At 40.3% G+C, this 52,072-nt stretch carries 36 protein-coding genes and 2 tRNA genes; 21 read left to right on the top strand and 17 right to left on the bottom strand.

What is annotated here, in order from left to right; all coding sequences use genetic code 11:
• Window positions 1–121: 121 nt before the first annotated feature.
• Window positions 122–2,254 carry a Tex family protein gene (locus QX565_RS04230; RefSeq protein ID WP_221649000.1) on the bottom strand — a complete coding sequence of 711 codons (2,133 nt, stop codon included), beginning with the start codon at window positions 2,252–2,254 and terminating at the stop codon, window positions 122–124.
• A 104-nt stretch (window positions 2,255–2,358) separates the two neighbouring features.
• On the opposite strand from QX565_RS04230, the gene QX565_RS04225 reads away from it, so the two are divergent.
• The 6 genes from QX565_RS04225 to QX565_RS04200 all read left to right on the top strand — a co-directional run bounded on the left by QX565_RS04225 (window position 2,359) and on the right by QX565_RS04200 (window position 10,550).
• Window positions 2,359–4,272 (top strand): sensor histidine kinase, encoded by a 1,914-nt coding sequence (locus tag QX565_RS04225; protein ID WP_289291477.1) that lies wholly within the window; start codon window positions 2,359–2,361, stop codon window positions 4,270–4,272.
• 44 nt (window positions 4,273–4,316) lie between these two features.
• A complete protein-coding gene (locus QX565_RS04220) occupies window positions 4,317–6,050 on the top strand; it encodes a bifunctional metallophosphatase/5'-nucleotidase (RefSeq protein WP_289291475.1) in 1,734 nt (577 codons plus the stop codon).
• Window positions 6,051–6,161: 111 nt separating this feature from the next.
• Entirely contained in the window at window positions 6,162–6,629 is a 468-nt protein-coding gene (gene msrC, locus QX565_RS04215) for a free L-methionine (R)-S-oxide reductase MsrC (RefSeq protein WP_002560789.1), read from the top strand.
• A 93-nt stretch (window positions 6,630–6,722) separates the two neighbouring features.
• Window positions 6,723–7,064 carry a DUF8478 family putative metalloprotein gene (locus QX565_RS04210; RefSeq protein WP_221648997.1) on the top strand — a complete coding sequence of 114 codons (342 nt, stop codon included), beginning with the start codon at window positions 6,723–6,725 and terminating at the stop codon, window positions 7,062–7,064.
• Window positions 7,065–7,180: 116 nt separating this feature from the next.
• Window positions 7,181–9,517 (top strand): TonB-dependent receptor, encoded by a 2,337-nt coding sequence (locus QX565_RS04205; protein ID WP_221648996.1) that lies wholly within the window; start codon window positions 7,181–7,183, stop codon window positions 9,515–9,517.
• A gap of 151 nt (window positions 9,518–9,668) precedes the next feature.
• Window positions 9,669–10,550, top strand: a complete 882-nt coding sequence (locus tag QX565_RS04200) for a helix-turn-helix domain-containing protein (RefSeq protein ID WP_221648995.1) — start codon at window positions 9,669–9,671, stop codon at window positions 10,548–10,550.
• Window positions 10,551–10,560: 10 nt separating this feature from the next.
• On the opposite strand, the gene QX565_RS04195 is transcribed toward QX565_RS04200, so the two are convergent.
• Both QX565_RS04195 and QX565_RS04190 read right to left on the bottom strand, forming a co-directional pair.
• Window positions 10,561–11,142 carry a Crp/Fnr family transcriptional regulator gene (locus QX565_RS04195; RefSeq protein ID WP_221648994.1) on the bottom strand — a complete coding sequence of 194 codons (582 nt, stop codon included), beginning with the start codon at window positions 11,140–11,142 and terminating at the stop codon, window positions 10,561–10,563.
• 197 nt (window positions 11,143–11,339) lie between these two features.
• Window positions 11,340–12,926 (bottom strand): glycoside hydrolase family 31 protein, encoded by a 1,587-nt coding sequence (locus QX565_RS04190; protein ID WP_289291468.1) that lies wholly within the window; start codon window positions 12,924–12,926, stop codon window positions 11,340–11,342.
• A gap of 342 nt (window positions 12,927–13,268) precedes the next feature.
• Between QX565_RS04190 and QX565_RS04185 the strand changes: the two genes are divergently transcribed.
• The 5 genes from QX565_RS04185 to QX565_RS04165 are packed head-to-tail and all read left to right on the top strand — an operon-like array spanning window position 13,269 to window position 22,674.
• Complete coding sequence (locus QX565_RS04185) at window positions 13,269–16,745, top strand: TonB-dependent receptor (RefSeq protein ID WP_289291467.1); 3,477 nt, start codon at window positions 13,269–13,271, stop codon at window positions 16,743–16,745.
• Between the two features lie 26 nt (window positions 16,746–16,771).
• Window positions 16,772–18,313: a RagB/SusD family nutrient uptake outer membrane protein gene (locus QX565_RS04180; protein WP_221648991.1), complete on the top strand. Its 1,542-nt coding sequence runs from the start codon at window positions 16,772–16,774 to the stop codon at window positions 18,311–18,313.
• A 1-nt stretch (window position 18,314) separates the two neighbouring features.
• Complete coding sequence (locus QX565_RS04175; protein ID WP_289291465.1) at window positions 18,315–19,763, top strand: DUF4832 domain-containing protein; 1,449 nt, start codon at window positions 18,315–18,317, stop codon at window positions 19,761–19,763.
• A 3-nt stretch (window positions 19,764–19,766) separates the two neighbouring features.
• Window positions 19,767–20,888, top strand: coding sequence for an acyltransferase family protein (locus tag QX565_RS04170; protein ID WP_289291463.1), 1,122 nt, complete (start codon window positions 19,767–19,769; stop codon window positions 20,886–20,888).
• 19 nt (window positions 20,889–20,907) lie between these two features.
• Window positions 20,908–22,674, top strand: coding sequence for a cadherin repeat domain-containing protein (locus tag QX565_RS04165; protein ID WP_289291462.1), 1,767 nt, complete (start codon window positions 20,908–20,910; stop codon window positions 22,672–22,674).
• Window positions 22,675–22,769: 95 nt separating this feature from the next.
• On the opposite strand, the gene QX565_RS04160 is transcribed toward QX565_RS04165, so the two are convergent.
• The 3 genes from QX565_RS04160 to QX565_RS04150 are packed head-to-tail and all read right to left on the bottom strand — an operon-like array spanning window position 22,770 to window position 25,516.
• Entirely contained in the window at window positions 22,770–23,909 is a 1,140-nt protein-coding gene (locus QX565_RS04160; RefSeq protein ID WP_289291461.1) for a Gfo/Idh/MocA family protein, read from the bottom strand.
• A gap of 4 nt (window positions 23,910–23,913) precedes the next feature.
• On the bottom strand, window positions 23,914–24,885 hold the full coding sequence (locus QX565_RS04155; RefSeq protein WP_255585415.1) for a FecR family protein: 972 nt from the start codon (window positions 24,883–24,885) through the stop codon (window positions 23,914–23,916).
• A 34-nt stretch (window positions 24,886–24,919) separates the two neighbouring features.
• Window positions 24,920–25,516: an RNA polymerase sigma-70 factor gene (locus QX565_RS04150; protein ID WP_221648986.1), complete on the bottom strand. Its 597-nt coding sequence runs from the start codon at window positions 25,514–25,516 to the stop codon at window positions 24,920–24,922.
• Window positions 25,517–25,841: 325 nt separating this feature from the next.
• Here QX565_RS04150 and QX565_RS04145 point away from each other — a divergent pair, with 325 nt between their 5' ends.
• Entirely contained in the window at window positions 25,842–27,263 is a 1,422-nt protein-coding gene (locus QX565_RS04145) for a Gfo/Idh/MocA family protein (RefSeq protein WP_289291459.1), read from the top strand.
• A gap of 163 nt (window positions 27,264–27,426) precedes the next feature.
• On the opposite strand, the gene QX565_RS04140 is transcribed toward QX565_RS04145, so the two are convergent.
• The 4 genes from QX565_RS04140 to QX565_RS04125 form a co-directional block, all read right to left on the bottom strand.
• Window positions 27,427–27,714: a hypothetical protein gene (locus QX565_RS04140; RefSeq protein WP_221648984.1), complete on the bottom strand. Its 288-nt coding sequence runs from the start codon at window positions 27,712–27,714 to the stop codon at window positions 27,427–27,429.
• Window positions 27,715–27,879: 165 nt separating this feature from the next.
• A tRNA-Glu gene (locus tag QX565_RS04135) sits at window positions 27,880–27,951 on the bottom strand.
• Window positions 27,952–28,012: 61 nt separating this feature from the next.
• Window positions 28,013–28,099 (bottom strand) — tRNA-Ser (locus tag QX565_RS04130).
• A gap of 144 nt (window positions 28,100–28,243) precedes the next feature.
• Complete coding sequence (locus QX565_RS04125; RefSeq protein ID WP_289291456.1) at window positions 28,244–29,215, bottom strand: fimbrillin family protein; 972 nt, start codon at window positions 29,213–29,215, stop codon at window positions 28,244–28,246.
• A gap of 403 nt (window positions 29,216–29,618) precedes the next feature.
• Between QX565_RS04125 and QX565_RS04120 the strand changes: the two genes are divergently transcribed.
• The 4 genes from QX565_RS04120 (at window position 29,619) to QX565_RS04105 (ending at window position 35,456) form a co-directional block, all read left to right on the top strand.
• Window positions 29,619–30,065, top strand: a complete 447-nt coding sequence (locus QX565_RS04120) for a hypothetical protein (RefSeq protein ID WP_289291453.1) — start codon at window positions 29,619–29,621, stop codon at window positions 30,063–30,065.
• A 77-nt stretch (window positions 30,066–30,142) separates the two neighbouring features.
• Entirely contained in the window at window positions 30,143–31,495 is a 1,353-nt protein-coding gene (locus tag QX565_RS04115) for an MATE family efflux transporter (RefSeq protein ID WP_289291452.1), read from the top strand.
• Between the two features lie 120 nt (window positions 31,496–31,615).
• A complete protein-coding gene (locus tag QX565_RS04110) occupies window positions 31,616–33,280 on the top strand; it encodes a putative transporter (RefSeq protein WP_251234979.1) in 1,665 nt (554 codons plus the stop codon).
• Between the two features lie 181 nt (window positions 33,281–33,461).
• A complete protein-coding gene (locus tag QX565_RS04105) occupies window positions 33,462–35,456 on the top strand; it encodes a fructose-1,6-bisphosphatase (RefSeq protein WP_289291448.1) in 1,995 nt (664 codons plus the stop codon).
• Window positions 35,457–35,551: 95 nt separating this feature from the next.
• Here QX565_RS04105 and QX565_RS04100 read toward each other — a convergent pair whose 3' ends face one another.
• From QX565_RS04100 to gmd, 5 genes are all read right to left on the bottom strand, one after another.
• A complete protein-coding gene (locus tag QX565_RS04100; RefSeq protein ID WP_255585414.1) occupies window positions 35,552–36,703 on the bottom strand; it encodes an LA_2272 family surface repeat-containing protein in 1,152 nt (383 codons plus the stop codon).
• 34 nt (window positions 36,704–36,737) lie between these two features.
• Window positions 36,738–38,270, bottom strand: coding sequence for a sulfatase (locus tag QX565_RS04095; protein WP_221648978.1), 1,533 nt, complete (start codon window positions 38,268–38,270; stop codon window positions 36,738–36,740).
• A gap of 158 nt (window positions 38,271–38,428) precedes the next feature.
• Complete coding sequence (locus QX565_RS04090; protein WP_289291446.1) at window positions 38,429–40,087, bottom strand: AMP-binding protein; 1,659 nt, start codon at window positions 40,085–40,087, stop codon at window positions 38,429–38,431.
• 189 nt (window positions 40,088–40,276) lie between these two features.
• A complete protein-coding gene (locus QX565_RS04085) occupies window positions 40,277–41,347 on the bottom strand; it encodes a GDP-L-fucose synthase family protein (RefSeq protein WP_221648976.1) in 1,071 nt (356 codons plus the stop codon).
• A gap of 5 nt (window positions 41,348–41,352) precedes the next feature.
• Window positions 41,353–42,426 (bottom strand): GDP-mannose 4,6-dehydratase, encoded by a 1,074-nt coding sequence (gene gmd, locus QX565_RS04080; protein ID WP_002560711.1) that lies wholly within the window; start codon window positions 42,424–42,426, stop codon window positions 41,353–41,355.
• Window positions 42,427–42,771: 345 nt separating this feature from the next.
• Between gmd and QX565_RS04075 the strand changes: the two genes are divergently transcribed.
• Both QX565_RS04075 and QX565_RS04070 read left to right on the top strand, forming a co-directional pair.
• Window positions 42,772–44,040: an ATP-binding protein gene (locus QX565_RS04075; protein ID WP_289291443.1), complete on the top strand. Its 1,269-nt coding sequence runs from the start codon at window positions 42,772–42,774 to the stop codon at window positions 44,038–44,040.
• 885 nt (window positions 44,041–44,925) lie between these two features.
• The gene (locus QX565_RS04070; protein WP_289291442.1) at window positions 44,926–45,120 is read left to right on the top strand and encodes a hypothetical protein; all 195 of its coding nucleotides are present in this window, start codon (window positions 44,926–44,928) and stop codon (window positions 45,118–45,120) included.
• A gap of 89 nt (window positions 45,121–45,209) precedes the next feature.
• Here QX565_RS04070 and QX565_RS04065 read toward each other — a convergent pair whose 3' ends face one another.
• Window positions 45,210–46,376: a dicarboxylate/amino acid:cation symporter gene (locus tag QX565_RS04065; protein WP_289291440.1), complete on the bottom strand. Its 1,167-nt coding sequence runs from the start codon at window positions 46,374–46,376 to the stop codon at window positions 45,210–45,212.
• 134 nt (window positions 46,377–46,510) lie between these two features.
• Here QX565_RS04065 and gnd point away from each other — a divergent pair, with 134 nt between their 5' ends.
• From gnd to pgl, 3 genes are all read left to right on the top strand, one after another.
• Window positions 46,511–47,986 (top strand): decarboxylating NADP(+)-dependent phosphogluconate dehydrogenase, encoded by a 1,476-nt coding sequence (gene gnd / locus QX565_RS04060; RefSeq protein WP_221648972.1) that lies wholly within the window; start codon window positions 46,511–46,513, stop codon window positions 47,984–47,986.
• 104 nt (window positions 47,987–48,090) lie between these two features.
• The gene (gene zwf, locus QX565_RS04055; RefSeq protein WP_221649087.1) at window positions 48,091–49,587 is read left to right on the top strand and encodes a glucose-6-phosphate dehydrogenase; all 1,497 of its coding nucleotides are present in this window, start codon (window positions 48,091–48,093) and stop codon (window positions 49,585–49,587) included.
• Entirely contained in the window at window positions 49,584–50,312 is a 729-nt protein-coding gene (gene pgl / locus QX565_RS04050) for a 6-phosphogluconolactonase (protein WP_289291436.1), read from the top strand. Before zwf ends, pgl begins: the two co-directional genes overlap by 4 nt.
• Before the next feature lie 137 nt (window positions 50,313–50,449).
• On the opposite strand, the gene QX565_RS04045 is transcribed toward pgl, so the two are convergent.
• A complete protein-coding gene (locus QX565_RS04045) occupies window positions 50,450–50,671 on the bottom strand; it encodes a hypothetical protein (RefSeq protein ID WP_221648970.1) in 222 nt (73 codons plus the stop codon).
• Between the last annotated feature and the right edge of the window lie 1,401 nt (window positions 50,672–52,072).

Below are 52,072 nucleotides of genomic sequence, written 5' to 3'. Positions count from 1 at the left end.
TGTATTTGGCGGACAGGCTATGATGGCTTAGCGGACAAATAGATATAAATAAGAGATCGCCCGGTTCATTCTTAGGAGTGAATCGGGCGATTTTTGTTTTAAGATAATCAAGATATTTGCGTTAGCTTTGCTCTACACCAATCATTGTTAATTGTATGCGTTTTCGCTCATTATCTACGCTCATAACTTTCACCATAACTTGCTGATGAATAGATACTACTTCTGTGGGATCGGAAATGAAGCGTTCGGCTAATTGCGAGAGGTGCACCAGTCCGTTCTCTTTGATACCTATATCTACAAAAGCGCCAAAGTTGGTAATATTACCAACAATTCCCGGAAGTATCATTCCTTCACGGAGGTCATTGATGGTACGTACATTCTTATCAAATTCAAAGGCTTTGATCGTCTGGCGTGGATCACGTCCCGGCTTTTCAAGCTCCTGCATGATGTCCTGCAGAGTAGGCATACCCACTGTTGGAGTGACGTAAGCTGATACATTGATTTTGCTGCGTAACTCTTTATTGGTAATCAATTCAGCAACACTGCATTTCATATCTTTAGCCATTTGCTCTACGATGCAATAACTTTCGGGATGTACGGCTGTATTGTCCAAAGGATTCTTGGCTTGTGGAATACGGAGGAAGCCGGCACATTGTTCAAATGCTTTTGCACCCATGCGGGGAACTTTCATTAATGCTTTACGTGAATCGAAAGCACCGTTTTCGGCACGATAGTTCACTATATTTTGTGCCAACTGTGGTCCTAATCCGGAGATATAGGTCAACAGATGACTACTGGCTGTATTGAGATTAACGCCTACCAGGTTTACACAATTCTCTACTGTCTGATCAAGTGCTTTTTTTAGTTTGGTTTGGTCTACATCGTGCTGATACTGTCCCACACCGATGGACTTCGGATCAATTTTTACCAGTTCGGCAAGCGGATCCATTAATCGGCGTCCTATTGAAACGGCACCACGTACGGTTACGTCATATTCGGGGAACTCATCACGGGCTATTTTAGAAGCTGAATAGATGGAAGCACCTTGCTCACTGACAACAAATACCTGTAAAGGACGGTCGAACTGCTGGGTGGTAACAAAGAATTCCGTTTCCCGGCTGGCTGTACCGTTTCCGATGGCGATGGCATCTATTTGATAGGCTTCTACCATTTTACGTAGCTTGGCTGCCGCCTCTTTCTTCTTATCTACCGGTGGATGAGGATAGATATTTTCATTATGCAGCAGATTGCCCTGTGCATCCATACATACTACCTTACATCCTGTACGGAATCCGGGATCTATACCCAATACCCGTTTCTGCCCCAATGGCGGGGCAAGGAGCAATTGGCGAAGATTCTCGGCAAATACGCGAATCGCTTCTTCGTCGGCTTTCTCCTTTGTCATGGCGGCAAATTCGGTTTCGATGGAGGGCTTTAGCAGTCGTTTGTAAGAGTCTTGTACCGCTTCTGCTACTTGTCGGGCGCATTCGTTATTGCTACGAACGAACTGGCGTTCGAGCCTCTCGATGCATTCCTCGTCATCCGGGGTAATAGATACCTTTAGCAAACCTTCTGCTTCGGCACGGCGGATGGCTAATAACCGATGCGAAGTGCAACGTTTTAATGGTTCGGAAAAATCAAAGTAGTCGCGGTATTTTGCAGCTTCCTCTTCTTTGCCTTTCACCACTTTGGCACTGATTATAGCCTGACGATTGAATTGGTTACGTATAGCATTACGGGCACGTTCGTCTTCATTAACCTGCTCGGCTATAATATCGCGCGCACCTTTCAAGGCATCTTCCACGTCTTTCACGTCTCCTTTTACAAAGGCGGCAGCTTTAGCATCAAGATTATTTTCGCGTTGTAGCATCAATACCATTGCGAGGGGTTCAAGCCCTTTTTGGCGGGCGGCTTCCGCTCTGGTTTTACGTTTGGGCTTATAGGGGAGGTAGATGTCTTCCAATTCGGTAGTATCCCAGGTGCCTTCAATACGTTTTTGCAGTTCGGCAGTCAGTTTGCCCTGTTCGTTGATAGTGGTAAGAATGGTTTCTTTACGTTTGACTATCTCACAGAGTTTGTCGTACTGGGTTTTTATGTTTTCTACCTGTACCTCATCCAGGCCTCCTGTAGCTTCTTTACGATAACGGCTGATAAAAGGAATGGTAGCGCCGTCTTTTAGTAGATTCAAAGTGTTACTGACCTGCTTCTCTGATATATTCAAAGCAGCAGAAATCATCTTGTGAAATAATTCCATAAATGTTTTTATAATGATTCGCTGACAAATGTACATATTAATCTCCTATTAATTGCCAACTTTTAGTATATTTGCGGCAACAAAAAAAACGCGTATATATAAATATGTTGCCATATATCCGATATGTCTTTTCCTTCCTCCTTCCCATTGTTTTTCTTTGGCCAGTGGTGGGCTATGCAGCTCAGGATACCCGGTCTATTCTGATTATTTGCTCTTATAATCCGGCCGCTCATCAGACTTCGGTAACCATCTCTGATTTCATGGATGAATATACAAAATGCGGTGGCAAGTACAATATTGAGATTGAGAATATGAACTGTAAAAGTTTCTCGGAGGCTCCTCAGTGGAAGGGAATGATGCATCAGATACTTTCTAAATATACGGGTATTCAACGGCCGGAGCTTATTATCTTATTGGGGCAGGAGGCATGGGCGTCTTATTTATCACAGGAAGACTCATTGGTGGCACAAATACCGGCTATGTGTAGTTTGACCAGCCGTAATGCAGTGATTTTGCCGGAAGATACAATCAACCTGAAAGAATGGATGCCGGAGTCTGTAGATTTCTTTTCCGATGATCTTGGACACCATAAAGTGAAGGCGGGATTTGTTTACGAATATGATATTGAAGGTAATATTCAATTACTTAAACACTTCTATCCCAATACACGTCATATCGCTTTCATATCCGATAATACGTATGGAGGAGTTGCCATGCAGGCACTTGTGAGAGAAAAAATGAAGAAGTTCCCGGAGATGGATTTGATATTGTTGGACGGGCGTTCCAATACAATTTATACGATACTGGATCAGTTTCAGAAGTTACCCGAAAACACGGCGGTCATGGTGGGTACCTGGCGTGTGGATATGAATGAGAGCTATTTTATGCGTAATGCCACTTATATGATGATGGAGGCTAATCCCACAGTACCTGCTTTTACTCCGGCTTCTATTGGACTGGGTTATTGGGCTGTAGGCGGGGTAATTCCTGCATACCGTTCTTTTGGTCGCGAAATGGCTCGTGAAGCCATTCGTTTGCTTGACAATCCGAAAGATACAGTCAGTCATGTAGAGATAGTAGGCAGCAAGGCTGTGCTTGACTATAAAAAAGTGAAAGAATTGAAACTGGATACAAAATCTTTGCCTTTTCATGTGGAAATTGTTGGCAAGCCTGTATCATTCTATCAGGAATATATGTATCAGATATGGGCAGCAATCAGCATATTTGTAATATTAGTAGGAGGACTGATCATTTCACTCTTTTTCTATTTCAGAACAAAACGTTTGAAGGACGACTTGCAAAGGTCGGAAGTAGATCTGCGTGAAGCCAAAGATCGTGCCGAAGAATCCAATCGGCTGAAGAGTGCCTTTTTGGCCAATATGAGCCATGAGATACGTACTCCGCTGAATGCTATTGTGGGCTTTTCGGATGTGTTGACCGCCGAAGGAAGTTCTGACGAAGATAGAAAGGGGTATTCGGAAATTATTAAATCCAATTCAGACCTGTTGCTTCGATTGATAAATGATATACTCGATCTCTCCCGGCTCGATGCAGACAGGGTGAGGATGACAAAAGAACCTTGTGATGTAGTTCAGTTGTGCCGGCAGGTATTGACTTCAGTAAATTTTTCCCGTAAATCCAATAATAAGTTTGTGTTCACCAGTAAGTATGAGGATTTTGTAATCAATACGGACGTACAGCGGTTGCAGCAAGTTATTATTAATCTGCTTTCCAACTCTGCTAAATTTACACAAGATGGTGTTATTACTTTGGACTTTTCGGTGGATAAAGGGCGGAAGTTAGCCTTTTTCTCTGTGACTGATACTGGTTGCGGCATTCCAAAGGAGAAACAAAAGTTAGTATTTGAACGCTTTGAAAAATTAGACGAATATGCACAAGGGACAGGATTGGGATTGTCCATCTGTAAACTCACTGTTGAGAAATGGGGTGGTGAGATATGGGTGGATCCGGACTATACCGAAGGAGCCCGTTTTGTATTTTCAATGCCGGTAGAATGAGTTTGTAAAATAACTCTATTTCCTTATTACATTAAATAGACATTATGAAAAGATTTATTTCTATTTGTACCTTGCTGTTATGCTTTATGTTGGCGTTGCCGGCACAAGAGCGTGAGGTGAAATTGAAAATTGTACAGACCAGTGATGTACATGGTAATTATTATCCCTATAATTTCATTACTCAGAAAGAATGGGGAGGAAGTCTGGCGCGTATTTATGCATTGGTGCAGAAGGAGCGTGAGACTTACAAAGATAATCTTATTCTGCTTGATAACGGTGATATATTGCAAGGCCAGCCTACCGCTTATTATTATAATTATATAGATACGGTTTCTCCTCATCTCTGTGCCGAAATGATGAACTATATGAAGTATGATGCCGGTAATATGGGAAATCATGATGTAGAAACCGGTCGTGGCGTTTTTGATCGTTGGATTGGCGAATGCAATTTTCCTGTGCTAGGTGCAAACATTATTGATACTGCCACTGGTGAAACTCATCTGAAACCTTATAAAGTATTAGAACGGGACGGAGTTAAAATAGTAGTATTGGGCATGATTACTCCTGCTATTCCTGCATGGCTTTCTGAAAATCTGTGGCAGGGACTTCGCTTCGATGATATGGAGCAAACGGCACAGAAATGGATGAAGATTATCCGTGAGAAAGAGAATCCGGATATTGTAGTCGGGCTTTTCCATGCCGGGCAGGATGCTTTTCGTATGTCTGGTAAATATAATGAGAATGCATCACTGAATGTGGCAAAAAATGTTCCCGGTTTTGATATTGTATTGATGGGGCATGATCATGCCCGTGAGTGTAAAAAGATTATGAACGTTGCGGGGGATTCTGTGTTGGTTATTGATCCGGCCAGTAATGGAATTGTAGTTTCCAATGTGGATGTGACGGTAAAACTGAAAGATGGTAAAGTGCAGAGCAAGCAGATTGAAGGAGTGCTTACTCCCACAGAAGACTATGGTATCAGTGAGGATTTTATAAAAGAATTTGCTCCTCAGTATAATGCAGTAGAGCAGTTTGTATCAAAAAAAATAGGTACTTTTACTGAAGATATATCTACCCGTCCGGCCTATTTTGGTCCTTCGGCTTTTATTGATTTTATTCATTCCCTGCAACTTGATATATCTGGTGCTGATATTTCTTTTACTGCTCCGCTGTCATTTGATGCCGAGATTAAAAAAGGTGATATTCATGTCAGCGATATGTTCAATTTATATAAGTATGAGAATATGCTTTATGTGATGACACTTTCCGGCAGGGAGATAAAAGACGTTCTTGAAGCTTCTTATTATATGTGGACTAATCAGATGAAATCTCCCAATGATCATCTGTTGTGGTTTAAGAAGAAACGTCGTGAAGGAGCAGAAGATCGTGCTTCGTTTCAGAACTTCAGCTTTAATTTTGATTCTGCTGCGGGCATCATTTATACAGTAGATGTTACGAAACCTCAAGGGGAAAAAGTGATGATTATCAGTATGGCAGACGGTACTCCTTTCAGCATGGATAAGATTTATAAGGTTGCTCTCAACTCTTATCGTGGCAATGGGGGAGGTGAACTGCTGACAAAAGGTGCAGGTATCCCTCAGAATGAGTTGAAAGACCGTATTATCTTTTCCACAGATAAAGATTTACGCTATTATCTGATGAATTACATTGAGAAGAAAGGTACGCTCGATCCTCGTGCTTTGAATCAGTGGAAGTTTATTCCAGAAGATTGGACGGTGCCGGCTGCAGAGAGAGATTATAAAAAACTGTTTAAATAGTGATAAGTGATAAGTGATTAGTGATTAGTTCCATGCGGACTATAGTGTAGTTGTTAATCACTACTCACCTGCTCACTAATCACTAATCACTACTCACTAATTATTCTTGTTGTGTCTGAAAATTTAATTCTTATATCCGGTAGTAAAGAAGAGCAATATTCTTCTTTGTTGCCACAAATAAAGTCTCTTGTTGAAGGAGAGACCGATTTAATAGCCAACTTGGCTAATGTTACTGCTGCTTTGAAGGAGGCGTTTCACTTCTTCTGGGTTGGGTTTTATCTGGTGAAGGAGAATGAGTTGGTGCTTGCTCCTTTTCAGGGACCTATTGCTTGTACACGCATTCGTAAGGGGAGAGGGGTTTGTGGTACTGCCTGGCAGGAGAAGCAGACACTGATTGTACCTGATGTAGATGCTTTTCCGGGACATATAGCCTGTAGCTCTCTGTCTCGTTCGGAAATTGTAGTGCCGTTGCTAAAAGATGGTGAGGTGTGGGGAGTACTTGATATTGATAGTGAGCAACTGAGTACTTTTGATGAAACGGATAGGAAGTATCTCGAAGAACTTTGTACCTATTTGTAGATGATTTGTTAAATACATCCCCTTTTTATTTAAAAGTCTTTGAGATAATGCTTATCTTTGCACCTCAATTTTAAAATAAAGAGACTATAACAGGTGAGACGTGTAAAAAGAGTTCTATCATCCCTTCTGTTGCTGACGCTATTTACCGTGTATCAGGCAGGCATTACGATGTTTACCCATGTACACTACGTCAATGGTGTCATGATAGTTCACTCTCACCCCAGTCATGGCAAACACACCCACACTAAAACCGAGATTGTTGTAATTAACCGTTTATCTTCTTTCCATTCACTGGAAGCTGATATACCGGTCAATGTAATAGATCCTGTACGTCCGTTACTTTTCTACGTGGAAGTACAGCGGGAGATTCCTGTTGTGTCAGGAATGCATTTGCGGGTACTTTCTCTTCGTGCTCCGCCTGTAATCCGGGCTTGAAAATGATAATTTAATAGTTTGCTGTAGAAGATACGTTCAGTGTATCTTTGTTGCTGATTATTAAATTATTACTCTTTTTTTTCTTTATTCATTATATATAATATTGTAATTTCAGAATGAAAAAAAATATCATCCTGCTTATGCTTCTATGCCTGAGCATGATTACTTATGCCGTCAATCCTATCAAGGAAGGCAATATGATTTCCGGTCACGTTATTGTGAAAGGAACCGAAGAGAATGTTCCTTATGCCACTGTACGTGTGGTTAGTTATAATGGTGGTACTGTTCCCGAAAAGCTTCGTACATCCGGTGCTGTCTCTAATGATGAAGGGCAGTTTGAGTTTCGTAACCTTGCTCCGGGTAAATATACACTGCGGGTACAAGCTATGGGCTATAAAAGTCAGGAGAAGACAGTGGCTGTGAGTAAAGACTTTACGGCTGTTCTTCATTTCCAATTGGAAGAAGAGAGTTTCATGACTGATGAAGTAGTGGTTTCTGCTAATCGTAATGAGGTTAGCCGCCGGGAAGCTCCTGTAGTAGTTAATGTGATGAGTGCAAAGCTATTTGAAACGGTAAACTCTACTGATCTTGCTAAGTCGCTGAATTATCAGTCGGGACTTCGTGTGGAGAATAACTGTCAGAATTGTGGCTTTCCACAAGTACGTATCAATGGTTTGGAAGGTCCGTACTCCCAGATTTTGATAAACAGTCGTCCGGTCATTAGTGCTCTCTCCGGGGTATACGGGTTGGAACAGATTCCAGTGAATATGGTAGAACGTGTAGAGATAGTGCGTGGTGGTGGATCGGCTTTATTTGGTGCCAATGCCGTAGGAGGTACTATCAATATTATCACGAAAGACCCTGTCAGTAACTCTTTCCAGGTATCCAGCATGATGTCAAATATGAATGGTAAATCCTGGGAACAATATATGGGTGGCAATGTTTCTCTTGTTGCCAAAGATAATACGTATGGCATTGCTTTGTATGAGACGTATCGTAACCGTAACCCTTATGATGCCGATGGTGACGGATTTTCCGAATTGGGCAAACTGAATATGAATACTTTTGGACTCCGTGCTTACTATCGTCCTTCGTACAATAGCCGTATCAATATTGAATATCACACTACCAATGAGTTTCGCCGTGGCGGAAACAAATTTAATCTTCAACCACATGAAACCGATATAACTGAACAGACCAAACATATTATTAATAGTGGTGGATTGAGCTATGATCACTATTGGAATGAAGCAAAACATAAAATGTCTTTATACGGTTCTATCCAGCACACTGATCGTAACAGCTATTATGGTGCTCAGAAGAATCTCAATGCGTATGGTAAAACAGATGATCTTACCTGGGTACTGGGTGGCATGTATGTGGGGCAGATGAATAATTGCCTTTTCGCTCCGGCCACTTTTACCGGTGGTTTTGAATATCAGGATAATGCTTTACATGATGTCATGACTGGGTATCACCGAGATATGAAACAAAATGTGCGCATAGCCGGTACTTTTATTCAGAATGAATGGCGTATGAGACAGCTCACGATGCTCGTTGGCTTGCGTATGGATAAGCACAACCTGATTGATAAACTGATTTTCAGTCCCCGTGTCAATCTGCTTTATAAGCCGATGGATAATCTTCAGGCGCGCCTCACATATTCTACCGGTTTCCGTGCTCCACAGGCTTATGACGAAGATCTCCATGTGACGGCCGTAGGAGGTGAAGGTATTCAGATCAAACTGGCAGATAATTTGCGTGAAGAACGTTCTAATAGTTACAGCGGCTCTGTGGACTGGACATTGCCTATTGGGCATTGGCAGGCAAATATATTGTTGGAAGGCTTCTACACCGATCTGCGTCATGTGTTTACACTGGCAGATATTGGTGAAGATGAAAACGGAGATATGATAAAAGAACGTCGTAATGCTCATGGTGCACGTGTTTATGGTGCAAATCTTGATGCGAAGATTGCTCATGGGCGTGAAGCTCAATTCCAGTTAGGCTTTACGGCACAACGTAGCCGTTATACTCATGATGTGGTATGGCGTGACGCAGTAGAAGAAGAGGGGGTGCCTGCACTGACTACCCGGCGTATGCCCCGTACTCCCGATTATTACGGATACTTTACTTTTACCTCTGCACCTACCAAGCACTTTGACTTTTCTCTGTCAGGTACTTATACCGGAAAGATGATTGTACCCCATATGGCAGGTTATATCCCCGAAGATCGTATGGAACACACTCCTCAATTCTTCGATCTTAATCTGAAACTGAACTATACTTTTATACTACACGACCATATTAAACTGCAACTGAATGGTGGTGTACAAAACATATTCAATAGCTTTCAAAAAGATCTTGATAAAGGAGAACTTCGTGATTCGGGTTATTTCTATGGCCCTACACAGCCCAGAACCTATTTTATCGGTATTAAGATCATGAACTGATTATACAGTCTGTAAATGCAGAATGAATGCCATGCGAAATAAAAACGTATGGCATTTTTTGATTTATAATTGTTCTATTTTTCGCTTTATTCGATATATAGACTAATATGAATGGAAATAATATATATATTTGCGAAAAAGATACGATAAAATGGAGAATGAAGTAATTCCACAAGTGAATATATCCTCTGTGCAGGGATTACGGAGGATTGATTTTATAGATAATGATTTTGCCATATTCGATGATGTTTCGGATGTTCCTATGGATGAGTTTCCTAACCGTATTAATGCTGCTGTGATAGCCGTTTGCCTTACCGGGTCGGGAAAGGTAGGAGTTAACCTGAGAGAGTTTGAAGTAACTGCCGGAACTTTGCTAATGACTCTTCCTGAACAAATAATTCAAAGCTTGGGTGTCAGTGACGATTTCAGTGCTATTTATATCGCTGTTTCCCCTCAGTTTATAGACAGGACTTTTACGCAGATGAAAGAGTTGCTTTCTTTTATGTTTTATATCAAAGAGCATCCCTGTATACCTTTGAGCAAGACCGAGCAGGACTGCATGTTGGAGTATCACTCTTTCTTATGGAAGAAGGTGAAAATGAAAGATAATATATTCCGTAAGGAGATAGCCAAAGGTATCCTTTCGGCTATGTTTTATGATCTTTATAACTTCTGCCGCAAGCATATGCCTATTGATGAGATTCGTCCCAAGACACGTAAGGAAGAACTCTTTGAGAAATTTATGCGTGAAGTGTCTGCCTGTTACAAAATGGAGCGTTCCGTAATATTCTATGCCAATAAGTTGTGCCTTACTCCTAAACATCTTTCCGGAGTAGTGAAAGAAGTGAGTGGCAAAACGGCAGGTGAATGGATTGATAATTTTGTGATTCTTGAAGCACGCGCTTTGCTTAAATCCTCAGAAATGAGTATACAGGAGATAGCCGAATATCTTCATTTTGCCAATCAGTCTTTCTTTGGCAAGTATTTTAAGCACTACGTTGGGATGTCTCCCAAAGAGTACAGACGAAGTTGAGGGAGGATTTTTATAATACTCCCGACCGTACCCGGCTTAGTGTCTCGGGGGTCATTAATAAATAAGAGGCTATGTGCGATAGTGGTGCCCGTTTGATAATTTCCGGATGATGCTCGAGTAGCAGGTTATAGCGTTCACGTGCTGTTTCAAAGCGCCAGGAATCTGCCTTTACCTGTGAAACGATAAGGGAATATTCCAGTATCTTTCGATAGAACATATTGATTTCCGGTGATGTTTCTACCAATCTTTGCAACGCATTGTAGGGAAAGAGGAAGAGGATAGATTGTTCCAGTGCCTCTACTATCAGTCGGGTAGGTTCTTGTTTAAGCAGACTCTCAATACACATCACGATACAGCCTTCGTACGAAAAATGCTCAGTAACATCTTTTCCGTTTTTGTAATAGAACTGGCGAAGCATCCCTTTTCCGACGAAGATTAAATCATGAGAAACTTGCCCTTCATTTAGCACAATTGTCCCCTTATTACTTTCTTTGCGTATCAGGACTTCTGCCAACAGTTCGCGCCCCTCTTTACTCATTTCCGGAAATCGGGAATTTACAACAGCATCTACTGTTTCTTTTAATAGATCCATAACGTGTTCTGATAAGTAGTAATTGATAATATTTGCAAAAATACAAAATCAGTTGACATAAATCAATGAATCGGGCGGAAAAGATAGTTTGTTTTATTGAAGTGCCCCCATTAAGTTGAATCTGTTAACAATCATATCGCTTGTATAACTTAGTGAGGGCATTTCGGTGGATACACATATCCTTTTATTAAAATGTATTATTTAATACGTTCGAAATAAGGCAGACGTTCTAATGGAACTTCTATTTCAATTGTTTTCGGACCTTTGAACTTCTTACCCATATCATCACGCCATTCACCTTTAGGTAGTTTTACAGTCCTATGAGTTCCTTTTGTTACCATAGGAGCTACCATATATTTATTGCCTAACATGAACTGATCATGACAATCGGCAAATCCCTGATGCGGAAATGCATATTCCAAGTGTTGTACAATGGGGTCACCTGTGTGAGAAGCATGTATAGCTACTTGCAAAATATAACTTCCCATCTGTTCATGGAATTGAGCAAATTTACGGCATATATCCAGATGTTTCTTGTCAAGAATGCGCCAGGGAGCTACTGAGAACTGCATCATTGGCATGAATGCATGAATCTGACAAGAACGCACAATCAATTCCTGATCGAATTTATCGGTATCAATATTCAAAAATGAACCGAACTCTCCACCACCGATCATATCAGGGCAGGTATAAGCATGCCCTAATAAACCAGCCGCTATCATATCAGGAATTAACAACGAGGAAGCATGCCAGGAATAAGATTTATCACCCAAACGCTGTACAATTGCCTGACCACCCAACTTGAATGAAGTACGGAATTCATTATACGGAAACTTTAATCCCAGTTCTGCCCACTTTTGAGAAAAAGTACATGCATTGGCAATCGGATCATGAAAGGCATATTCGCCTGTAAAATGGTTTACATCACCTGCATCAAATTTATAACCGTCAATTCCGTATTTTCTTTGAGCAGTAAGCAACCGTTCTTCCAGATAAGAAGCTGCCTCCGGATTTGTCATATCATAACAAGCACTCACGCCATTCCACCAATGTATCATAGCCGGTGTGATACCGTCTTTTTCCTTTACCAAATACCCTTTTTTTGCCAACAAACGATACTCGGGACTATCTGCAGAAACAAAGGGCGCGATCCATAACATTACTTTAAATCCCTGTTTATGCAGACGTTCAATCATTCCTGTTGCATCCGGAAACTTTTCTGGCTTAAATTCAAAATTACCATAATATTTCTGCCAGTTATCATCTATCATAAAGATACCTGTCGGAAAATCATTAGCTAATATATCTTGGGCATATTTTTCTATATCAATCTGATTCTGATTGTACATCAACTCAATCCATGTATTATACTGCGGTTTGGAGAAGAATATTTCTTCCGGTATTTTATGGGAAGGTGGAAAGTGTTGAGCCGAAGCACTCAGATAAGCATCCTTGAGTGTCTTTCCGGCAGAAACAGCATTTAGTTTTTCATAATCAGAACTAAGAAGTAGTGTGTCGTTTTGTAGTCGGAAGCGGAAAGGTTGTTCGCTCCAGATATAACGGCCCTCGGAAGATAATATCAGCGGAACAATCTGGTTGTTCAGATTCTTTTTACTCAAATCGTACCATTCTGTTGTTGAAGTAAAAGGCATATGACTACCCAGTGCAACCAAACCACCCCACCATTTTTCACCTTTCAATGGTGCTACGGCTGTTTCATACTGCTGTGCTATGGCAGAAACAGCAGAACATAAGATCAAAATACTAATAAATGCTTTCTTCATAATATTATGTTAATTATTTAAGTTGGGATATATTTTGAAATGACTTTTCTTTTCGTGCTTTGGCCTCTTATTTTATAAAGAGACGGTTGATGGTTAGAATACTCATTGTAATATTAAGAATAATATGATAATTAACAATTGAAGAACTAGGCTAAGTTTTTTAATTATAGGACCGTCAGCTTATACCTGATTTGGTTTCTATCTTCTCATAGATACTCAACCTGAATATTCTATGCTTTATAACATAAAAAAAAAATGAGTATTTTTTCCTCCAATTGCCTCTTTGTATAATATAAACGAGATTTCATAAAACCTTAGTTAAACAATTAAAATCTTACGCGTATGAAAAGAGCACGAAAGGGGCATCTTATGACAGCGAGCCTCATACGAAGACTCTGTTTAAGCCTTTTACTTCTATTTGGTGGGTGGGTATCTTTACCTGTGTACGCCCAAAAAGCAATTACTCTGGATTTAATCAACCAGCCTTTCTCTACTTTTATTAAACAAGTGGAACAACAAACGGATTACAAATTTTTCTTTGAAGAACAAAGTGTGGATGTGAACCGGCTTGTAAATGTGAGAGTACAGAGTCAGGATGTAAGAGTAGTACTGAACAAGGTATTGAGTGGTACAAATATTACCTATACAATTGCCAATAAAAAGATTCTTTTAAAGAAACAAGAAAACCCAAAGCTTCAAAGGGGGAAGGCACTTCCGAAAGAAATCACAGGAAGTGTAGTGGGAGAAGATGGAACCCAGTTGATAGGGGTCAGTATTCAGGTAAAAGGAAAAGCGGTTGGTACAATAACCAACGGTGATGGTAATTATCGGTTGGTACTACCAGACAACAGTGATGCTATCGTTGTAACGTACGTCGGTTACATTCCTCAGGAGATCTCTTTAAAGAATAACAATTGGCAGAGGATAGTTCTTAAAGAAGATATAAATATGCTTGACGATGTAGTTGTTGTAGGCTATGGTACTGTTAAGAAGAGAGATTTGACAGGAGCTATTTCTACAATAAAAGCAGACGAGATGGGGCTGGCAGGTATTTCTTCTATCGGTCATGCCCTGGAAGGAAAAGCGGCAGGTTTGTATGTCCGCCAAAACAGTGCACAGCCGGGTGGGGGGCTCGACATTCTTGTACGTGGAGCCGGTTCTATCAATGCAAACAATGATCCGTTGTATATCGTGGATGGATTTCCAATTGCAAAATTAGACCAGATTGCTTCTTCAGACCGTAAAATGGACCCAGGAACACAAGGCGTACTCAACTTCTTGAATCCTAACGATGTAGAATCTATTGAAGTATTGAAAGATGCCAGTGCCACGTCTATCTACGGTGCTCGTGCAGCCAACGGTGTAGTAATCATTACAACCAAACGTGGAAAGGAAGGAAAAACGAAAGTTAGCTATTCTTATAATTACTCTTATCAGAAATATTCGGATACTTATGACTTACTTTCTCTTCCGGAATGGATGGAAGAGAAAAACAAAACAAGTTGGGAGTTGTGGGTATGGAATAATAAGGTAGCTCCCTGGGGTACAAAAACGTTGGAGGAAGCCTTAATGTCTCCTGTCAATGGTATCAGATATAACCGTCCGTACACAGAACAGGAAATAGCCAATGCGGGAGCGGGTACAGACTGGTTGGATTTGGTAACACGAAACGGTTTAATACAGGAACACAACATCAACTTGCAAGGTGGAAATAAGGGAACTCAATATATGTTGTCATTCAACTATTTCAACCATGAAGGTATTATACGCAACTCCGGAATGACCCGTTACACGATGAAAGCCAATATTGACCAGGAGTTTTTGAATATATTCAAAGCCGGGTTAAACCTGACCATGACTCGTATTATTAATGACAATACACAACTTGGTTCGGATAAATGGGAAAATTCAGGCCTTATCCGTTCGGCCGTTGAAATGGGGCCGCAAATACAGGCTTATGATCCTGAAACTGGTAAATACCCTACCAATCCATTGGTTGGTACCCGTCCGAATCCTTATTCTTTATTGAATAACGTGGACCGTGGCAATACGGACCGTGTATTGGGTAATATCTTTGTCGAAGCACGTCCTTTGGACGGACTGACATTGCGTGTGAATGCAGGTATAGACCGTGCTGCCCAAAGTAGAAAAACATATCAGCCTAAAAGTACTTTAAATGGATACAACCTGCAGGGAGTAGCCAGCGTATACAGTATGGATAACAACCAGTACTTGCTTGAGGCTACGGCAACCTATCTGAAGACTTTTGCAAAAATTCACAAAATAAATCTGTTGGCAGGAACTTCTTACGAACAATTCAATTATGAAGGAGTGAATGCAGGAAACAATAATTTCCTGACGGACGGATTTATTTATAACAATCTGGGAGCCGGTGGAGGAAACAAGATAGTAGGCTCCGGCAGTTCGGAAAATAAGATGCTTTCTTATTTTTTTCGTGCCAACTATATCTTAAAAGACCGCTATTTACTGACAGCTACTCTGCGTTCTGACGGTGCCAGTGTATTTGCCAGAAACCACAAATGGGGATATTTCCCTTCTGTTGCTTTAGGGTGGACCATTAGTGAAGAAAATTTTATGGCGAAAGCTTCTGACTGGTTGAGTATGTTAAAACTGAGACTTAGCTGGGGGCAAACCGGTAATGCTGATATCAGCACCAATGCATTTGCAAGTTACTATGCTCAGGAAGCCTATAATAAAGAAGATAAATCTAAGCAAATAGGTGTGTTTCAAGGACGTCTGGAAAACCCTGACCTGAAATGGGAAACAACAACCGAATGGAATGCGGGACTTGATTTCGGCTTCTTTAATGGACGCATCAGTGGTTCTGTGGAATATTACTATAAGGTTATTTCAGATCTTTTGAATTATAAACCCTTAAATTCTTATCAGACTATAACGCAGGTGATTGCGAACATTGGAAAAACAAAGAGTACTGGTATTGAAGTAACTTTGAATACCAAAAATATTGTGACTAAAGACTTCTTTTGGTCTACCGACCTTACTTTTACAAAGTACAAAGACCGTTGGAAGGAGCGTACCCCAGACTGGAAACCAGCCGTATATGAAAAATATGACGCACCTATCAGAGCCATTTACTCCCGTCGCGCTGATCATATTCTGCAAATTGGTGAGAAAGTGCCCGATGCACAACCTTTATTGCTTCCGGGACAATTGGTAATCAAAGATATCAACGGATATGTACGCGATGCAAATGGTGACCCGGTGGTTGACGAAAACGGACGTTTCCAGTTGTTGGGCCATCCGGACAACATTATTGATGATGCTGATATGGAATTAATAGGAACCAGTGATCCGGGTTGGCTGGCAGGAATGACGAATACTTTCAAGTACAAAGACTTTGATCTTAGCTTCCATCTCAATGGGATGTTTGACCGTATCATGGAAGATCCTACTGCAATGGAGTATGGAATTTCCGGCGACGGTATTGCACGGTATGGCTTGAATGCTCTCCGATCGGTTAAAGATCGCTGGACTTGGGATAATCCGTCTACAACCAATCCCAGTACATTCCAGGGATGGGAAAATACGTATAGTTCCGGTGATTTTTATTACCAGAAAGCATGGTTTATCCGTATGCAGAATATTACTTTAGGATATACATTGCCCAAACACTTGTTGGCAAAAACTAAAGTGATTTCCAACCTTCGCGTACATGCCAGCATAAACAACGCCTTTATTATCACTCCTTATGACGGTTTGGATCCTGAAACGGACTATTATACCGCTTCATATCCTAATGCGAGAACATTCAGCTTCGGAGTTGATATCTCATTCTGATATTTTTAACGCTAAAATCAAGTATAATGAAACGATACATTAAAACATATCTGGCAGCCATTGTATTTATAGGTACCTGCCTAAGTAGCTGTATTGATCTTGATCCTGTAGATTATTCTGAGATCAATCCTTCAAATTTCCCCAAAAGTGAGGAAGACCTGAAAGCCCTGGTTCTTTCCTGTTATTATCCACTTCGTGGTAACTGGTGGGATGGAATACATTCTCCTTCTGAACGGGGAGTGATGTTTGTAAATGATGCAACCACTGAAATTCTGACCCAAACGTGGGGGCCGGCATACGACTGTTCGTTACTCAATTTCTTTCCGGAAACAGAAGGAGTGACTTTCTTTTATTATGAAAATAAAGAACCTTACGGATATGCCAATAAAATTAGCCGCTGTACGCTCGTATTGGATTACATTGAAAAAAGTTCATTATCAGACGATTTGAAAGCCCGCTATAGTGCAGAAGTCAGATGTGCACGCGGTATGCTTTCTTATATTTTATTTGATATGTATGGACCTTTGGTTGTGGCTCCGATTGAGGTCTTACTAAATCCTCTGGAAGAAGTTCCTTTGCCACGACTGTCGCATGAAGAAATGGTGAAGTTCATTGAAGATGATCTTATATTTGCCTCTGAACACCTTCCTTATCCGGGAGCTGCGGAGTATGGTAAATTCAGCAGAGGGCTGGCTAAAATGTTGCTTATCCGTCTCTATTTGCATGAAACGGTGAATAACAAAGATTACTATACTAAGGTAGAAACTTTAGCTCGCGAACTAATGGACTCCAAATATGGATACCGACTGATGAGTGACTATCCTGCTATGTTCGAACTTGGTGGGCAAGGGAGTGCCAATAAAGAGATTATTTGGGCTATCCCTTCTTCTGGCGAAGGTCCGAGTATGAATCAATGGCATATGGGAGCACTTCCTACTGATTTTAACCAGAATGGTATGGGAGCCGGTTGGGGTATATGTACCAGTACCTGGTGGTTCTATGATACATTTGAGTCTGCTGATACCCGAAAGACTTATTTACTCAGCTATTACACAAATGCAGCCGGAGAAGTAGTGGATCGCAATACTCCCGGCTCACCTTTGGCAACAGGTCCTATTCCGTTGAAGATCGGATATGATCCTGCGGTATTAGGTTCGGGTGGCTATTCTGATATTGATGTGATCATTTATCGTTATGCAGATGTGTACCTTTCATTGGCAGAAGCGCTTATTATGAAACCGGAAGCAACTTCAAATGATTACGCCGAAGCCTTGGGGTATGTCAACAAAATACGTGAACGCGCTAAACTGAAAGCTTTAAAATTGGAAGATGTCAATACTCAAGAGAAGTTTATTGATCAGATTCTGACAGAAAGAAGCCATGAATTCTGGTGTGAGAATGGTCAATACCGTGCAGACTTAATCCGTCATGATAAATTTGTACAGCGTGCTATTGACGTAGCTCAAACTCCTTATGCGAATAAATATAAAGAATTATATCCGTTGCCTCTTTCTGTCATAACAGACGGTAAAGGACAAGTAAAACAAAATCCAGGTTATGATAAATAGAATGTTTAAAAGAAGCAGTTTAATGGCCTTATTACCTTTCTTGTTTATTTTGGGTATTATGGCATGTGGTGGTGATAATCAGTCGAATACTGACGACGAGGGTTCTAATGAAACGGTAACAGGCCCGATAAAAACGGTGAATTATATCTCAACGAACGACCTGTTCCCTAACCCTGAACGTGGTTTCTACAAATATACAGACAGCAAGGGCACACCCGCACTTTCGGAACAAACATTGCGTAGTTACCGGCAAAAGCAGATTTCCCTTATCTATCGTCTGTATTATCTGAAAGATTTCAAGAATGCACCGATTAGCGATGCATTCCTCTCACAGATTAAACAAGACATGGAGGTAGCCCGTAAGGCAGGTATAAAAATGATTCTGCGTTTTGCCTATTCTCTGGCTATGGATGAACCGGATGCACCACTCGCGGTCATCCTGCAACATCTGGATCAAATCAAACCTATACTCCAGGAAGATAAAGATGTGATTGCTGTATTGCAGGCGGGTTTTATCGGCTCATGGGGAGAATGGTACTATACGACCAATAATCTGAATAATGATGCAGCCCGTAAAGCGATACTGGATAAAATTCTGGAAGTTTTGCCGACAGACCGTACCGTGCAAGTGAGGACCCCCAATTACAAACGCAATTATATAGGAGTGAAGACCGCTATCAAAGCAGAGGATGCATTCAGTGGTAAAGTTGTTGCCCGAATAGGACATCATAACGATTGCTTCATGGCCAGTGTTGATGATTATGGTACTTATACAGACGCAGCCGTTGATAAAAGTTATTTGAATGCGGAGGGACTTTATCTGCCGATAGGTGGCGAAACTTGTCCGCCGGATGGGGTAGATCCTGCTGATTGTGACAAAGCACAAGCAGAGATGCGTAATCTTCGTTGGTCTTATTTGAATGAAGATTATTACAAAGGGGTAAACGATACCTGGGTCACAGGTGGATGTATGGACAGAATTATCCGTGAAATGGGGTATAGGATTGTCTTGCAAAAAGGGGAATTTTCTGAAAAACATGCTCCGGGTAGTGAGCTTTATGCGGCTATCACCTTGCAGAATTTAGGCTATGCTCCTCCGTTCAATGCAAGAAAAGTTGAATTGATTTTACGTTCAAAAGATGGAAAGACTACTTATGTAGCCTCCTTGCCGGATGATCCACGGAAATGGCAGCCCTATAAAGTTGAGACTATAAATGCAAAGATTGCATTGCCCACTGATTTGGCGGTAGGGGATTACAAATTGTATTTGTATCTGCCAGATCCGGTGAGTACTATACATGACCGACCGGAATATGCTATTCGGTTGGGTAATAAAGATTGTTGGGAAGCAGCAACCGGATACAATGACCTGGGCATAGACATTCAGGTAAGTGAATCTTCAGAGTTGCCCGCGAGCCAATCATCCATTAGATTTACTTTAAAGAAATAGCTTATGGTAACTGCTAATAAACGTTTGGCTTCCTTGGACCTGTTAAGGGGCTTTGACCTGTTCTGCTTGTTGATGCTTCAACCCATCCTTATGACCTGGCTGGAAATAGAGAATAATCCGTCATTGGATCCTATTGCCAACCAATTCACTCATGTAGAATGGCAGGGAGTTGCATTCTGGGATTTGATAATGCCACTGTTTATGTTTATGTCCGGCATCACCATCCCGTTTGCCATGTCAAAATACAAACAAGGAGAAAAGATAGACCGTCATTTCTATTTCCGGCTTTTTAAGCGTTTCTTTGTCCTGTTCTTTTTGGGCTGGGTAGTGCAAGGAAACTTATTAGCATTAGACATCAGGCAATTTCACATTTTTGCAAATACACTCCAGGCGATTGCTGTGGGGTATGTGGTAGCAGCTCTGCTTTACGTATGGTGCCCATTTCGTACGCAAATTGGTTTTACGGTTCTATGTTTCATAGCTTATTTATTAGTTTTCGTTACAGTAGGTAACATGAATTATGAACCGGGAACTAATATTGCAGAGGAGATAGACCGTTGTGTGTTGGGCTCTTTGCGTGATGGAGTTACCTGGACAAACGGAACATGGAGCTTCGATTCGTCTTACCACTACACATGGATATTAAGTAGTTTGAACTTCATTGTCACTGTAATGCTCGGCAGTTTTGCCGGTCATATCCTCCGGCTTCGGAAAGAGCCTGTTCAACGGTTGAAAGTGCTACTGCTGACGGGTGGCTTCCTTGTGGCCACAGCCTTGTTGATGGATCCCTTTTTCCCAATTATCAAACACATATGGAGCAGCTCGATGACCCTCTTTTATGGCGGTGTCTGCTTCTTACTCATGGGTATCTTCTATTATCTGATTGATATAAAAGGATGGAAGTCGGGAGCAGTAAATTGGCTCAATTATTATGGAATGAATTCCATAGCTGCATACTGTTTATTTGAAGTGGTGAACTTCCGCAGTATATCAGACTCTCTGTTTTTCGGGCTGGAACAGTGGTTCGGAGTGTATTATCCTTTGGTTGGCATTTGCTTTCAATCAGCTATCGTACTGTTGATTGTCAAGTGGATGTATGACCACAAAATATTCCTTAAAGCTTAACCCTTTAAAAAATATAATTATGTCCTTAAAAAGATTTTTTATATTACTATCAGCTATACTACCGTTACTTTTTTGCGGTTGTGATGACGATGAACCTGCAAATGCAGGTAACGCCCCCAAGCCGGAGATGAACATTATTGTATCTCCGCAAAGTGGACTTTTCTATGGAGATAAGGTCTCCGTAACGGGTACATTAACAGACGAAAAGAATCTTAAAATGTATACCATTCTTTTGAAAGACGGAAATGATACAGAACTCTATCGCAAAGAGCAGATGTTATTGGGACAGAGTTTTCAAATGAATGAAACATTCTCTATCCCTCTTCCGAAAAATGCAGAAGAAGGAACTTTTAAAGTGGAGGTGATTCTGGAAAACAGCCGGAATGGAGAGGCGGTGCAAAGTTTTGATTTAACATCCTTACAAGTACCAACCTTCAATAGGTTATACCTCTTGTTGGGCAATAAGTCTGTAGTCGAATTATATCCGAACGGAGATGTATTTGAAGCTGATGAGACTTTTCCTGCCAACATAAAAGGTATTATTTCTCCAACTCCTACCAATACAGGATTATATTGGGGAACCACCAATGGAGAGATCCAGGCAATGGCTAAAGACTCCATTGTTATTGGTGGTGATATTGAAGCCTCTTGCAAAATCACATTCAATCCTAAAACTTTTGAACTGACTTTTGGAGAAAGACATGGCTGGACATCTCTTCCATCTATAGATAGTTATTATATTCTCGGTACTATTTCCGGTCACTGGCAAGATGGAGAAATAAAAGAAGAGAAAGCGAAGATGCGTATGCAAGGATATGAAAGCGGTGATTTACGTTACTATACCTGGTTCCCACCCGAAGGAGATAATGTAGAAACTGGAATGTGGGGTTCTATTGCTGCAGGAACCTTCCAGTTGAAGAAGGCCGGAGAAGATTCATTTATATTATGGAACGGTACTCAGCTCACGACTGGTTCGGCATATGATATAAGTAAGAGCTTCCCGGTTACTGCAGGTGGTGCTTTTGAAATCCGTGTATATTTTGAAGGAGATGAATGTACCAAAGTTTCTGTTATAGGTAGTGAACGTACTCTTGAATTTGCAAGTGAACAAGTAAAGGCAAATGGTGTAACTCTGGGTAATGGAATTGATTTTGCCGGCACTCAACTGCAATTAAAGAGTGGCACAAGCTATATCTATGAAGGTGAAGTTGAACTAACAAAAGGAGAGACGATTAGTTCCAATACTGTAGATTTATCGCTTTGCACTCCAAATAAAGATTTGTTCACGGGTGGTGGCAATGCAAACTGGACCTTAACAAGCTCTACCGGCAAATATTTTATTCAGATAGATGCTTTCAGTGGTAGCTCTTATGCCCGTCCGGCAAGTGGATATCCGGATGCAATCTATATGTATGGATGGAGTTGGGCACATTCGCAAACGGGTACAGCTCAGAACTGGCAGGCAGATAGCGCACTCCCGTTAGTACGCGTAGGAAACAGTTTTGTTTACGAAGGTACATGTTACGTGTTCAGTTGGGGAGGAGATATAGCATTTATACTGACAAATCCTTCCGGTGAAACAAAAATAGAATTACCGAATGCAAACTTCGATGCAAATTCTAATATACTAAACGGTAATGCAACTCATTTCACACTACCGACTGTTGAAGGATATTATAAGGTAAGTGTCGATTTGAAAGATGGAATTACTATATCAGAAGGTAATCCTGCCACAGTTACTCCTAATGGTAGCGGTAATTTTACGTTGAGATACACGCTTCAATAGGTAGCTTAATTTTTGAATAACGCTACTAATAAAGGTCCGTCGGAAACGACGGACCTTTTTAATTTTTGAAACAGTTTAGAATAAAGATTCTTTTATTATTGAAAGTAAATTGTTTTCCGCTCAGCAATTGAAGCTTTTGACCACGGAGAAACGGAAGTCCACAAAGCGAGATCGTTGAGAGTAGCCGGATAGACGAGTTTTCCTTGTAAATCAGCTTCTAATGCTTTCAACATAATATAATCCATGCCTTGATGATGCGCATCCCGCAATAGAGCATCTTCACCCCACTGTTGCCAATATAAACTTTCGTAACGTTCAATGTAGGAGAGATCAGGTTCCCAGGTTTCATCCGGACTGACACCTTCCACATAGATACGGCTATTATCTCCCTGCCATATACCTTTTGTTCCCTGTACTTCAAAATCCAAACTACGAGGACGAGGTAACGTGGTATCATGAATTAGCGAGATAAGAATTCCTTTCTCAGTTTCTATTTGAGTAGAAACAATATCTCCCATCTTGATTTCTACATTTGTATCTCCACCTAAGTCTTTTATTCGTTGCAATAAACCAGCCGACTTAGAAGCGAGCGAGGTCAAAGATTTGAAGTGATCCGTCCGATTGATACCGGCAATCATGCAAAGAGGAGCTAATCCGTGTGTCGGATAAAGATCGCCGTTTTCGCTCTGGTAGAATTTGCTTCGCCATACACTTTCTGTTTTACCACGATGACCGATGTTACCGGAATCATCTAGCAATAAAGAACGTAAGTCATGCCGGTATCCACCGCGCATATATATAATTTCTCCGAATACACCGGCATCCACCATATTGCATAAAGCCAAAATATCCCGTCGGAAAAGCGTATTCTCTAAAGGAAAAACACGACAACTTTTTTGTTCTGCCAAATCAATCAAAGGTTGATACTCGTTTAAATAAAGCCCGCCTTTTATCTCTAAAGCAACATGACACCGCCTCTCCACACACTGTATTGCATGGTGAACATGACACTGCCAGGGAGAGGTAATGAACACCAACTCCGGTTTATGCTGGTCAAGCATATTTAAATAATCTTCTTCGCCATTGTTGTAGCAAACAATTTCGGGTATATCGGTTTCTTCAATATACGGATCGGCAACTGCCATTACTTCAAAAAAAGAAGAGTTTTGTAGAAATTTTAGCAATTGTTTTCCTCGGTATCCTGCACCTATCAAAGTAGTCTTTATCTTTTCCATACGTTTATTTTCTCACTTTGACTATTTTTCGGTTTACATCAATATGGTAAGACATCTGTGGAGTAATACTATCCAATGCCGCAAGAAATTCGTTCAGACTTTCGTCGCGAAGTGTAGCTTTATAACTCATTTTCTGTAATTCCGGAGCTACCTCAAACTTATATCCGAAATGTCTTGAAAGCTCTTCTTTCTTTTCCTCCAGCGTATGCCCTTCAAAGATAATCTCTTTGCGTTCCCAGGCATAGACATGCTTTAGCGAACGTTGTTCTATCCGATAAGTTCCGGCTTGGTTGTCATATACAAAACTTTCTCCCGGCTGAAGAAACATATTCTTATTACTGCCCGCTATGCCAATCTCTACCTTACCATGTTTTAATGTAACAACTCCTTCCGGATCATTTCCATATGCCATTACATTAAAATTAGTGCCTAATACGCGGACACAATAGTTATGGGTATGCACGTAAAAAGGTTTATCTTCTTTGTGTACTACATCAAAGATTGCCTCACCTTCCAAACGTACGTTGCGTGTATTATTCCAGCCTTCCAGAGAATAGGTCAGTTTGGAGCAAGCATTCAGAAGCACTGTTGTGCCGTCCGGTAATACTGTTTTTGCTTGTTGTCCTACTTCTGTCTCTAAAGTCACCAGCCCTTGCGGCATCTTCAGCCCTGTGTAAATAGTTCCGGCTATCCAGCCACTTAGAATACACAACAGGATGATAGCTGCAGAGAACCAAACATGTTTCAAGGATAAATACTTGCCGGAAGGAGCTGATTTAGGAGTAAGACCGGTTCTTTCTGAGAATTTCTTCCACTCATGTTCAGTATCGGCTTCTTTCTTATCTTTTTCATAATTTAGATACAGATAAGAATCTTTCAATGAAAAAAGAAACTTCTGATTCTCTTTGTTATCACGCAGCCATGCTACTAATTGGCGTGTCTCATCTTCAGTAAGTTCATTCTTGAGATATTTCATAAAATAATCTTCATTGATACTAATCATCACAATATTATTTTAAAAAGTTCTTAATTAATAAGATAGTCAATAAAGGAAGATATTCCTGCATTGACTTCTTAATTTGTTTTAGTCCTTTATACAATTGATTTTCAACAGTACGAACTGACAAGTTCAGTGCTGCGGCAATCTCTTCACTTCTCATACCTTCATTCCGGTTCATTCGAAAAATGTTCTGGCACTGTTTGGGCAACTTATCAAGTGCTTCTTGATATTGTTCATTCAGATCTTTGAAATACAAATCATTTAGAATATTGCATTCTGGGGTGTAATAAGAAAGTTCCAGTTCCCTCAGTGCCACTTCATTTATATTAGAGAAATTGTTGAGTAATGAATCCCGCCGAATTTGTTTTAGGCAAAGATGCTTCATGATGCGGAATAAATAGACGCTTATTGCTTCTGGTGCATTAATCTGAGTACGATGTTCCCAAAAGGCAATGAAACATTCTTGAACAAGATCTTTTGTTTTATCCTCGTCGTGTAGAAACCCTTTGCAGAACATATACATTTTGGGATGATACTTCTTATATAACCATTCAAAAGATGCTGTGTCCCCTTGCTGTATCTTAGAGAAAAGCATGCGTTCTTCCATACTTGCCTCCTTTCAGAAATAATAGTTTTATAATAGACATACCTGAATTATTTAAGTTCATAAAAGAATAGAACCTAAGCATTAAAAAGAAGTCTTCAAATATAGATAATTCTACATTGTCTACCAAGAAAAAGAACGAATTTATAGCCTACTCACATCATTTTGAAAGCCTTTTGAAGACTCATATAAGTCAAAGTGTTAATTAATATTTTATTTTTATATTCCTGTGAGTATTTTAATTACTCAATAGCTCTTTTAAAATATAAACCTTAGAGCATAAAAGAAGAAAAGAAGTATTAATTATCAATCTCCCAATTTTATTATCATGAAAAAATACATTCCGTTGACTATTATACTTGTAGTTGTTTGCATAGCGGCAGGTTTGTTTCTCACTGCAAATATGCAAAAAGAGGGAAAGGATGTCAAGTCTCTTGTTATATTTACTCCTGAACGCCCTTTCGGGCAGCAAGATGTTATTGGGTTAACTTGTCCTCCTATTAAAACTGTACGTATTGGATTTATCGGATTAGGTTCACGAGGTAGTGAAGCCATCCGGCGTTTTACTTACCAAAAAGGAATCGAAATAAAAGCACTATGTGATCTACATCAATCGAAAGTAGATAGTTGCCAACAAATGCTTCATCAGGCCGATATGCCTGAAGCAACTGAATACTATGGTAGTGAGGATGCCTGGAAACAAATGTGCGAAAGACCGGATATCGACCTTATTTATATAGCTACTGATTGGCTGCATCATACCTCCATGATGGTTTATGCTATGGAGCATGACAAGCACGTAGCTTGCGAAGTGCCTGCAGCCATGAGTTTGGAAGAGATATGGGAAGTCGTAAATACAGCAGAACGTACTCGAAAGCACTGTATGATGTTGGAGAACTGTGTATATGATTTCTTTGAGATTACAACTCTGAACATGGCACAACAAGGACTATTTGGAGATATTACCCATGTAAAAGGTGCTTATAATCATTGTTTGCAAGATTACTGGGGAGACTACAATGCAGACTGGCGTATGCAATACAATCTCAATAATAGGGGAGATGTGTATCCCACACATGGTATGGGCCCAGCTTGTCAGCTACTCGATATTCATCGTGGTGATCGGATGAAATATTTGGTGGCAATGGATAGTGATCCTCTCTCTTTACCTCAGTATTTGAAAGAACATGGAAATAGTGAAGATGCACAAAAGGTGAAAAATGGAGAAGTCACGCTTACCTTAATACGTACGGAAAAAGGAAAGACAATTCAGATTGAGCACAATGTAGCTTCGCCACGTCCTTACAGTCGCTTATACCAACTCACAGGTACTAAAGGATTTGCCAATAAATATCCGGTGGAAGGCTATGCATTGAATAACGGTGATTTGCCTTCGGATATTACAAACGGGCAAAATTTTACTGCTCATGAGTATATGCCCGAAGAAATAAAGAACCGGTTAATGAATCAGTATAAAGATCCTATTGTCAAAACCATGGAAGCACAGGCTAAAGAAGTAGGTGGACACGGTGGTATGGACTTCATCATGGATTCGAGATTAATCTATTGTCTGCATCACGGATTACCATTAGATATGGATGTTTATGATCTTGCAGAATGGTGTTCACTAATTCCTTTGACTAAACTTTCGATAGAGAACGGATCTGTCCCTGTAGAGATACCGGATTTTACAAGAGGGAACTGGAATAAAATACAAGGATATCGGCATGCATTTATAAATTACAAATAAGAATCATTTATGTGAATTATTTTCTAAATAGAGCTATAACGTGTTCTGATAAGCAGTAATTGATACTGTTTGCAAAAGCATGAAGTTAGTTGACGTAAATCAATGGATCGGGTGGAAAAGGCATTCCCCCCCTTTCCTAATAATCATTATTTTATGAGTAAATCTATTTGCCGCTAAAAAGATAAACAAATATCCCTATTAATAGGATAGCTAAAGCTACCCAACTTTGCCACGTGAATTTTCCTGGGTTATCTTTTATTATATCTTCTACTTGTGCTTCTGTTTCTTTGTTTTTCTGTAGTTCGGGATATTTTGTTCGTAAATCATACTTCATCATTTCTTTTATGTCTTTGATATCTGAGGACATCTGAAAGAATTTAATAACCATTACTAACTGGGCTATTATTGCTATAAGCCATATGATCCAAAAAATCCATATTGTTTGTTCCATAGTATTATGATTTTATCATTTTTAATTCTGTAGATATTTTCTTACTAAATAATTACTACAAATTTAGTTAATACTTTTTGAAAACTGCTATTAAATGGGAATTAAAAAATAAATATAATAAAAAAAGCAGCTACAATGAATTGTAACTGCTTTATCATTAGTTAGTAGTGGGTACGAGAATCGAACTCGTATTACATGCGTGAGAGGCATGTGTCCTAACCGTTAGACGAACCCACCGATTTTAGATTTAAAAAGAGCCAAGTCTTAATAACTTAGCTCTTTTTTTGTTGAGATTAAGCGGAAGCTGCGAGATTCGAACTCGCGGTACGGTTACCCGTACGTCAGTTTAGCAAACTGGTGGTTTCAGCCACTCACCCAAACTTCCTTGAACCCGCATTCTCTCTCAAATGCGGTGCAAAGATAGAAGGAAGTTTTGAACTATGCAAACCTTTCTGCAAGATTTTTTTCTACTTTTTCTTCCACATATCGTTAATTGGCTATGTTTCAAATGTTAAACGCGAAAACTTTTTTAGTCCGGTTTTTGTAATGGATAAAGAGGTTTACCAGTTTCGTCTACTTCGGTCCAACCTAATACTTCAACATTAGGAAATGAAACAGAATTTCCATCAATCACTGCACTGAATACGTAAGAATCTCCTCCTGCCAACTCTCCGTTGGGTAAAAGAACGTTTACGTTATAGGTACGTGGAGTATTTTCGCCATCTGCCAGTATTTGTAGGGTCAGCGGCATCGCTGTATTGGTTTTTAGTGGAAGCATGATATATTGAGCTGTGAAACCATTGATTCCCATATTGGCTGTTTCGGTACTGTACGTTGTAGACGGAGTTATTTCTCCGGTAATCATATCCATAGTAGCACCCGGGGTTGTTGGAGTGATGGAAGCTGATACCAGTTTGTCTAGTTTTATTCCGCTACCGGCAGAGATGTTGAATACTATCTGGGTGGCACAGTGTTGAAAAAGAACAGGCATGCTCACTTGTGTACTCGTAACGTCCTGTAATTTGTTACTTGCCCACAAATAATCTACTCCGTTGGTCAAAGGCTCTGAACGCTCGTTGATGAATTTAGCAGAAGTCGTAGAAGCGTTGTTAGAGATGGCGTAGAAATAATAAACGCCATTGGGCAGATACATTTTATATCCTTCTACCCCGGTTAGTACGCCTACAGTAGCAGTGGTATAGATACCCTCGGCAGAAGGAGTTTCAAGTGAAGTAACTGGTGATTTGAATGCGTATATGGAACTTGTTATTCCTTTACGCATCGGTGAAAGAGAGCGTGTCATATTTCTACTCTCTATAGAAGCATGAAAAGTGATTAATGCTTTTTGATCCGGAGTTCCTGTTCCGTTATCAGATTGGCCTTCTTCTGTCCCATTTTCGCCAATATTGATATTGATTGAGTCTTTGGAACATGCGGTGAAAAATAAAGTAGTGCATGTAAGTATTGTCCATGCAGCAGCTTTTACAAAATAGATTTTCATAATTAAGTGTTTTAGAATGAATGATTTTCCTATATACACTTAAAAGGAGATTTTGTTCAGAACAGGAGGGAAGAGGATAGCAATTAAAATAAGAGCATAAAAAAAGGCTATCTATCCCAGACAGCCAATCTTTTTGTTAACCTTAAATCTAATACTATGAAAAACACAGTACAAAGATACATGCTTCTGGGAAAATAGCAAACTTTTGAGGCTTAATAGCTTGATTTATAACATGAATTAAGAAGTTTGGTGTCGATGTTAACGTTTGGTAGTAAAAAGGTGAGATTTCCCTCTAAGGATTAGGCTATTCCCTTATTGAATGTAGGATTTTTCTTTTGGGCTCAATCGAACGTTTGCCTACTTTTGTTTTATGCAAAAACACATAAAAGAAAGGAAAAAGATTATGAAAACGAAAGCTTTTAAATATTTGAAACTGGTATTGCTGACCTTTGCTATGGTTAATCTAACAGCCTGTGAGATTGAAATAGATGGTTTTTATGATGATGACGATATTGGCGGTAGCTATTATAATAAGTCACGTGATCTGTGCAGTCGTACCTGGGTGAGAACTTACTATAATATGGATGGTTATTACTGCCGGCAGGAGATTGATTTTTATCTGGATAGGAGGGGAGTGGATTACATTCGTATACAGTATCCTGATGGAAGAATACGGGAGGATGAATATCGTTTCAATTGGAACTGGGAAAATGCAGTACAGTCATCTCTTCGCATGGTATATGGCCCGAATGATGTGTCTTATCTCGATGAAGTAAATCTTTGGGGGAATCGCCTTGAAGGATATCTGGATGGATGGGATAACTATGTAGTCTATAAAGGCAGGCTCTAACTTATTTGATATAAATCAACTCTCGGTTTCGTTAAAATTGAATACCTTTGCACCCCGAAATTCAGACGAGGTAAAAAGTGACACACAAAATTCAGCAGGAGAGTATTAAGAAGAGGCTGGCCAAGCTGGCTGCTCCTATCTTTATAGAAACGCTGCTTATCATGATGCTTGGTGCAGTAGACACTATCATGTTAAGCCGTCATTCCGATAACAGTGTTGCTGCCGTAGGGGTAGTCAATCAAATTATAATGCTGACGTTCCTGGTATTTGAGGTAATCAATCTGGGAACGTCCGTTTTATGTTCACAATATTTAGGTGCGAAGCTCGAAAAAAAAGTGGTACAGGTTGTTGGAGTATCACTGTTAGTGAATCTGGTTGTAGGAGGAATAATCAGTCTTTTTCTTTATTCAATGAATACAACCATACTCGGTTGGATGGGGCTTGGTCCGGAACTAATGGCAGATGGTGCAGAGTATATGCGTATTGTTGGCTCGTTTGCTTTCTTTCAGGCTATATCTCTCACCTTATCGGCATCGCTTCGTAGTGCTAATAAAGCTATTTATCCGATGTTGGTCACAGTGGTTGTCAACATTATCAACATCATTGGGAACTATTCATTGATTTTCGGTAAGTTTGGTTTTCCGGAATTAGGTGTGGAAGGAGCTGCTATCTCTACGGCATTCAGCCGGGGAGTAGCAATGGTAATTCTGTTCATAATTCTTTTCCGCAAACATATTCATCGTTTTCCGCTTGTCTATTTACGTCCTTTTCCCTGGATAGAACTGAAAAATCTGATGAAAGTAGGTTTACCTTCGGCGGGTGAACAGTTATCTTACAGCTCTTCGCAGGTAGTCATAACATTCTTTATTAATATGCTGGGAGTAGAAGCGTTGGCAACGCGAACTTATTGTGTTAATATCATCATGTTTGTATATCTTTTCAGTATATCAATGGCACAGGGAGGAGCTATTTGCATCGGTCATCTGATAGGAGAAAAGAAACCTCATGCTGCTTTTCTGCTGGGAAAGTATGTGATGAAAAAATCGGTGATGATCACTTTTATTCTCTCTTGTATCCTTGCTGCTTCCGGACATACTATTTTGGGGTGGTTAACGACCAATCCGGAGATTATTCGTATGGGAGTTATCGTGCTGGTTATAGATACCGTACTGGAAATAGGGCGTCCTATCAATATTTTTGCTACCAATGCTTTGCGTGCAGCAGGCGATGTGAATTATCCTTTTTACGTCGGTTTGGTTGTAATGTGGACTGTGGCAGTAGGCGGAGGTTATCTGTTTGGAGTTCATTGGGGTTGGGGTTTGTGTGGTATGTGGGTGGCCTTTTTGCTGGACGAAAACATTCGGGGTATCATCTTTGTTCGTCGTTGGTACAGTATGAAATGGATACACAAAAGTTTTGTACGCGCATAAATAGTTTCTATCTTTGCAAAAATTAATGTGCCAATATGCCAATGTATCGATATGCCAATTACCATGTGGTATGTTACAGTGCTGTCAATTGACACATTAGCACATTGAATAATTATATTTATGGAATGGTTATATAGTCTCTTCATCGAGCATTCAGCCTTGCAGGCCGTAGTTGTTATCTCGCTTATATCTGCCATCGGGCTGGGATTAGGCAAAATACACATCTGTGGTATATCTCTTGGAGTGACTTTCGTGTTTTTTGCAGGTATCTTTGCCGGACATTTCGGACTATCAGTTGATCCGCAGATGTTGAATTATGCCGAGAGTTTCGGACTTATCATCTTTGTTTATGCATTGGGCCTTCAGGTGGGTCCCGGCTTTTTCAGCTCTTTTCGTAAAGGTGGTATCACTTTGAATATGCTGGCCCTTGCCGTAGTGCTTTTGGGCACCCTGCTTACGGTGTTATGCAGTTATACAACAGGTGTCTCTTTACCTAATATGGTTGGTATCCTTTGTGGGGCCACTACTAATACTCCTGCTTTGGGAGCAGCACAACAAACCTTAAAACAGATGGGACTGGAGAGTAGCACTCCTGCTTTGGGCTGTGCAGTTGCTTATCCATTGGGGGTAATAGGAGTGATTCTTGCAGTGTTACTTATCCGGAAGGTATTAGTGCGTAAAGAGGATCTTGCCATCAAAGAGAAAGACGATACTAACAAAACTTATATTGCTGCTTTTCAGGTACACAATCCTGCTATTTTCAATAAAAGTGTCAAGGATATAGCTCATATGAGTTATCCTAAATTCGTCATATCCCGTTTGTGGAGAGACGGTAATGTGAGTATCCCTACCTCTGAGAAGATTCTGAAAGAGGGTGACCGTCTGTTGGTTATAACCTCTGAAAAAGATGTATTGGCTCTGACTGTACTGTTTGGGGAACAGGAAAACACTGACTGGAATAAGGAAGATATCGATTGGAATGCTATTGACAGCCAGCTTATTTCGCAACGTATTGTGGTAACCCGCCCCGAACTGAACGGCAAGAAACTCGGTTCACTTCGTTTGAGAAACCATTATGGAATCAATATCAGCCGTGTTTACCGTTCGGGTGTACAGTTACTTGCTACCTCTGAACTTACTTTGCAACTTGGTGACCGTCTGACAGTAGTAGGCGAGGCAGCTGCCATTCAGAATGTGGAAAAAGTATTGGGAAATGCCGTAAAAAGTTTGAAAGAGCCCAATCTGGTGGCTGTGTTTATTGGTATCATATTAGGATTGGCTCTTGGGGCTATTCCAATTTCTATTCCCGGTATTAGTGCTCCTGTGAGACTGGGATTGGCAGGTGGACCTATCATTGTTGGTATTCTGATTGGTACGTTCGGCCCGCGTATGCACATGATCACTTATACTACCCGCAGTGCCAATCTGATGCTTCGTGCATTGGGGCTTTCCATGTATCTGGCTTGTCTGGGGCTTGATGCCGGTGCACATTTCTTCGATACGGTATTTCGTCCTGAAGGGGCGTTGTGGATTGGTCTGGGTGCCGGATTAACCATTATTCCTACCGTAATTGTTGGCATGTTTGCTTTCAAGATAATGAAAATCGATTTTGGCTCAGTCTCTGGTATGTTATGCGGAAGTATGGCAAATCCGATGGCATTGAATTATGTGAATGATACTATTCCGGGTGATAATCCGTCTGTAGCTTATGCCACGGTATATCCGTTGTGCATGTTTTTGCGTGTCATTATTGCTCAGATATTACTCATGTTCTTGTTGAGTTGAAAATCTTATTTAGTTGAAAATTGAAAATTGAAAGTTGAAAATTGGCTGCGCTGTGAAGTTTGTATATAGGCTTTAAAATAAACAAATAAGTAATTTAAATCGTAAAATCGTAAATTGTCAACGTACCTATGTGTTATGGATTAATAATGGTCATGACCGTAGGGAATAAATCGTAAATATCATGACTGCCCAAAGTAATATAACCCCTGAAAGTATTGTAAGCGACCTGCGTTATTTGCAGTTGTTGTCACGTAGTTTTCCTACTATTGCTGATGCCAGTACGGAGATAATTAATCTCGAAGCCATTCTGAATCTACCGAAAGGTACAGAACACTTCCTGACAGATATTCATGGTGAATATGAGGCTTTTCAACATGTATTGAAAAATGCATCGGGTGCAGTGAAGCGAAAAGTAAATGAGATTTTTGGTAATACCCTGCGTGAATCAGAAAAGAAAGAGATCAGTACACTGATTTACTATCCTGAAGAGAAATTGCAACTGGTCAAAGCTCGTGAGAAAGACCTTGACGACTGGTATTTGATCACTCTTAACCAATTGGTAAAGGTATGCCAGAATGTATCTTCCAAGTATACCCGCTCCAAAGTACGTAAGTCTCTACCTAAAGAATTTTCTTATATCATTCAGGAGTTATTGCACGAATCGAGCATTGAACCCAATAAACATGCTTATATCAATGTCATTATCAGTACTATTATATCTACCAAACGTGCCGATGATTTTATTATAGCTATGTGCAATCTGATTCAGCGTTTGACTATCGATTCGTTGCATATTGTCGGTGATATTTACGATCGTGGACCCGGCGCACATATCATTATGGATACGTTGTGCAACTATCATAACTTTGATATTCAGTGGGGTAACCATGATATTCTCTGGATAGGAGCTGCATCAGGCAATACGAGCTGTATGGCAAATGTGATTCGTATGTCCATGCGTTATGGCAATCTGGGTACACTTGAAGATGGATATGGCATTAATCTTTTACCACTGGCAACCTTTGCTATGGATACTTATGCCGATGATCCCTGTACTATTTTTGCACCGAAAATGAATTTTGCTGATTCGGCATATAATGAGAAGACATTGCGTCTTATCACGCAGATGCATAAGGCCATTACAATTATACAGTTTAAGCTGGAAGCGGATATTATTAATCGTCGCCCGGAGTTTGGTATGGAGAACCGGAAGCTGCTGGAGAAGATTGATTTCGAGCGGGGCGTATTTGTCTATGAAGGTGTGGAATATGAGATGCGTGATACTAATTTCCCAACCATAGATCCCAAAGATCCATATCGCCTGACCGATGAAGAAAGGGAACTGGTAGATAAGCTGCATTATTCGTTTATGAATAGCGAGAAGTTGAAGAAACATATGCGTTGCCTGTTTACGTATGGAGGGATGTATCTGGTGTGCAATTCCAATCTTCTGTATCATGCTTCTGTTCCTCTAAATGAAGATGGTAGCTTCAAGCATGTAACTATTCGCGGGAAAGAATACTGGGGCAAGAATCTGATGGATAAGATTGATCAGTTAATCCGTACGGCCTATTTTGACGAAGACGAGGATGGTGACAAGCTTTTTGCGATGGATTACATCTGGTATATGTGGTGTGGCCCCGATGCTCCTTCGTTCGATAAAGATAAGATGGCTACTTTTGAACGTTATTTTATAGCTGACAAAAAGCTGCATAAGGAAAAGAAAGGGTATTACTATACTTTGCGTGATAATGAGAAGATATGTAACCAGATACTTGAAGAATTTGGTGTGACAGGCGTGCATACACATATCATTAACGGACACGTACCGGTGAAAACCATTAAAGGCGAACAACCAATGAAAGCCGGAGGAAAGTTACTTGTGATTGATGGAGGCTTCTCAAAAGCCTATCAGCCGGAAACTGGTATTGCCGGATATACATTGGTATATCACTCTCATGGTTTACAGCTGGTGCAACACGAGCCCTTTCAGTCTACACAAAAAGCCATAGAAGAAGGACAGGATATCAAATCAACCACTTTTGTAATTGAATTCAATTCTCAGCGTATGATGGTAAAAGATACGGATAAAGGGAAGGAATTGGTTACGCAGATTCAGGATCTGAAAAAACTGTTGGTGGCGTATAGGACGGGGTTGATTAAGGAAAAGCAATAAATAGTGATAAGTGATTTAGTGATAAGTGATTAGTGGGCTGCGCTGTATCAACGATTGCGCAGCCCACTAATCACTTATCACTAATCACTTATCACTTAAAACAATACGATTCCTGCTTCTGCAATCACCCCTTTGTCATATGTGATGTCTTTATTGTAGTAACGGCTGCCACCATAACCACCGGAGGCAAATATGCCGAATTTCTTTGTAATCTGATATTCCAGATTTAAACGGGCCTGTAGTCCGTAGAGGCGTGCCGGAATACCGTAATCTTTGTTTTTGAATGTTTCAATGTGTTGATATCCTAAGTCGCCGCTAATTGTCAAGTCTTTGCAGAGAGGTAACCAAATACCACCCCGATAGAATAATGCTGCAGAGAATTTATCACTGAAATCCAGATAATACGTTCCGGCACCTATAATGGTATAAAACAGTTTATTTTTGAATCGGGCACCTATATTGACCTTCGTTGCGTTACCTCCAAAGATCAGCATTTGTACTTTTGTGTCCGGATTGGCATTGACAAGTCCCAATTGGAATCCCTTCATTTCATTTTTATAGTAATTCACTAATCCAATCTGTACCCCTTTGGCTTTGGTTGCGTAATTTCCCAATCCAATCTGTACACCGTTCATTCGTGATGCCACTATGTTGGCGAGTCCGGATATTTGTACGCCATTCAGGTGTTCACCTATCACATTCAGTAAACCTCCTGCTGTTACTCCGCTGAAAGTAGCGCCTGTGATATTGGCAAGTCCTGCCAGGTGTACACCACTTGCTCCGTCTCCCGATATATTCATAATACCGCTTGCCATCACGCCGGATGTATTGTCTCCACTGATGTTCGTCATTCCGGATAGCATGACACCTTTCGATTGATTACCTGCAATGTTGACAAGACCAGTGGCGGATAATCCCATCATATTGTTTCCGTTGATGTTACTAATACCCGATAATTGTATGCCGCGCATACTTCCGCCTACCATATTGGCAAGTCCGGAGAATTGTATACCGTTCATATTACCACCAATGACACTGCCAAATGCATTAAATCCTACTCCGTTCAACCTATTCATGGTGGAAAGGATCCCCAGGTTAAAATAGGTTGTCTGTGCACTGTCAGCCGGTTGGGTGCTGATCCCTTTCCATACAGACAAATTAATGCCTGCACTTTTGTTTTGAGCGGAGGCTATGCCTGTGACTATGAAAAGTAGTGAAAGAGGTAGAAAAAATATTCTTTTATTCATCTGTTTGTCTACTAATTTTAAGGGTGAATACATCTTATTTTACTTCATCCGGCCAAGGTGCCAATTGTTGAGTTTTACGTAATACGGGGCGTTGTGCATCAACAGAACGGAGGTAGTTGCTTAATTTCTCTGCCAACTGTTTCGTGATGCATGGCTCTTTTGCTGCCAGATCCTGTTTTTCACTAATGTCATTGGCTATATTGAATAACTCCCGTTTACCGGAGTCAAAATAGTAGACCAGCTTCCAGTCTCCCGAACGAATGGCACACGTTGCCCCGATTCCCGGTCCCGAAGGTCCCCAGCTGTGTGGATAATGCCAATAGATATCCCTATCCTGCACTTTGCCTTTTTCAGTAAGAAGAGGTACAAAGCTGATACCATCCCGTTGCTGTATCGTCTTATAGTCCGATACACCAGCTATTTCCAATATGGATGGAAAGAAGTCTTCGATCATCAGGTAGTGATTACATTTACTTCCGGGTTTAACTTTACCGGGCCAACTGACAATCATTGGTTCACGAACCCCTCCTTCATAAGCAGAGCCTTTACCACTGTTGAGTGGATAGTTCTGCACATGGAGTTGCCCTGCGCGTGTATGCGCAGCCAGTCCGCCATTGTCTGACATAAAAAGAATAACGGTATTTTCTTTCAGATTGTTCTTTTCCAGATAGTCCATCAGGTCACCGAGGCTTTTATCCATCCCTTCTATAAGAGTAGCATAGGCAGCTTCTACCGGAGGCAATCCCTTATCGAGATACTTCTGATAGAAACGCAGATCAGGTTGTATAGGCGTGTGTACGGCATAATGAGCCATATACAGGAAAAATGGCTTGTCACTCTTCTGTGCATTATCCAGAGCTTTTTCTGCTTCTAGTGTGAGTGCTTCGCTCAGAAATGTATCTGTACCGTGATATTTTTCCAGACCTGGTACGGCAGCCAACGGGCTTTTATCATCGGGCTTGTTTCCAAAGTTCTCTTTACCGTAATAACTTGCAGGGGAACCTGCGGCATGTCCGGCTATATTCACTTCAAATCCCATTTTCAGCGGATCTTCACCCGGAGTATCATTTGCTCCGAAATGAGCTTTCCCACAGTGAATAGTGTGATAACCGTTGTCTTTCAGAACTTGCGCCAGCGTGGTGACTTGAGTTGTTCGTTCTATTCCCGGTTCTTGGCAAATGCCATTTACATTCCATTCCGGATATATCATAACGGAGTCCGGTTGCTCATGCGTTGTGTTTTTGCGCAGTGTCCAACTGGTTACCCGGTGATGTGCTGCATTCATACCTGTAAACAAACTGACACGGCTTGGAGAGCTGATACTGCAAGCGTAGGCCTGTGTAAACATCATACCCTGTGCCGCCAAACGCTCCATATTGGGCGTTTCATAAATATTATTATAATGTGTACGCTGTGTCCAAAAGGGAAGAGAGGTGTCCTGCCATCCCATGTCATCTACCAGAAACATAATAATATTAGGATGTTTCTGATTTTGTGCTGCATGAACATCGCTACTAATGCTTAACGCCGGGAGTATGGCTGCGGATAGTAATAGTTTGTTTCTCATAATGCTGACAATCTTAAATTAAGGAACGATTAGGAGATTTACTATTAGACGATTTAGTATTTACGATTGAAGTTACACTATGCAAACTAATTTCAATCGTAAATAGTAAATCGTCTAATAGTAAATCTCCTAATCGTTCAATCGTAAATCTTTTTTTCTTATCCTTTTGCTTCCTGATACAGGAATCTCTTGATTGATTTCTTCGGAGTTTTCTCGAACTCTTCCGGATATATTTTCATTTTTGAAATCTGGCTATATGCCGGCAACATGGCATTCAGTGCAACGCGGTTTTCTTCCATTACGCGTTCCATATCTTCATTTTTCAAGCCATGTGCAAAAGCTTCGTCGAAGTCGGGATATACCAGACCCACTAATTTCTCATTTTGCTGCACGATGATACTTTCCGATACGTAAGGCAGATTGTTCAACTTGTCTTCAATCTCCTCAGGATAGATATTTTGTCCGCTTGGACCTAATAGCATATTCTTACTGCGACCTTTGATCGTGATATTTCCTTCGGCATCTTCCAAAGCAAGATCACCGGTATGCAACCAGCCATCCTTATCAATTACTTGTTCGGTAGCTTCTTCATTTTTGTAATATCCCAGCATTACATTGGGACCTTTGCAAACAATTTCTCCCGGTATGTTTTCAGGATCCGATGAAAGAATTCTCACATCCATACGGGGCGCAGCTTTTCCACATGAACCCGGTTTGAAATATTTCCAATCCTCGTAACAGATGATCGGACCACATTCTGTCATTCCATAGCCCACTGTGTAGGGGAACTCAATCATCTTGAGAAATTGCTCCACTTCCTGATTGAAAGCGGCACCACCCACAATCACAGCTTCAAAGTTGCCCCCAAAGGCCTGTATCATCTGTTCGCGTACTGTTGCCTTGATCTTATCATTAATAACAGGTACTTTCAGCAATAGCTTCATGGTGGGAGTTTCCAGTTTAGGCAAGATATTCTTCTTTATAATCTTTTCGATGATAAGTGGTACAGCTACTACCAGATTGGGTTTCACCTCTGCAAATGCTTGGAAGATAATTTTGGGACTTGGCATCCGGGTAAGGAAGTAGATTTGGCAACCTACGGAAAATTCATACAGGAACTCAAATGCCAGCCCGTACATATGCGCCATTGGCAGCATAGATACAATCTTGTCACCCGGTTTTAACGTTAGCACTTCAAAACCGAATTTGGTATTTGACCACAGGCTACGGTAGGGGAGCATTACCCCCTTCGAATAACTTGTTGTTCCGGATGTATAGTTGATAACCGCCAGCTCTTCGGGCTGGTCTTTGTGATATTCTACATGTTCTTTTCGGAAGTTCTTCGGGTATTTCTTGCCGAATAATTCGTTCAGATGTTCGCGGGCGTATGTCAGTTTTTCACTGCGTGTTACCAGCAGGGTGAAGTCTGTCATCATCAGGATACCTTCGAGTAGTGGCATAGCCGATTCATTGAGGTTTTCCCATACCATATCGCCAACGAAAAGGAGTTTGGCTTCAGAGTGATTGACTATGTTGTGTACATTGTCTGCTTTGAATTCGTGCAGAATCGGTACAATTACTGCACCGTAGGTTAATGTAGCAAGAAAAGTGACTCCCCAGTGAGAGCTGTTTCGTCCGCAGACGGCTATCTTGTCTCCTTTTTGAATACCGCTTTCTTCAAAGATGATATGCAGCTTTTCAATCTTGCGGGCTACGTCTTTATACTGTAGGGTGGCTCCCTTATAATCTGTCAGGGCATCCAGGTCCCAGTTATTCTTGATACTGTTTTCAATGTAAGCTATAAAACTTTGTTCCATTGTTTTTTGCACATTTGGTATTAAATTGTGCAAATATAGGTATTTAATTGAGAACAGAAAACTTCTTTAATTGAAAGTTGAAAACTTATAGAGTTGAAAGCTGAAAATTGAAAGCTGAAAGTTGCTATGCAGCATGTTTGCGCAGCTAATTTTCAACTTTCAATTTTCAACTTTCAATTAAAGAAGTTTTCAACTAAGGTACCAGTCGTACATTTTTCGTACTCCTTCCTCTATCTCGATTTTGTGATGCCATCCTAATCCGTGTAGTTTGGAAGGATCTGTTAACTTGCGCATCGTACCGTCTGGCTTGGTACTGTCAAAAGTTAGTTTACCTTTATAACCGACTGTTTCTACAATTAGTTCGGCGAGCTGGCGGATAGATATTTCTTTGCCTGTACCAATGTTGATGTGGCAATTGCGAATATCTTTGCTACCTTCTTTATAGGTATCCTTGAAATCTACATGTTCCATCACGAATACGCTGGCATCGGCCATTTCTTCACTCCATAAGAATTCGCGTAACGGTGTTCCGGTGCCCCAAAGCAATACTTCCGTATCACTGATACCATATTTTTTCAGGATATTCAGAATATCTTCTTGGGGGCTATTACCGTCGATTCCTTCTACCGGACGGGCATTCATATCTTTGCGTACTGCTTCCCAGTTTCCTTCTTTCAGGCAGTGTGCCAGATGTACTTTGCGTATCATGGCTGGTAATACATGGCTACGTTCCAGATCGAAGTTATCATTCGGTCCATATAGGTTGGTAGGCATTACAGCGATATAATTTGTTCCATATTGCAAATTGAAACTTTCGCACATTTTCAATCCTGCAATTTTGGCGATGGCATAGGGCTCATTGGTGTATTCCAACGGGGAAGTCAGCAGTACCTCCTCTTTCATTGGCTGCTCGGCGTCCCGCGGATAGATACAGGTGCTGCCCAGGAATAACAGTTTCTTCACATGGTGACGAAAACTTTCGCCGATAACATTCTGCTGTATTTGTAGATTCTTGTAAATAAAGTCAGCGCGATAAATACTGTTGGCCATGATGCCACCCACGAATGCAGCAGCTAAGAATACATATTCCGGTTGTTCTTCATCAAAAAAGTTGCGAACGGCAACACCATCCAGCAAATCGAGCTCTTTGTGTGTACGTCCTACAAGATGGGTGTATCCTTTTTCCTGCAAGTTTTTCCAGATAGCAGAACCCACGAGTCCGTGGTGTCCTGCTACATATATCTTTGCATTTTTATCCATTGATCTTACTCCTGTTTGGTTGCAATCATTTTTTGTACTTTTCTCATATCATGGCGTACCATAATCTTTACTAATTCGGGGAATGGAGTGGCACACGGATTCCAGCCTAATACGGTTTTAGCCTTCGTAGGATTACCCAGTAGCTGTTCTACTTCAGCCGGACGGAAATATTTCGGATCAACCTCTACCAATACTTTTCCGGTAACGGTGTCGATACCTTTTTCATCTATTCCTTCGCCTTCCCAACGCAGGTTGATTCCTGCTTCGGCAAAAGCAAGTGTACAGAACTCGCGTACGGTGTGCATTTCTCCGGTAGCAATCACAAAGTCTTCCGGAACATCATGTTGCAGGATAAGCCACATGCATTCTACGTAATCTTTCGCATATCCCCAGTCACGGCGTGCATCCAGGTTTCCCAAGTACAATTTGTCTTGTTCACCTTGTACAATACGTGCTGCTGCCAGTGTTATTTTACGGGTTACGAATGTTTCTCCGCGACGTTCACTCTCATGGTTAAAGAGGATACCGTTTACAGCAAACATACCGTAACTTTCGCGGTAGTTCTTTGTAATCCAGAAGCCATATTGCTTGGCCACTGCATACGGACTACGTGGATAGAACGGAGTTGTTTCACTCTGAGGCACTTCCTGTACCTTGCCATAAAGCTCTGAGGTAGAAGCCTGATAAATGCGTGTTTTCTTTTCCAGTCCCAGGATACGTACTGCTTCGAGCATACGTAGTGTACCGATAGCATCTGCTTCCGCAGTGTATTCGGGTACATCAAAAGATACCTTAACATGGCTTTGTGCAGCTAAGTTGTATATTTCGTCGGGTTGTACCATTTGGATGACACGTATCAATGAACTTGAATCAGTCATGTCGGCATAATGCAGGTTGATAGTACGTTTCTGTTTCATGTCGCGCACCCATTCGTCAAAATAAAGATGTTCGATGCGTCCGGTGTTGAAAGAAGAAGAACGACGGAGTATACCGTGTACTTCATAACCTTTTTGCAATAAAAATTCGGCAAGGAATGAACCGTCTTGCCCTGTGATCCCAGAAATAAGAGCTTTCTTCATATTATAAATAATTAATTTGGTAGTTGATAGTTAGAAGCTAATAGTTAGTAGTTAGAATTTGGTAGTTAGTAGTTAGAATCCCTTCGGCATAAAAATAATCACGCTGTATAGATTCTAACTACTAACTACTGACTTCCAACTTCTAACTCTGGCTTCTAATATCGTTGCAATATTCGGTATTTTCTTTCGGATAAGAGCTATATATAAGGATGGAATTTTTTAGTTTAAACAGAAAATATTTATATTTGCCGAATATTATTCAAGTATAAATGAAAATTATATTGTTTGGTTTATAAATATCATTTTTATTTAAATTTTTTAATTATAGTATTAATATATTCGGATATGAATGATTATTTTAATGAATTAAGTCTCTCTAACTATTGGAACGGACGGTTGCCGGAAGCCGGATTCATTCGTAAGAGTTATACCAATCGTATTTTTGGCTATATCGGTAATAAACTGATAAAGTTACTGATAGGCCAACGTGGGGCAGGGAAATCATATCTGCTTCGGCAGATTATGCTTCATTTACTTGATGAGGGAGTATCGGCACGGAATATATTGTATATAAATCGTTCATTCACCGATTCTGGTTTCATATCCGGACGTGAAGGACTTGAAGAACTTTTATCTACTTATCGGGAACGAATTCATCCGGTAGGAAAAATCTATCTATTTATTGAAGAGATACAGAACATCATAGGTTGGGAAGAGTTTGTATATTCTCATTCGCAGGATTATGTCAACAGTAGTGAGCTGTTTATCAGTGGGTCCGGTGGAGAGATACTTCCTTGCGATGCGGAAGGGATGCCGGACCGGCATTATGTGAGTTTTGAGGTTTTTCCTTTTAGTTATGCAGAGTATAGAGAACGTGTGCGGGAAGAAGCTTCCGGTAAGAGCTATGCTGCATATATGGAAGGGTGTTCCTTGCCCCGGCTTTCTGTTTTATCAACGGAAGATGCAAAATGGAATTATGTCTCCTCTATTAAAGATACCGCACTGTTTCGTGATATTGTGCAACAGTATCGTGTGAAAGATCCCCGGCTTTTTGAAGATGTACTTATCTATTTAGCAGCACATCTGTCCGAATTGGTATCTGTTACTAATCTGGTTACTCATTTTAATTCGCAGCAGCGAAAGACGAGTTATGATACGATTGCCAATTATATCAGTTACCTCGAGAATACTTTCCTGATTCATCGTGTAGAGCGCTGTCAGGTTCGTAGTAAAGAAGTAGTGCTGGGCAGTTGTCGTTATTATATTAATGATTGGGCTTTCATGCGTTTTCTTTATCCGTTCTTTGTCCGCGAACAGGACGCAAAGTTCAAAAATCATGTTTATCTTGAATTACGACGTGCCGGATATGCTGTTTATGTAGGTGTACATCGTAATAAAGTGATTGACTTTCTTGCACGGAAAGGAGACCGGATTATCTACATTCAGTGTGTGTGTGCTTTGGATAATGAGTTGACGATGCAGTCTTTGTATGCTTCGTTGGAGGCAATACAGGATAATTATGAAAAGTGGATAGTATCTCTTGATAATGTAGCATTGCCGTCAAAAGAAGGCATACGACATATACAGGTGTGGAAATTGGCAGAAATGTTGTAACATTTATTATTATCTGCCACAACTCTTTAATCTCTTGTTTGCAAACTTAGTATTTTAACGGTGACTTAAAATGCATATTAATAGTGATTTAAATACGTACTTTTGTACCCCAAAAGTACGTACTTTTTTATTGCTTGGTTTTCAGTGTTTTATAGTCTGTTTCTACCATTGTATCAAATAACTTCACTGTAAAGTGATAAACTCTTTAGATAAAACAATCTGTTAGTTGTTTATGGGGTGGATAATGTGCTTATATCATCCATCACTTGATACTTCATGAGAATATCGGTTTGTCGCATCGGAAATACCAGTATTCCATTTCTGTTTATGAAGAAATATTTTTCTCCTTTACCATCTTGTTAATAAGTCTCTTTTTGAGATGATATGTAATAAAAGTCTCTCAATACGCAAAAACTATTGAGAGATTTTTTGTTTGCAACAATTCTTTTTTATCTGTTTTTCTGATATAAAAAATAGATTGGAGGAGGAGTCTGTTTTTGTCTTTTTGTAATTTTGAAATACATATTACATAATCATTAAATTAAGAGGAGTAGCTTGCTTATGTGTTCATTATGAGATACTTTTGTGATACCTGTATGGGCGGTGAGATATGAAAACCGGTTGAAGAGGAGAAAATCCTTATGTCATTGTATAACAGAGTTAGTGACATATTTAAACTTCCTGAGAATAAGTGTGATATGAATTGAGAGGGACAAAGTGATATAATCTTTGGACAAGATGGTATATACTGAAGATTGATTTTGTTGGAAAGCATCTGGCTTGCAATTAATTTTGTATGCAGATATCTGGGCGAGATGCGTACTATGCATAGACGCGTCTGTTTTGTTTAAAGCATGTATTAATAACAAGTAAAACTGTTAACTTATGATTAAGTGGTTTGGTTGTTTTTTATTCTCGAGTAGACGAATGGTTTATATTAAGGTGGCATCTCAATTTAAAACTGCTCCATGGCGGGTTTATGAGCTGGCACATGGTTCTAAGGCCCGTAGTAACAAAGAAAGCAAAATATTACAGGAATTGAAAGAACAGGGTATCATCTCTATTGTTCGCCTTTTTTAATATTCTGACTATTGAGAGGGAGGGCAGTCGCTATCCTTTTCATTTCGGGTATTGAGGAGATCCTCCCTGCTTGTTTAATTCGTATAGTTTCATAGTTTACTTTTTCCCATGATTTTGTCAATGATCAATGCAATTGCTCCATCACCTGTAACATTACATGCTGTGCCGAAACTGTCCATTGCAATGTACAACGCTATCATTAGTGCTTGTGCTGATTCGTCAAAGCCCAACATGGATTGTAAAATACCTAAAGATGCCATGATAGCTCCTCCGGGAACACCAGGTGCGGCTATCATGGTGATGCCTAACATAAAAATGAATCCTGCGAAAAGAGAGAAATCGAATGGCATACCTTGCATCATCATTAAAGCCAAAGCACAGGCTACAATCTTTAGTGTACTGCCCGAAAGATGGATCGTGGCGCAGAGTGGAATGACAAAACCGGCAATATCAGCTGATACTCCATTCTTTTTTGTCTGCTCCAAGGTGACAGGGATGGTAGCAGCAGATGATTGAGTTCCTAATGCGGTAAAGTAGGCCGGTAGCATCCGTCCTAATAATTTGAAAGGATTGCGTTGAACAAACAGTGCAGCAATAGAGTATTGAAAAATCAATAAGAAAATGTGCAAAGCGAAAATAACTCCAATGATTTTGATGAATACCATTAGGATGGAGAATACTTGTCCGGAGTGTGTCATGTTGAGAAATATACCGAAGATGTAGAGCGGTAGCAAAGGCAGAATGACAGCACTGATCATGCGGACAATAATCTCCTGGAAATCTCTTGCCACATTCTTTAGGGCATCACTGCGTAGTGTGGCCAATCCTAATCCCAGTGTGAAAGCGAGAACCAAAGATGTCATTACATTCATTAGCGGTGGGATGGCAACGGAGAAGAAAGGAAGTATGCCTTGTGCTTCACTCACTTCTTCGAGTGGTCTTCCGGGCTCTATCAAGGATGGGAATAAAGTAGCACCGGTAAAGTAGGAGAGGAAACCCGAAAACAATGTCGCTCCGTAGGCAATCAGTGCAGTTACAATCAGCATTTTGCCGGCTCCTTTTCCGATATCGGCAATGGCAATTGTGACCAGTCCGAGAATGATGAGCGGAATAGAAAAATTTAGAAATTCACTAAAGATACCATTGAATGTTACAAATATGCGAACTAACGAGGCCGGAAAGAAGTGTCCAACTGCAATTCCTAACAAAATGGCAATAATAATGCGGGGTAACAGCCCGATATGGATTTTCTTCATGATCGAAACTTTATTTAATTGCTACAAAAGTAGCATTTTTTCTGTAAATAGCCGAACAAAATTTTATTGTATATGTTATAGTAAATAAGTAAATTAATAAAGAATAAACAACTAATTAGATAAAACTTACAATTATGTCAATACAGAATAAAACAGATGTTGGGCTGATTGGTTTGGCTGTAATGGGCGAAAATTTAGCTTTGAATATGGCAAGTAAAGGATGGAATGTATCGGTATACAACCGTACAGTGCCCGGAGTAGAAGAAGGAGTGGTAGAACGATTTCTCAATGGGCGGGCTAAAGGTCTAAACATCGAAGGTTTTACTGATATTGCTGCATTTGTAGATTCAATAGCCTTGCCTCGAAAGATAATGATGATGGTTCGTGCCGGTAGTGCTGTAGATGAATTAATGGAACAACTTTTTCCTTTGCTTTCTCCGGGTGATATTTTGATTGATGGTGGTAACTCCAATTATGAGGATACCAATCGTCGTGTGGAATTGGCTGAGTCGAAGGGATTTCTTTTCGTCGGTGCAGGTGTGTCTGGTGGTGAAGAGGGAGCCTTGAATGGTGCTTCCATTATGCCAGGCGGTTCAGTAGCAGCCTGGTCGGAGGTGAAACCTATTCTGCAAAGTATTGCAGCAAAAGCATCAGACGGTACGCCTTGTTGCGACTGGATTGGGCCGGCTGGTTCCGGACATTTTGTGAAGATGATACACAATGGCATAGAGTATGGCGATATGCAACTTATTGCTGAGGCGTACTGGGTGATGAAGAATCTGCTTGACCTGGAGAATGAAGAGATGGCAAATGTCTTTTCTCATTGGAATGAAGGGAAACTTCGTAGTTATTTGATTGAAATTACAGCAAATATTTTGCGGCATACAGATAAGTCGGGAGGGTATTTGTTGGATAAAATTCTGGATACTGCAGGACAGAAGGGTACGGGGAAATGGTCCGTTATTAATGCCATGGAGCTGGGTATGCCTTTGGGACTGATTGCTACTGCGGTATTTGAACGTAGTTTGTCGGCTCAGAAAGAGTTGCGCGAGACAGCTTCACGGCAATTTCAGTGCAAACGTACACAAGCTGTTTATAATAAACCGGAATTGGTGAAGGAAATTTATGCTGCATTATATGCATCCAAGCTGGTTTCTTATGCTCAGGGGTTCGCTGTACTTCAGCGTGCTTCTGATACTTTTGGCTGGAAACTCGATCTGGCTTCTATTGCACGTATGTGGCGTGGCGGTTGTATCATTCGTAGTATCTTCTTAAATGACATTGCTGCTGCTTTCGAGGCAAAGGATAAACCGAAAAATCTTTTGTTGGCACCTTATTTCCGGGATGAAATAAAGGAGCTGTTATCCGGATGGAAAACGCTCGTAGTACAGGCTATGCATGAGGAGCTTCCTGTTCCCGCTTTTTCTTCGGCATTGAATTATTTCTATTCATTGGTATCCGCCAATTTGCCTGCTAATATGATACAGGCGCAACGCGATTACTTTGGTGCACATACTTTTGAACGAAAAGATGAACTCCGCGGACAGTTCTTCCATGAGAACTGGACAGGACATGGTGGTGATACGAAATCAGGAATATACAATAATTAGTGAAAAGTGATAAGTGATTAGTGATTAGTGCCATCCGGCATAATAGCGCAGCCACTAATCACTAATCACTAATCACTAACGACTAATCACTAATCACTAAGATGATGGATAAATTTGTAATGATAATCTTTGGCGCTTCGGGTGACCTTACTAAACGTAAGCTGATGCCTGCCTTGTACTCTTTGTATAGAGATAAGCGTCTCACAGGGGAGTTTTCTGTGATAGGTGTGGGACGTACTGTGTACTCGGATACTGACTATCGTGCTTACATATATACAGAACTTGAACAATTTGTGAAACCCGAAGAACAGGATAAAGAGTTGATGGATAGCTTTACACAACATCTTTATTATCTGGCTATTGATCCTGCTATAGAGGCTGGCTATGTCCGCCTTCGTCAGCGTATTGAAGAACTTGCCGGAGAGAAGGAACCGGATAATCTGTTGTTCTATCTGGCTACACCTCCTTCTTTATATGGAGTGATTCCGTTGCACCTTAAAAAAGCGCATCTTAATCGCGGAAGGGCACGTATTATCGTAGAGAAGCCATTTGGATACGATCTTCAGTCTGCTGAAGAGTTGAATCGTATTTATGCTTCTGTTTTCGATGAACATCAGATTTACCGTATTGACCATTTTTTGGGTAAGGAAACTGCTCAAAACCTGCTTGCTTTCCGTTTTGCTAACGGGATATTTGAACCTCTGTGGAATCGTAATTATATCGATTATATAGAGGTGACGGCTGTTGAAAATCTGGGTATTGAGCAGCGTGGTGGTTTCTATGATACTGCCGGGGCCTTACGTGATATGGTGCAGAATCATCTCATACAACTTGTGGCACTTACGGCAATGGAACCACCTGCCATCTTTAATGCTGATACATTCCGTAATGAAGTGGTGAAAGTGTATGAATCTCTGACTCCATTGACCGAAGAGGATTTTGAAGAACATATTGTTCGGGGGCAATACACCGCTTCTGGTAATAAGAAGGGATATCGTGAAGAGAAAAATGTAAATCCCGATTCACGGACGGAGACGTATATTGCTATGAAACTGGGAATTAGTAACTGGCGTTGGAGTGGTGTTCCATTCTACATCCGTACCGGAAAGCAAATGCCTACCAAGGTTACGGAAATAGTGGTACACTTCCGTGAAACACCACATCAGATGTTTCATTGTGCGGGAGGTAATTGTCCTCGTGCCAATAAACTAATCCTTCGCCTTCAACCCAATGAAGGTATTGTTCTGAAAATAGGTATGAAAGTACCTGGTGCAGGATTTGAAGTGAAACAAGTAACAATGGATTTCAGTTATAACCAGCTTGGTGGCGTACCTGGTGGCGATGCTTATGCCCGTTTGATTGATGACTGTATCCAGGGTGATCCTACGCTCTTTACACGAAGTGACGCAGTGGAGGCGTCCTGGCGGTTCTTTGATCCAATTCTCCACTATTGGAAAGAACATCCCGATGCACCGCTTTATGGTTATCCGGCCGGTACATGGGGTCCTCTCGAAAGTGAAGCTATGATGCACGAACATAGTGCTGAATGGACTAATCCTTGTAAAAATTTGACAAACACAGACCAATATTGTGAACTATGAAACCTTTTATTTATCCTTCGTCCATTGAGACGGCACGCGCACTGATTCTTCATCTGATAAAGATTATGATAGATGAACCCGGCAAGACTTTCAATATTGCTTTAAGTGGTGGAAGTACTCCTGCATTGATGTTTGACTTGTGGGCAAACGAATATAGCGATATTACTCCGTGGACGCGGATGAAAGTTTTTTTTGTAGACGAACGCTGTGTTCCACCCGAGAACTCAGATAGCAATTATGGAATGGTACGTTCATTGTTGGTGGGCGTGGTTCCTATTGATTATGAAAATGTGTTTCGTATCAGAGGAGAGGATAGACCGGATAAGGAAGCGGTCCGGTATTCCCGGGTAGTAGAAAGCCAGGTTCCTTTGCAGGATGGTTGGCCTGTATTTGATATAATATTGTTAGGAGCAGGTGGAGATGGGCATACTTCATCAATTTTTCCCGGACAAGAGAAACTATTGTCTGCTGATCGGATTTATGAAGTAAGTTATAACCCGAATAATGGCCAGAAACGTATTGCGATGACGGGGTGTCCTATTATTAATGCCCGTCGGGTAATCTTCTTGATCACAGGCAGAAGTAAAGCTGAAGTGGTGGAGGAGATTTGTACCTCTGGTGACACAGGCCCTGCTGCATATATTGCCCATCATGCTAAGAATGTAGAGCTCTTTCTTGATGATTATGCGGCTGCGAAAATAAATAGAGAAGAAATACCGGATTGATCGGTTAATAAGTTGATTGTAGTATCTTCTGAAATATCTATATAAGAAAGTTGTTTCAATACGATAAGAAACGGCTTTCTTTTCGTATTGAAACCTGTGATAAGAATGGCTTTGTATAATTCATTCTTATCTGTTTTTTAATCGGGTACTTCTTTTATTTTCTCAATAAGGTATTCTTCTTTTTCATTTCTATGACAGTAGCAAATATAGTAGTTAGGGTCGTTTACTATATCTTTAAAGCTCTGTGGTAATTCAATTTCTTTTGTCTCTCTGTTGATAGCAACCAAAGCTATCATAATTCCTTCTTCTTTGCATTTGTCAATCAGGAGGCCATTTAGCATTAATTCTTCTTCGTTCATCTCATCTGTTTTAACGGGTACAAAGATAATGCTATAATAATAAAATTGTACTATTTGTGATATATTATTTTTTTACTAAGTCGCTTTTTAAATAATAAATGAATAGAAATAAAATATTACGGCTTGCTGTCTTCACAGATGGCCTGCCGTATAAAAAGTTTAAGTTTTAAATCAAAACAGATATTTGGTTAAAAAGGTTCTGTATTTAGCTTAATTCTTAGTCCTGTTTAACGAATTATTAAGTATGATAGCTATATAAACAAAAATCCGCCCTACCTTCACAGGCTGGGCGGACAAGAAATCTCTTACATAGAGATTTATCAAATCTTATGCTATAATTTAAAAAAGTATATATACAGACTTTCACAAGCCTGACTAATATATTAATCAGAATTTCAAATAGTGATATATTATTGTTGTTTGATAAGTAAATAGAGGTGCCTAAAAAATAGAAAAAGACAACCTTATAAGCCAGCACGAAGTTGTTTTTATGGCTTTTATATGTGCAAAGATAATATAAATAATTGAATAATGAAAAAATATGATGAGGGGATTTAAGATTTGTATGCTTTAGGCTGTAATAATACCCCATTATCATCCTTTTATAAGGCTTGTTTAGAGGTTATACCTTACCTGCATGTAGACTACGCCTACTCTGTAAACAACTGATATGATTTTTATTTGTGGCTAATAAATGCTATGAGAAATAAATAAGAGAGGATTGTGATTTGTGATGTTCATGCTATTAGGGTTGAGGATAACTGTAGGAGTGAGGCACTTTACGATGAGTTATGTGTGAGTCACATGATAAGTGAAGCATTTTAAGCAGGTTTCGTTTCTTCAGAATCAAGGTTTATTTTTTATGAATACTCTAATAAACTAACACTATCTGCCTATTTTTTCTACAATCTCATTTTGTAGCATAAAAATAAATCTTGAATTGTCCGGGTTCTTTTTTTTGTGAAACGTATATGATATTGATATACAGATTTTTATTATGATGTATAAACATTGTAATTGTCCGGGTAGCTTTTTAGGATATTTTGATCTTTTTCTTTATTTTTGTCTAAAGTCATTTCTCCTTTACTTCGAAATCATTCTTTTTGATAATATACAATCCACTATAAATATTTTATTGATTGAGATAAATCCTTATTAGTGTTAACATTTTAATTTTATTATTATGAAGAAGAGTTTTTATCCATTAGTTGTGCTTATTCTTTTTTTATTGGCAATGAATGCCAGTGCGCAAACTGCAACATCCTTAGAAGTTAATGATACAAGGGATGTAAGTGAATCACCTAATAGTTACTATGTTTGTAAACACTGAAAACCAACGCTCGTCGGGACGGGTGGTCCCGCCCCTTGCCGCTGGGCGTTCCCCGACCGAAGATTTGTTTT

The sequence above is a fragment of the Bacteroides sp. 41_26 genome, from assembly GCF_949740115.1.
In the GTDB taxonomy this organism is placed as follows: Bacteria; Bacteroidota; Bacteroidia; order Bacteroidales; family Bacteroidaceae; genus Bacteroides; species Bacteroides nordii.
The sequence above is the reverse complement of the archived record's forward strand: the minus strand, read 5'-3'. Positions and strand labels throughout refer to the sequence as shown.

Coding starts and splice junctions, on each gene's coding strand:
- QX565_RS04205 (WP_221648996.1), top strand. CDS start 7,181: ATGAAAAAAAATATCATCCTGCTTATGCTTCTATGCCTGAGCATGATT.
- QX565_RS04070 (WP_289291442.1), top strand. CDS start 44,926: ATGATTAAGTGGTTTGGTTGTTTTTTATTCTCGAGTAGACGAATGGTT.
- QX565_RS04230 (WP_221649000.1), bottom strand. CDS start 2,254: ATGGAATTATTTCACAAGATGATTTCTGCTGCTTTGAATATATCAGAG.
- QX565_RS04125 (WP_289291456.1), bottom strand. CDS start 29,215: ATGAAAATCTATTTTGTAAAAGCTGCTGCATGGACAATACTTACATGC.
- QX565_RS04170 (WP_289291463.1), top strand. CDS start 19,767: ATGGTAACTGCTAATAAACGTTTGGCTTCCTTGGACCTGTTAAGGGGC.
- QX565_RS04145 (WP_289291459.1), top strand. CDS start 25,842: ATGAAAAAATACATTCCGTTGACTATTATACTTGTAGTTGTTTGCATA.
- QX565_RS04100 (WP_255585414.1), bottom strand. CDS start 36,703: ATGAATAAAAGAATATTTTTTCTACCTCTTTCACTACTTTTCATAGTC.
- QX565_RS04225 (WP_289291477.1), top strand. CDS start 2,359: ATGTTGCCATATATCCGATATGTCTTTTCCTTCCTCCTTCCCATTGTT.
- QX565_RS04090 (WP_289291446.1), bottom strand. CDS start 40,087: ATGGAACAAAGTTTTATAGCTTACATTGAAAACAGTATCAAGAATAAC.
- QX565_RS04160 (WP_289291461.1), bottom strand. CDS start 23,909: ATGGAAAAGATAAAGACTACTTTGATAGGTGCAGGATACCGAGGAAAA.
- QX565_RS04185 (WP_289291467.1), top strand. CDS start 13,269: ATGAAAAGAGCACGAAAGGGGCATCTTATGACAGCGAGCCTCATACGA.
- QX565_RS04120 (WP_289291453.1), top strand. CDS start 29,619: ATGAAAACGAAAGCTTTTAAATATTTGAAACTGGTATTGCTGACCTTT.
- QX565_RS04105 (WP_289291448.1), top strand. CDS start 33,462: ATGACTGCCCAAAGTAATATAACCCCTGAAAGTATTGTAAGCGACCTG.
- gmd (WP_002560711.1), bottom strand. CDS start 42,426: ATGAAGAAAGCTCTTATTTCTGGGATCACAGGGCAAGACGGTTCATTC.
- QX565_RS04085 (WP_221648976.1), bottom strand. CDS start 41,347: ATGGATAAAAATGCAAAGATATATGTAGCAGGACACCACGGACTCGTG.
- QX565_RS04195 (WP_221648994.1), bottom strand. CDS start 11,142: ATGGATCTATTAAAAGAAACAGTAGATGCTGTTGTAAATTCCCGATTT.
- QX565_RS04075 (WP_289291443.1), top strand. CDS start 42,772: ATGAATGATTATTTTAATGAATTAAGTCTCTCTAACTATTGGAACGGA.
- QX565_RS04220 (WP_289291475.1), top strand. CDS start 4,317: ATGAAAAGATTTATTTCTATTTGTACCTTGCTGTTATGCTTTATGTTG.
- zwf (WP_221649087.1), top strand. CDS start 48,091: ATGGATAAATTTGTAATGATAATCTTTGGCGCTTCGGGTGACCTTACT.
- QX565_RS04200 (WP_221648995.1), top strand. CDS start 9,669: ATGGAGAATGAAGTAATTCCACAAGTGAATATATCCTCTGTGCAGGGA.
- QX565_RS04045 (WP_221648970.1), bottom strand. CDS start 50,671: ATGAACGAAGAAGAATTAATGCTAAATGGCCTCCTGATTGACAAATGC.
- QX565_RS04175 (WP_289291465.1), top strand. CDS start 18,315: ATGTTTAAAAGAAGCAGTTTAATGGCCTTATTACCTTTCTTGTTTATT.
- QX565_RS04165 (WP_289291462.1), top strand. CDS start 20,908: ATGTCCTTAAAAAGATTTTTTATATTACTATCAGCTATACTACCGTTA.
- QX565_RS04065 (WP_289291440.1), bottom strand. CDS start 46,376: ATGAAGAAAATCCATATCGGGCTGTTACCCCGCATTATTATTGCCATT.
- QX565_RS04150 (WP_221648986.1), bottom strand. CDS start 25,516: ATGGAAGAACGCATGCTTTTCTCTAAGATACAGCAAGGGGACACAGCA.
- gnd (WP_221648972.1), top strand. CDS start 46,511: ATGTCAATACAGAATAAAACAGATGTTGGGCTGATTGGTTTGGCTGTA.
- QX565_RS04095 (WP_221648978.1), bottom strand. CDS start 38,270: ATGAGAAACAAACTATTACTATCCGCAGCCATACTCCCGGCGTTAAGC.
- QX565_RS04140 (WP_221648984.1), bottom strand. CDS start 27,714: ATGGAACAAACAATATGGATTTTTTGGATCATATGGCTTATAGCAATA.
- QX565_RS04190 (WP_289291468.1), bottom strand. CDS start 12,926: ATGAAGAAAGCATTTATTAGTATTTTGATCTTATGTTCTGCTGTTTCT.
- QX565_RS04180 (WP_221648991.1), top strand. CDS start 16,772: ATGAAACGATACATTAAAACATATCTGGCAGCCATTGTATTTATAGGT.
- QX565_RS04110 (WP_251234979.1), top strand. CDS start 31,616: ATGGAATGGTTATATAGTCTCTTCATCGAGCATTCAGCCTTGCAGGCC.
- pgl (WP_289291436.1), top strand. CDS start 49,584: ATGAAACCTTTTATTTATCCTTCGTCCATTGAGACGGCACGCGCACTG.
- QX565_RS04155 (WP_255585415.1), bottom strand. CDS start 24,885: ATGAAATATCTCAAGAATGAACTTACTGAAGATGAGACACGCCAATTA.